The sequence below is a fragment of the Shewanella sp. BJSY2023SW001 genome (genome assembly GCF_047314685.1).
GTDB classification, from domain to species: Bacteria; Pseudomonadota; Gammaproteobacteria; order Enterobacterales; family Shewanellaceae; genus Shewanella; species Shewanella indica.
In genome coordinates this window covers 1-55,977 of record NZ_JBKORF010000042.1, presented here as the reverse complement: position 1 = coordinate 55,977, position 55,977 = coordinate 1, and the positions used below count along the sequence as shown (strand labels likewise).

Sequence of the window (55,977 nt, the reverse complement as noted above, 5' to 3'; positions counted from 1 at the left end):
CCCGGATCTTCTGCTCGAAACGGCTGGGTTTGACGTATTTCAGCTGCAGATCCACTATCGGCCAGGCGTAACCCGACTCCTGCATTCGGCGGTAGCCGTAGTCGAACCTGTCCAGCAGCTTGCAGCGGGCTATCTCAAAATAACGCAGATAGTTGCCGTGCCAGGTAATGCCCATGGAATCGACATCGTGGAAGGGGATCTCCAGCTCTATTTCAGTGCTGAGGATGGCTTTCATCGGCACACCTCCCACTCCCCGGCTTGGATCTTGGCCAGGGTTTGCCGCAACAAGGCTTCCAGCGGCCTGTCTTCAATCAAGAGTTCAAAGTCGGCTTCCAGCTGCGCCAAAGTGGTGGCCACTGACTCGGTCAGCGACTCACGTTCCAGTTCACCGGCGAGCAGGCGCAGGCGGATCCCCTGACTCATGGCCAGCAGTGCGGCAGCGGCCACCTGCTCGGTCAGTTCCAATACCCGCAGGGCGTCACGGGCGGCAATGGTGCCCATGCTGACTTTGTCCTGGTTGTGGCACTCGGTAGAGCGCGAGAACACGCTGGCGGGCATAGTGTGTTTCAGCGCCTCGGCGGTCCAGGCCGAGCAACCTATCTGCACTGCCTTGAAACCGTGGTTGATGGGGCTGCGCTCGCCCTGGCTGGCCGACAGGTTGGCAGGCAGGCCGTTGTTGAATTTGGGATCCATCACCAGAGCCATCTGCCTGTCCAGCAGATCCGCCAAATTGGCCACCGCATTCTTGAGGCTGTCCATGGCAAAGGCGATATGGCCGCCATAGAAGTGGCCGCCGTGGAGAATATGTTCCCCCTCGCCGTCCACTATCGGGTTGTCGTTGGCACTGTTGAGTTCGGTCTCGATAAACTGGCGCATAAAGGGTAGGGCATCGGCCAAGACCCCGATAATGTGCGGCGCGCAGCGAATCGAATATCTGTCCTGCAGTCGGTCAGAGTTGCGTGGGTGCTCGTGGTGGTTGAGGTCTTCACGGATCCAGGCCGCGACCTGGTTCTGCCCCGGGTGCGGCTTGGCGGCAAACAGTATCTCGTCGAAATGGTTGGAGTTGCCCTTGAGTGTCAGCGAGGCCATAGCGGTAATGCGGGCGCACAGGCGGCTCAGGTACTCGGCCCTGTCATAGGCCAGACAAGCCAGCGCCGTCATCACGGCGGTGCCGTTCATCAGTGCCAGGCCCTCTTTGGGCCTGAGCTTGAGGGCGCTGATCCCAAGTTCGGCATAGACCTCGCTGGTGGCGCGGCGCTGTCCTTGATAGAAGACCTCCCGTTCGCCAACCAGTACGGCGGCCAGATATGACAGTGGCGTGAGATCGCCGCTGGCACCCACAGAGCCTTCCTCCGGGATCACCGGCACTATGTTGAGGTTCAGCAGCAGGGCTATGCGCTCCAGCAGCTCATAGCTGACACCGGACTTACCCACGGCCAGTGAGTTGAGGCGGCAGGCCATCACGGCTCTGGCCTGGGGGATCTCCAGCACCTTGCCCATGCCGCAGCCATGAAAGCGCGACAGATGCAGCGGCAACTCGTGTACCAGATCCGGGCCGACATTGACGGTACAGGAATCGCCATAGCCTGTGGTGACCCCATAGACCACGCCTTCTTCATGGAGCAGGCTGTCGATAAAGTGGGCGCCGCGCTGGATATAGTCACGGTACTCTGCACTGGCGTTGAGGGTTACCGGCGCCCCTTTGGCGATGGCAACCACCTGCTCCAGTGTCAGTGATGTTTGGCCGAAGCCGACCGTCTTGGTGGCCTTAACTGTTGCGCTCATGAATTGTCCTTGGGGCGGTCAGCAACTTGGTCCTGCCGCCAAAAATCGAAAAAGTTAAACCACTGCAGTGGTGCCTTGCGGGCAAAATGTTCCAGTCGCTGGGCATAGAGGCCTGCTGCCTGTTGCAGCCGCTGCTGCCGCTCGGATCTCGGGCCTTTGAGGCTCTGCTCGAAGGGCTCTAACCAGACCTTATAGCCCTGCTGCTCCCGCAGGCAGAACATGGTGTAGATGGGGCAGTCCAGCAGACCGGCCAGAATAAAGGGGCCCTGGGGGAAGGGCGCCATCTCGCCGAGGAACGGCACTTTCACCGTGCGACCCGGGCTATGGCTGGAGGTGCGATCGGCGGCAATCACCACCAATTCACCGGCCTCGACCTTGCTTTGCAACAACATGGAGGTGGCCGGGTTGAGTTCGGTGACCTGAAGTAAGTTGAGTTCACTGTCCGGGTTCAGCTGTTTGAGCACCCGGTTGAAGTTTTCGGCATTGCGGGTCATCACCATCACATTGACCTTCACCTTGCGCTGGTGAATGGAGATGGCGCGGCACAGCTCGATATTGCCAAGGTGAGACACCAGCAACACGGCTCCCTGGCCACTTTGTAACTGCTCGGCCAACTGCTGACGGTCGCTGAACTCCACCTGTTGCAAACGAATGCGATCGCACCAGGCATCGATGCGATCCAGTGCGGCATTGCCGAAGGCGAAGAAGTGGCGCAGGCTGTCGCGCCAAGTCACCGGCTGACCGAGACTCGGGTGCTGTGGCTCCAGTGCCTGAACCCGCTTTAAAAACGCTTGTGATGCCTCGCGGGCCTGTCGCCCCGTGATAAAGAAATAACAGATCACCGGGTACATTATTGCCCGCGCCAGCCAGTGGCCGCCGAAACGATAGCTCTCGGCCAGCAGCTTGATACCCCAGTAGCTGCCCCGCTCCTTGATGTTGGACCAATGAGCGCCTTGGGGGTTGTCTTGTGCCGCTTGGGTTGGCCCCAGTTTCTGCCCCTTGAGCTTGCGCCACAGCATGGAGAAAAACAGCCTGCTGTGCAGCTTGCTGATCCGCACATTGTCGGCCAGCCCCTGAAAATGGCTGCTGCCGTCTTCCGGGTAGATCACCTTGGTGGGGATATGCTCTATGGCAACACCGCGCCAGTAGAGACGCACCATGACTTCGATATCAAAGTCCATCCGCTCGCCGAGGGCTTCGCTGCTAAGCAGGGCCTCGGTGGCCGCCAGTGGATAGACTCGAAAGCCGCACATGGAATCGCGGATATCCAGGCTCAGGGTCTCGACCCAGACCCAAAAATGGGTCAGGTAACGGCCGTAGAGCCGACCCTTGGGCACGGAATCATCATATTGCGGCAGGCCGGAGATCAGCGCCTTGGGGTTGAGCTGCGCCCTGGCGATTAGCGCCGGAATATCTTCCAGATTATGTTGGCCGTCGGCGTCCACCTGTAGGCCATGGGAAAAACCCGCGGCCCAGGCGGCGCGCAGGCCTGTCATCACGGCGGCGCCCTTGCCGCGGTTGTAAGGGTGATGCAGCAGGCTGACCCAGTCGCTGTGCTGTTCGGCCAACTGTTGCAACAGATATCGGGTCTCATCGTCGCTGCCGTCGTTGATCAAAAAGCAGGGCAGCCCCAGCGGTTTGAGGGCTTCCAGCGTCGCAGCGATATGGCCCCTGTGGTTGTAATTGGGGATGATCAGCGCCAGCTTCATTGCTTGGCCTCTGTCTTGAAGGCGATACGACCCGAGCCGAACTTCTGTTCGCCGTCGCTGTAGCTGAAGCTCAGTTTACCCTTGGCGGGGTTATTGCTGATGCTGAGGGTGACTTGCATATTCGGCAACAGCAGTTGCTGAAACTTGAGCACCTCGAGTACCGCGACTTCGGCATCATAGCCGAATGCCTGGCTGCCGAGACGCACGGCCCAGTCCAGTTGAGTCACGCCGGGCAATACCGGCTGGCCGGGAAAGTGGCCGGTAAACATAGGCAGCTCGGCCGCAATGCTCAGGCGCCAACTGGCTTCATTGTCCTGATGCCGGTGTTGAACAATGGGCGGAAGAACAGACTTAATCATGATCAAACAGCTCAAGAATATCGTTTTTGAGCAACTTGCCCTGGGCATTGAGCGGCAGCTGCTGTGGATAGCGCCAGCGCCTTGGCAGAGTCACACGTTCAAATTGGCTCAGCAGATGGGCCTTGAGGGCGTTGTTGATGCTGAGTTTGCCCTCGGCTTCGAGCTGTGCCTTGCCGGCGGCGGAAAGCTCTACCGCCGCGCCCAGTTGCACTCTGGGGTTTTCCAGCAGCACCAGATGCGATTGGGTCACCCAGGGATGGGCGTTGAGCAAGGTTTCCATCTGCACCAGAGACAAGCGCTTTTCCTCTATCTTGACGATGCGGTCCAAGCGGCCTTCGAGGCAGAACTGGCCTTCGCCCAGCAGCCGAACCTTGTCTTCACAGCGGTATTGGCCGTCGTCTTCGAGATAGGGGGAGCGCAGCAGCAAAGCGCCGTCGCTGTCATTGCTCAGCTCCATGGGGGTAAAGGCCTGCCAGGGGGTATCGCTGCTCTGTTGGCGCCGATAACCTATGCCGCCGGTTTCCGTGCTGCCGTAGACCTCGATTGGCAGGCTACCGTAGCAGCGCTTGACCCCTTGGGCGGCTTCCAGGCTCAGGGGCCCGCCGGAGCTGAAGATCAGGCTGGGAGTGTGCAGCTGGCGTTCATGCTCCAGCGCATCCGGCAGCCTCGACAGCTGCGCCGGGCTGCTGATCAGGCACAGGTTGGGAAACAGGGCGGTGTAATAACTCAGGGTTTCCGGGTATTCCACCAGATCGCTGAGGAAGGGGCGACTGGCCGCCAGTGGCCAGAGAATCTTAAACAGCAAGCCATAGATATGCTGGTGGCTGACGGTGGCAATCACACTGCACTGTGGCAGGTGAGCGGCGAAGGTCTGCTCCAGCACACTGACTTCGGCATCCAGTTGCTGCAGGCGCTTGCGAACCGCCTTGGGTTGGCCGCTGGAGCCTGAGGTGAACAGCAGCAGTTCGCCGAACTCATCCCCCTCGGCCATCTGCGGCCAGGGCGAGTGGGGCAGTGACAGCTCTTTTTTCAGCTCGAGCCAGATCTTGCCCTCACACAGGGGGCGGTCTGACACTATGGCATCAAACTCCTGGGTCAGTTCGCTCAGAGTCCCCGGCTGAGTGTTGGCCGGCAGTATGATCTGCTTGCCCGACAACAGGGCGGCACAGAGGCCAACGGCGAACAGATCGCTGCTGTCGCAGGCCAGTAACCAACGCTTTTCCGACCGGGCTTGCAGGCGCTGATGCAGATGATAGACCTGGGTGGCGAACAGTGAACCCGTGACTATGTCATGGTGGTTAAAACTGATCAGTTGTTGCCCTGCTGGGCCTTGGGTAAGCCAGGTTTTCAATAACTCTGTCATAACTGTCCCTTTATGATCGCTTCAGACAAAAGTGGCGATAGAGCCATTCTCCGCCACCGAGCAGCCCCATCAGCAGATAGGCTATCAGGCCGTTGTACAGGGTCCAGGTCTCCAGGCTGGTAAACAGCGCCGTATAAGCCGCCATGCCGCCGTTGAAGACAAACAGACCACACCAGAGTTGTGTGACCCTTACCAGGTAGGGCCTGGCTTCCTCGGGCAGATCCGGCTCGGCCAACCTGGCCAGACGTTCCACCATGCTGGGACCCTTAAGCAGCGAAGAGGTAAACAGCACCAGCATGCAGGCATTGACCAGTACAGGGTAGTACAGCAGCCAGTCCTGACGCTTGGCGAGCAGGCTGCCGAGCGCCAGCAGTAACCCCAGAACGACCGGAGCGGCCAGCGCCTTGAGCTTTTGCTTCCCCAGCAGCAACCTGGCACCGAGCAAGGCCGCCAGCAAGAGTGCCAGGCCATTGCCCGGCAGATAGTTCAGCCCCAGATATACCGCCAGGGGATATCCCAGCAGCAACAGGGCCGTGACTGTCTGAGCCAGGGCACGCATCAGTCTTTAACCAGTCCCTCGATGGCGTTAACCACGTCGTTGACCGTCCGTACCGACTTGAATTCATCGGGCTGGATCTTTTTGCCGGTCAGCTGTTGCAGTTTGATCACCAGATCCACCGCATCTATGCTGTCCAGATCCAACTCTTCATAGAGTGAAGCCTCAGGGGTTATCGCCTCGGCGTCCACTTCAAACTCATCGACCAGGATCTTGCTCAGCATTTCCAATATCTGTTCACGGCTTTGCATGAGCACCTCCTACGCGCGCTGGGATTCGATAAACGCGGCAAGGCTGGCCACACTGTAAAAGTGAGCCTTGGTTGCCTCTGAGTTGGCTTCTATCTTGACGTCGAACTGCTTCTTGATCGCCAAGCCCAGCTCAAGTGCATCGATGGAATCCAGTCCCAACCCCTCACCGAACAGCGGTGCTTCGGTATCTATATCGTCGATACTGATATCCTCAAGATCGAGGCAATCTATGATTAGCTGTTTAATTTCGTTATGTAAGCTCATAATTTATATCTAATTGTTGTTTGTAATAGGTTTCCAGATCTCTGGTGAGTTGGCGTGCCATCCGGGCATCGCCACCGCTTTCGGCATCATACCTCAGATGCGCTATGCTTGCCCCGGTTTCCACTTGCATCTGTATGGTGCGTCTCGGGATTTCGTACCAGGGATCCTGTTTGGTGAGTCCGGGATGGACCACCCTGAGTACCACTGGCAGAATATCGGCCCCGGTGCGCAGGGCGATATTGGCCGAACCGCGGGCAAAGGGATTGATCACTGCGCCTTTTACCGTGCGTGTGCCCTCGGGAAAGATGATCAGATTGGTGCCTCTGGCCAACACTTCACGGCAGTCCTGTAGCAGCAGATCGGCGCCGCGATTGGGAATATAGCCGGCGGCGGAGACGACTCCGCGCAAAAAAGGGTTACGCCACAGTCCCTGTTTTACTATGCAGCCGGCATTGGGCATCAGGCTGATTAACACCACCACATCTATGAGGGTGGGGTGATTGGCAATCACCACCATGCCCTTGGCCTGCTGTAATCGCTGCAGATTTACCGTGCTGACCCTGACCACGCCGGCCCAGGTCAGCATATGCACAAAGCCGCGGAACATGTAGTGCACCGCTTTTTGTACTCTTTGAATGCGCACATCGCGCTCGCCGGGCCAGAATCTCAGCACAGGTAAAATGGTCAAGGAGCTCAGCAAGCCGCCAAGGCCGAAGGCGATATAACAGCTGATGCCGGCGAGCCAACGGGGAAAATAGCCGATACCGGTTGCCGGGGCTGTCATAGCGGCTCCCTTGAGGGTTCCAGCTGCCAATGCCAATGGGCCAGTTGCCCCTGGATTGCCGTGCCGTTTGCCAGTGCCTGCAGCAGTGCGCCGAAGCTCAGCGGCTGCCCGGCGCCGGTCTGCTGGCTCAGGGTAACTCTGGCTATGCCGGTAACATCGGCCGGGGCCAGCTGCAGAGACAAGGCCAGTGGCAGTTCCATCTCTTGGGTAAATTCATCATAGACGGGCGGCACAGGGTCATCGCCGAACACCAATAGCAGGGGGCTGGGGTCCTCGGCCAACTGGGCCCAGGCTTCCAACATGGCTTGGGATAGGGTATCTGTGCCCGCCGCCACTGAAGTGGAAGCGCCAGTATTACCCGTGACTATGCCAAACAGACCGCTGGCGGTGTTGTGAACCGATTGGCTGAAACCCATGGGAGAGAGCGGCTGCCTGGCAATAATATCCTGCAGCAGTTCTATGGTGCGATTGAGTTCGCCATGGCGCGAGGCAAATACGCTGCGGCATTGGCTGGGAGCTTCGGCCTGGAAAGCGGCTTCCAGCATCATCTTGCTCAGGCGGCTGAAACGGCGCCGCTGCATGGCGGCAACCTGAGGTAACTTGGGGGCGAGGCGATCGCTGTCATCAAGGGCGCAGTTGCTGCTCTGCCACTGTTGCCAATCTTGCTGCTGTTGATACTCCGGAGACCAGGCTCCCCAGGAGAGAATACTGAACGCTAGTTGCACTGCTTTGCCTCTGACACAGATCTTTGTTGCTATCCCTTACGGGTCGTGAGGGAGTGAATCTGTTGGGTCGGAATGCGACCGCCGTACCGATTGCCTTTCCCCTCTGAAACACCGGTACAAAGGGCTGTATTCTACACTGAAAGTACGGGTTTTAAGAAGGGGTTTAGGTTACAGCTAAAGATCAGTTACAACTTTTCACTAACAAGGGAATCGCCCGGCGACTGCCGGGTGATTCAAATGCTGCTCAGTTGTTCAACTGGCTTTGCAGTCGCCGCAGTGCCGTTTTGATTTTGCGAGTGTTGTCGGGCCCCATACGTACCAGCATTTTCTGCGCGTTGGGCAGGGCTTCCAGCTTGGGATCGACAAACTTGTAGTTCACACTGATGGCATACAGCTCGATAGGATCTTCTATTACAGGGGTAGCCAACAGCACCTTGATGGCTTGTTGCATCCGCTCATCGAATTTGAGGTTGGGATAACCCAGCTCATCGAATGCCTGCTCCAGCAGCGGCGACAATTGACGATAGGTGTTGAGCAGCTGCTCGTCGTTGAGCCCGGTGAGGAAGTCAGCGTAAAGGTCGTATCTGTGGTAGCTATCCGGATCCAGATAAGTCTTGTTGGCAATTTCAGATACAGTGAAGGTGTCGCTCGGGCCTTTCATCGGACTGGTTTTACGAGCCAGTTCACCTTGGGCCAGATTATCGACAAACACCACGAACTGGCGTACCAGATCTTGTTCAACCAGCAGTGGCTCTATCTTCATACCATCGGCCATGGCCACGGCCTTTTCATGAACATACTCATCACTTTCGGCCAGTGAAGGCAGGGGTTGTTCCGGCTCGACTTCGGGCTGAACCACTTCAGGTTCAGGCTCGGGCATGGTTTCAGGTTCAGGCACCTGAACCTGGGTTGGCAGCGGTTCGCTGGGCGCGGGTTCAGGGAGTTCAACCTGGGTGGGTTCTGCTGTTTGCTGCGGCTCTTGTTCGCCGCTGAAATAGTAGTAGGCTCCTCCTGCAATCAGCAATACCAACACTAGCAGGATGATAACAATGCCACTGTTGCCAGAGGACTTTTCCTGCGGCGCGATTCTATCTTCTTGATTGACTTGCATTGGATTTCCTTTCATTGATACCTGTGAGGCAGCGCTTCTCCCATTCTGCAAATATTGGCCATCTTGTCCAGCTTTCGGCCATTTAGCAGCAAGATTTATTTGTGAAATATTGCCAGTAGAGCAGATCCTGTGGTGGCTGACTTGAACCCCGGCTGAACTCTCGGCAATTTTGTGACGTTTTTAGCGCACTAGGCCTGAACATATTGCTGCCGGTCGCCCAGCCAGCGCTGAATGATGGCATCGACATTCTCCGGTGCCTGGCTCATCACATGACGGGCCAGTTTCTGGATGTGGGGAATAAGCGCCTGATCCCTGACCAAATCGGCCACTTTCATATCGGCTATACCTGTCTGGCGGGTGCCCAGCACCTCACCCGGGCCGCGGATCTCCAGATCTTTTTGGGCAATCACAAAGCCGTCGTTGCTCTGACGCAATACCCCAAGCCGTTTGGTAGCCGTGTGTGACAGCGGTGCCTTGTACAGCAGGACGCAGTGGCTGGCCACGGCGCCGCGACCGACCCGGCCGCGCAACTGGTGCAACTGCGCCAGCCCCAGCCGTTCCGGGTTCTCGATGATCATCAGACTGGCGTTGGGCACATCGACCCCCACTTCAATGACAGTGGTGGCCACCAACAACTTGAGCTCGCCGCGTTTGAAGCTGTCCATGACTTGTTGTTTTTCGGCGCTCTTCATACGGCCATGTACCAGGCCTATGCTCAGCTCCGGCAGGGCGGCACGCAGTTCTTCACAGGTGTCTTCGGCTGCCTGGCATTCGAGCACTTCGGATTCCTCGATAAGGGTGCAGACCCAGTAGGCCTGGCGACCGTCATTGAGCGCCGCCTGACGTACCCTGTCGATTACCTCCTGACGCCGACTGTCACTGATGGCCACTGTGGTGACCGGGGTACGCCCCGGCGGCAACTCGTCAATGATGGAGGTATCCAAATCCGCATAGGCTGTCATCGCCAGGGTGCGAGGAATAGGGGTCGCCGTCATGATCAACTGGTGGGGATGAAAACCCTGGCTGATGCCTTTCTCTCTCAGCCCCAGGCGCTGATGCACGCCGAATCTGTGTTGCTCATCTATGATGATCAACGCCAGCTTGTGAAACTGTACCTGCTCTTGAAAGATGGCGTGGGTGCCTATCACCATGTGGGCACTGCCGGAGGCGATATCCTCCAGCGACTGGGCTCTGGCTTTGCCTTTGAGCTTACCCGCCAGCCAACCGACCTTGAGCCCCAATGGCTCCAGCCATTGGCTGAAATTAATCGCATGTTGCTCGGCCAACAGCTCAGTGGGCGCCATCATGGCCACCTGATAACCGTTTTCTATCGCCTGCAGCGCCGCCATGGCGGCCACCAGGGTCTTGCCCGAGCCGACATCGCCCTGAACCAGGCGCATCATGGGTTGTGGCTTTTCAATATCACGGCCGATATCTGCCACCACTCGCTGCTGCGCCCCCGTAGGTTTAAAGGGTAAGGCGGCGAGGAAGGGATTGAGCAAAGCGCCGGTGGCGGGCAAAGGCACAGCTTTGTCATGATTGCTTCGCTCTCTGAGCTTGAGCATAGACAGGTTATGCGCCAGCAGTTCTTCCTGTACCAGGCGTTGCTGCGCCGGGTGTTGCCCCTGTTCCAAGCGATAGATATCGACATCTGCCGGGGGCCTATGCAGGGTGCGCACCGCCTGGGCCAGACTTTGCTGATTGGGGCGCAGCGCCTCGGGCAGCAACTCTTGCAGTCCATCGTCCTGCAACAGGCTTAGAGCCTGCTCGGTCAATTTCATCCAACTGGCCTGCTTGAGCCCTTCAGTGGTGGGATAGATGGGCGTCAGGGTGTCGTTGAGGTTGGGCGGTTCGTCGCCCTTGAGTATCTTGTAATCCGGATGAATGATCTCGGCCTGGTGGTTACCTCGGCGCACTTCGCCATAGGCTCTAATGGTTAGCCCTTGTTGCATGGCATTGCGCTGGGCGGCAGAGAAATTGAAGAACCTCAGGGTCATGGTGCCGCTGTCATCACGGACATTGCAGATCAACATGCGCTTGCGGCCATTGATGATCTGGCTGGATTGGATTTCGGCTTCTATGGTGCCGTAGCTGCCGGGTGTGAGGCTGGCTATGGGGTAGATGCGGGTTCTGTCTTCATAGCGCAGCGGCAGGTGGAACAGCAGATCCTGTACCGTGTTGATTCCGAGCTTGTGCAGTTTCTCAGCCATTTTAGCGGCTACGCCTTTAAGCTCGGTGATAGCAATAAGATCCAGTCTCTGCAAACCTTTAGCACCGGATTACTGTGAATTTATACATATACTATCAGAGAAATAGCCCTTGGCAATGCGTTGCTTTTATCGGCCGGGTAAAGTGTGGTGCAATGGCGGCAGGGCTTCTGCCTGGGTGGGCGGGTGTATGGCAAAAGCCCTGATATATTTGTGACGGATTAATCTGTCAGTGCCACCAGTTCAACAGGGTGACCAAGGGCTTTATCAGTAGCTGAACGCTGCCTATTACAAACAGCCAGGCGCCGATAAGGGTGTGAACGTCAGTGAGAAAAAAGAAGCTGCCCAGTAGAAAACAGAGCGCGACTATTAGGTCGCTTAGGGTATTGAACAAGGCGTGTTTGGGAAGAGGGGTGGCGGGGGCTTTGATATCTTGCTCGGCAAAATATCGCTGCTTACTGTCGATCATGGTTCCTTCTTGGTAGTTATGATTTGCCGCGATACCTTAACGCTGCTACCTTCCGAGTGCAAATCTAATTCCCTAATTATTTGTTTTAATGAGAATAAATATATCTACATAACCATAAGATTAAGTTAACAACTTGCATCTTGGATTCGGCAGGCTTGGCAAAAGAGTAGCGTAACTTAACGGCCCAGGCCTGAACCCTGGCTAACGGTTATTTCACCGTTAAAGCCTATCAGTTCGGCGAGTGTTTGTGCGTAGGCTCTGGCTTTGTCTGTGGCCTGCTTTTGAGGTTTGAACAGGCCAAAACCGAGTCGCTCACGCTCAGAAAAACAGAGTACCACGCTGACACTTATGAGCTCTTCGTCAGTCAGGTGTTCAAGCATGTGACTTCTGGATCTTTCGTTATAGGTATTGCGTTGCACCTTTATGCGGCAGAGTTGACTGAGAGGCTTGCTTTTCCCGCCCCGGAAGACGCAGCCTTGTTGCAGATCCAAAGTTACGGGTTTGAGCTGGCGGTAGAGGTTCAGGCCCATGATGATACCGCTGAGCCCCAGCACTATGGCTATGATGGCAGCCGTAAACCAAGTGTCCTGTCTGGCGGGGTCCAAGACGAGTACTCCCAGTATTCCGGCAAGCATCAATAATAGTCCCCAAAGCGCGTATTTCAGTTGCGTTTGCCTGCTGCGCCAGATGAGTTTCAACTTGCCCGGCTCAGCCTCGAGCTCTGTCATCAGCATATGCTGCTGATATTGGCAGAGCCTGGCCTGTTGTGGGTTTTTGGTCATAAAATGGTCGCCATGAAATCAGTAGTTTGTCGTAAAACTCAGTGCTCAAGCCAGTAGGCTCGAGTGAGCCGCTATCAGTTGCCAGCCGCTTGCCCTGTGCAGCCAAACCCGGGTAAAGCGAAAACGGCCGTTGGTCGGTGCTTTGGCATAGCTGCCTTGAATATTCACCTCCGCCGACACTATCGCAGTCCCCTGATGCAGTCGTATCTCTTCGGTTAGAGTGTCTATCCGAGTGATATTGAGCAGGCCTGAGCAGTGGGCATGCAGATCCTCTGCTTTGCCGAGCACTTGCCCCAGGTGATTGGTGAATATCAGCTGAGGCGACAACAGTCTATCCAGCAAATTGATATCCGAATTCAACATGGCGCTACGCAGTTGGCTTTCTAGTTGTTGAATCTCTGAGATGTGATTCATGGTTATTCCCAAGCCCTGATGAGTGACGGCAAAGAGGCAAGAAGGTTAAAAAATACTGACTTTGGCACACTTGCTGCAGTACCAGGAGTTCTGCCATTGGTTCAGTGCCGCGCGGTATTGCTGCATTGACTTTCGCCCTCCCAAGTAGTTTTTCCATAGCCAATCGGCGCTCAGGATCAGAGTAAAACTGGAGGCAAAAAAGCACAGCACTCCAAGCCAAAAACTGCTCCAGTTGCTGCCAGCCTGAAACCCCAGGTAGCCGCCCAATAGTAGCCCGGGGAAAGCCGCCAGAAATAGCACCAAGGGCTGAGGGTCAGATGGCGGCGAGCAGCGCTTGGCCAGTTTGGTTTGCAGTTGGGCGCTACCCTTGAGTTTTTGTTTTCCATGCACAGAAAAGGGCTGGTTGTTCCACACGGGTTTGGCCGAGGCGCTGACTGAAACTTCTGTTGTGTCTTCGGCATGAATGGCTTTGAAGTGTTTGATATTGTCTGAGCCGCAATGTCTGCAATGCATTGATTGTTCTCCTTAACTTGGATTAACCGGATCCCTGATGTTGCTCGTTCAAACAACTGCCTTTGAGTAACAAGTCTGAGCTGAACGCCGAGTCATGGTAAAGCTTTTAGCCTCTGGGTTGAACCCTGAGATGCCACGCTTGCGGTATATTTAAGTGAACCCGCATTAATGGATATAACAGTGAAATTTATCGGGCGTGTTGACCCTAAAAAAGCCAAGTCATTTTAGGGCTGGACAGCGCTTTACTTCCGATATTCGTAGAGCGGAACCGGTTTTTACCTGTTTTGGTAAGCCGACCTTGGTTTCTTAAACCCCTGCGATTGAGGCTCTGGGGCTCAGGATACAGGTCTCTGCGTAAGGTAAGGGAGTTATGTTTGTTTGAGCGCCTTTATCACCAGTGTCTTACTGATTTTTCCAAAGAGAAAAACATCCAACAACCGAGTAACTTACTCTCCGAAAAACTAACCTCAAGTTGTGAGCCCCTGCATAGTTAAATTGATTAACCTGAGTAGAATCCGCGCGCCAATAACATATGCGTAAACTCTATTTGGGGAGATATTGATGAAGTTGAGTAAAGTCGGTCTTGGGGTCACTGTGTTGATCTGCTCGCAACTGGCGGGTTGTATGGGGCAGATGGGGCTTTCAGGCATGTTGACCAAAGGCAATTTGAGTGCGGTGGATAACCGTTACGGCCGCGCCGGTTTGTACCTGTTGCTGGCGCCCGTCTATGGCATTACTGCCGCCGCCGATCTGTTTATTTTCAACAGTATTGAGTTTTGGACCGGCAAGAACCCTATTACCGGCAAGTCACCGGCCTTGGTAGATATGCCGGCCGATGCAGTGTTCAAGATCAATCATAAACTGGACAAGGATCTGACCACTGCCCCGGTAAAACTGAGCCGTGCCAGCATGTCAGCCATAGATGACAATACTTTGGCGATGACGCTGAGCTATGAAGATGGCACCGAGCAGGTAATGCTGGGGCGCAAGCAGGGGGAGATGGTGGACTTCTACCTGGATCAGCAATTCATTGCCAGTGTCAGCATAGCTGAAATGGAGAGTTATGTAGCGGCTCGCTCCTGAGCGCTTTTGGGCTGTTTTGGCCCTTAACTTGATGATATCCCGGGTTTTGATTATTCATTTTTGGTGTCAAAACCCGGGATTTTTTATGCTACTGCGGCTTGGCAATAAAGCTCTTCAGAAGCATTCAATTGTCAGTGGCGTACTCAGATTCAGGCGCTGGCGTGGGTGACCAGATAGCCCATATAGCCGCAGTAACCCAGCAATAATATGGCGCCTTCGCGGCGACCGATACGAAATCCGCTCCAGGCAAAGGGCAACACCAACAGTGCCAGGGTTAGCATCACGCTGAAGTCCAGGCTGCTGAAGCCGGCAGAGCTGATGGGGTGCACCAGGGCCGTGACCCCGAGGATCCCCAGCAGGTTAAACAGGTTGGAGCCAACCACATTACCTATGGCGATATCGCTCTGGCCCTTGAGTGCGGCCAAAATCGAGGTGACTAATTCCGGCATGCTGGTGCCTATGGCAATAATGGTCAGGCCGATCACTACTTCGCTGATACCGAAGGTACGGGCCAACTCGACTGCGCCATCGACAAACAGTATGCCGCCGCCCACCAACATGCCAATACCGGCGATGATAAACAGCAGCGACAGTAGAGGGTTCTTGGGGCCTTCAATAGGTTCATCGGTATCTTCGCCCTTGCTGCTGAAATAGCTGAGCAGCAGATAGCCTACCAGTAAGCTGGTCAGCACGGCGCCGTCAATCAGGCTCAGTTCACCGTCGAGTACCAGCAGCCACATCAGAATAGAGGCGCCTATCATCAGTGGAATGTCGCGTCTGACCATCTGTGTCTGAACGCCTATCGGGCGGATCAGTGCGGTCAGGGCCAGGATCAGACCGATATTGGCGATATTGGAGCCCACCACGTTACCCAGAGCAATGCCCGGGCTACCGGCCAGTGCTGACTTAACGCTCACTGCCAGTTCGGGAGCACTGGTACCGAAGGCGACGATCGTCAGGCCGATCACCAGAGGGGCGATTCCCAGACGCAGGGCGATGACGCTGGCGCCGCGAACCAAGGCTTCGGCTCCCAGAGTCAAAATTAAGAAGCCGCCGAGAATAGAGAGTGCAATCAACATTGAAAACCGCTTTTCCTGTCAGTAAGGTGCCATACATACCGGCACCGATGAATGTATTTGGGCTGCCAGCATAAGGTTTTTCCCCCCGAAGGCAACCCCTTTTTGACAGAATATGTCATAAAAATCCCGGCCGGAGCCGGGATAATCAGATAAATCAGGATAAGGGCTTTAGATTTCGTCTTCCCAGACGACCTTGGCGCCGCGGACGCCTTCCATCCGACTGGCGTATCTGCTCTCCAACACATGGCGCTTGATTTTCAGCGTTGGGGTCAGCACATCGTTTTCTATGGTCCAGGGCTCCTTAACCACCAAAACAGCTTCCACGGTTTCATGGGACTCCAGGTTGGGGTTAACCGCATCCACAGTGGCCTTGAGCGAGGCGCGTACCTCTTCTCTGGCTTGCAACGCCGCCCCTTCAGAGAGTTGCACCAAAGCCACTGGGTGGGGTAGTCCCAGGCCGATGACGCAGATAAGCTCCACATGGGGATCCTGCGCCATCTTACGTTCAATCGGCACTGGCGCCACATACTTGCCCTTGGCGGTCTTGAAGTTATCCTTGACCCGGCCTGTGATGCTGACGCAACCGTCGGCATCTATGGCGCAGAGGTCGCCGGTGAGGAAAAAGCCCTCTTCATCGAAGGCGGCGGCTGTGGCTTCCGGCGCCTTGTAGTATTCACGCATCAATCCCGGGCTCTTCACCAGCAGTTCGCCATTGGCCGCCTGCTTGACTTCGCAGCCGATCACCGGCTTGCCGACAGTGCCTATCTTACTGGCATCGAAGGGGAAGTTGATAATTGAGTAGGCGCAGTTTTCCGTCATGCCCCAGGCTTCGCAGATATCCAACCCTATGTTGTGATACCACTCCACCAGTGACGGAGGTATGGGCGCCGAACCTGAACCGAGCAAACGACACTTATCCAGCCCCAGGCCCTTATGGATCTTGCGTTTGACCAGATGGCTGATGAGGGGGATCTTCAGTAGCAGATTGAGCCTGGCGTAGCCGACCTTATCGATAATGTTCTTTTGGAACAGGGTCCACAGCCGAGGTACCGAGAAGAATACGGTTGGCCGCATTCGCTGCACATCGGCAACAAAACTGTCGAGGCTTTCGACAAAGGCAACGCAAGAGCCGGAATAGAAGGAGGAACCCTCTATCGCCACCCGCTCTGTGATATGAGCCAGCGGCAGGTAGGACAGCAGTCTGTCTTTACCATCTGTCTTGAGATCGCGCACCACGGCATTACAGGTCCAGCCGTAACTGCCGAAGGTTTGGATGGCGCCCTTGGGCTTGCCGGTGGAACCTGAGGTGTAGATCAGCGTCATTACCTGCTCGGCCTCGGGATAAGGGGCATCCACCAGAGGTGTACCGAGATTCAACAGTTGCTGCCAGTGATATTGAGCCGGCATGGTGTCATAAGGCATCGCCAGGCGCAGAATATCACCGCCGACACCGGCTTCCTGATCGGCCCAGTGATCCAGTTTACCCAGTATGATGGCCTTACAGCCACTGTGTTCCAGCACGTAGCGTATGGTATCGGCATTGGCCGTGGGGTAGATGGGCACACTGATATAGCCGCCGTGCATCAGCGCTAGATCGGTAATGAACCACTCGGCGCAGTTTTTTGACAGCACGGCTATCTTGTCGCCGGGTTGCAGCCCCAAGTGACGCAGGCCGCCGCAGAGTTGTTGCACCTTGGCCTGTACCTGACGCCAGGTCAGATCCTGATATTGGCCGTTGATTGGCTGCCTGAGATAGATCTCATCGCCTTGAGTCTCTACCCAGTGGTCGAGCATTTCCACCGGGCTCTTGAATGATGCTTCCATGGGGTGTCCCCTTTACTGTTCTTGTTATCTGCGTAGCTGCAGCTTCCCCCACGGCGGCTGCAACGATCTGATTATCTGTTAGTTTCGCTATGCAGTGGCCAAACCAGTATGGCGACAATTGTGATCTGGTGCAATATTTAATCGGTTGTTTGAAATGCTTCACAGTTCCTGGATGGGTTCACGCATCCGTTGCCACCAGTCGGCAGCGGCGACTATCTGGCCCTGCGCGTCTATGGTCGGGTAGGGAATGCCTTTGCGCCGACAGGCTTTGGCATAAATGGGATGGCCTTGCTCAAACAACATGGTCTGGCAATAGTCATTGTCCAGCTTGCGACTGCCATAGAGGCCGGCCTCTTGCCGCTGACGCTGCGCCTCATACAGCAGCAGCGCCGACGCCACCGAGACATTGAGGGATTGCACCATGCCGACCATGGGGATCACTACCTGCTCGTCGGCGGCGGCCAGGGCTTCGGCGCTGATGCCATCACGTTCATTACCGACAATAAAGGCGGTGGGGCGGCGGTAATCCAGCTCCCGAAAGTCGCGGGCCTGAGGGCCGAAATGGGTGGCGACCAGCTGCATTCCGCGCGCCTTGCAAGCCTTGACTGCCGAGGCAAAGTCATAGTGTTTAATGGTTTTTACCCACTGCTGGCTGCCGGAGGCGGTATTGCCGGACAGGCGCATATCGGCATCGGGCCAGACCGCATGAATTTCGTGGATACCCACAGCATCGGCACTGCGCAGCGCGGCGGAAATATTGTTGCTCTTGTGGACTCTGTCCAGGATCAGGCTCAGATCCGGCTGGCGCATGTCCAGCATTTGGTTGATGCGAGCGAAGCGTTCGGGGCTCATTGGCGGGGGATCCTATATGAAAAAGGGCGCCGTAGCGCCCTGTATTTGGGAGGGAACTCAGAGTTCCATCACACCGTCCATCTCGACCAGAGAACCCTTTGGCAGCTCTTTCACGCCTATGGCGGCGCGGGCCGGGTAAGGCTGGTTGAAGTAACGGCTCATGATTTCGTTGACCGTGGCAAAGTTGCCCAGATCCAGCATATAGATATTCAGTTTGACGATATCGGCCATGGAACCGCCGGCGGCTTCACAGACGGCCTTGAGGTTGTCGAATACCCGTACAACCTGGGTTTCAAAGTCGTCACCGGCCAGTGCCATGGTGGCTGGGTCCAGCGGGATCTGCCCGGACAGGTAGACAGTGCTGCCCACTTTGACTGCCTGGGAGTAGGTGCCGATAGCGGCGGGAGCCTTGTCTGTTGCTATGATGATCTTCTCTGCCATAACGCTCTCTCTTTTTCTGTTATCAACGGTTACGGGATGTACGCAGAACCTCGGGCAGTACCCTGATTCGGCGCATAACATTTGCCATGTGGATCCGGTCGCGAACCGAGATGCGCAGGTTGATCAGATAGACGCGGCCATCGCGCTCTTCGGTGCTGAGATTGTGAATATTGGAGCCTTCGGCGGCAATGATATTGGTGATCTTCGCCAACGCGCCCTGATGGTTGACGATTTCGACCCTCAGGTTGGCCTGGAATTCGACCCCATCGACGGCATCCCATTGCACCGGAATATACTTGTCCGGCTCGCCCTGATAGCCGCGGATGTTGGCGCAGTTTTCCATGTGCACCACCAGGCCCTTGCCTGGGCTTACGTGAGCAATCACGGCATCCCCAGGAATGGGGCGGCAGCAGTTGGCGAAGGTAACCAGCATGCCTTCGGCGCCGCGGATCGGCATCAGCTTGTGCTCATCATGCTGTTTCTGCGGCTCTATCTTGTCGCCCTTGAGGCGTTGGGCTATGACTATGCTCATGGCATTGCCAAGACCTATGTCGGCCAACAGTGATTGCAGATCGGCGTGTTTGGTGTCTTTGACTACCTTGTCTATCTGCGCCGGATCTATCTGTTCCAGCTTGGTTTCGCCCAGCGCATGGTTCAGCAGACGCCTACCCAGGGTGCTGGCTTCGTCCTGCTTGAGGTTCTTGAGCACCTGACGGATTTTGGCGCGGGCCTTGCCGGTAACCACGAAGTTGAGCCAGGCGGCGTTGGGGCGGGCGCCCTTGGCGGTGATGATCTCGACCGTTTGCCCGGAAATCAGCGGCTGACTCAAGGGGTAGGCCTGGCGGTTGACCCGGGCGCCGACACAGGTGTTGCCCACATCTGTGTGTACCTCATAGGCGAAGTCCACTGCGGTGGCGCCTACCGGCAGTTCCAGAATGCGGCCCTCGGGAGTGAATACATAGATCTCTTCCGGGAACAGCTCTGTCTTGACGTTTTCAACAAATTCAAACGAGGTGGAAGCACTCTGCTGCAGTTCCAGCAGGCTTTGCATCCATTTGCGGGCGCGCAGCTGGGTAGTGGTACCCGAGGCGCCGGTCTGGCCACTCTTGTACATCCAGTGGGCCGCAACCCCTTTATCGGCCATCTGGTCCATGTCTTCGGTACGGATCTGAATTTCCACCGGTACCGCATGGGGACCAAACAGCGAGGTATGCAACGACTGATAGCCGTTGGCCTTGGGAATGGCGATATAGTCTTTAAACCTGCCCGGACGCGGCTTGTAGAGGCCGTGCATCACCCCGAGCACCCGATAACAGGTGTCTATGGAGTCCACTATCAAGCGGAAGGCATAGATATCCATCACTTCTTGGAATTGCAGCTCTTTGCTGCGCATCTTGTTGTAGATGGAATAGAGGTTCTTTTCCCTGCCCTTGACCTTGCCCTTGATACCCACATCTTCCAGGCGGGTACGAATGGCGGTTTCTATGCTTTGGATCAGTTCCTTGCGGTTACCGCGGGCGGCACGAACCACCTCTTTGAGTACCCGATAGCGCATAGGGTAATAGGCCTGAAAGCCGAGATCTTCCAACTCTGTCTTGATATTGTGAATACCCAAACGGTTGGCGATGGGGGCGTAAATTTCCAGGGTTTCGCGGGCAATGCGGCGACGTTTGTCCGGCCGCAGGGCGCCCAGGGTGCGCATATTGTGGGTGCGGTCGGCCAGTTTGATGAGGATCACCCGGATATCCTGGGTCATGGCCATCATCATCTTGCGGAAGTTTTCCGCCTGGGCCTCTTTCTTGTCGCGGAATTTGATCTTGTCGAGCTTGGAGACACCTTCCACCAGTTCCGCCACCGAGGTGCCGAACAGTTCGGCCAGATCCTGATGGGTAACTTGGGTGTCTTCTATGGTGTCGTGCAGCAGGGCGGCCATCAGCGTCTCATGGTCGAGACGCATTTCGGCCAGGATGCGGGCAACCGCAACCGGATGGGTAATATAGGGTTCGCCACTGGTACGCATCTGCCCTTCATGGGCATCACGCGCCACCTGATAGGCCTGCTTGAGTAATTCTACCTGCTCCGGCTCCAGATAACTGGCGGCAGACTCCTTGAGACCTTCAAACAGATACAAGTGGCTGTTCTCCTAAGAATGTGCCTTAGAGTGAAGAGTTACCTTCTGCAATCGCTGCCACGGCAGCAATTTCAGCTGCTTCGCGCTCACGTACGCTCTGACGCTCATCGGCATCCAGAGTCGCTGAGTTAACCAGTCCCTGTTCGATTTCGCGCAGTGCGATAACAGTGGGTTTGTCGTTTTGCTCTTCAACCAAAGGATCTTTACCCTGGACGGCGATCTGACGGGCACGACGCGCCGCAACCATGATCATATCAAAACGGTTGCCGATTTGTTTAACGGCGTCTTCTACAGTAACGCGAGCCATGTGTTGAAACTCCAGTGATTTGAATGGAAAAAATGACGCAAAATTGTACACGAAGGCAATTAATCTGCCAACAGACCCTTAAGCATATCATTGTGAGTATTAATTTGACTAGCACGAGTCAGGCGTTGTGAGCGAATGATCGCGCTCAGATCCCCCAGTGCAGTCTCAAAATCGTCGTTGACTATGATGAAATCATACTCTTTATAGTGCGACATTTCTGACACTGCCTGTGCCATGCGGGAGGCGATGACTTCGCTGCTGTCCTGACCGCGACCGGTCAGACGGCGCTCCAGCTCTTCGCGGGACGGTGGCAGAATAAAGATGCCGATGGCCTCGGGCATCAGTTTCTTCACTTGCTGGGCACCCTGCCAGTCGATATCCAGGAACACATCTATGCCCCGTTCAAGCGTTTCTTCAATGACCTTGCGGGAAGTGCCATAAAAGTTACCGAAGACTTCGGCCCACTCGAAGAAGGCTTCTTCGGCAATCAGCGCCTTGAACTCCTCCACCGACACATAATGATAGTGCTGGCCGTTAACCTCTCCCGGGCGGGGCTGGCGGGTGGTGTGCGATACGGAAACTTGTTTGTCGGCCGGTTTATTGGCCAGCAGGGCTGCAATCAGTGACGATTTGCCCGCTCCACTGGGGGCCGAGACAATAAAGAGGTTTCCGCGTGCGCTCATAATATTTGGGTTCCAAGTCTTTGGTTGCAAAAAATCGGTGATTAATGAGGGAAGCTACGAACTCTGGTCTGCCGTTATTCTGGATTGAACAGGAGTTCAAGGCAGCTTCCTTAAGGGCAGCTATTATATAGGCAGGCAACGCTGCCATGCCAGTGGCGCTGACAATTGCCATCAAATTCGTTAGTCTGCCATCAAATAAGTCGGCCGATTTTTTAAGGGGTTCTGTGCTGTATAAATCGCTCATCTGTATTCAGGGTTACGACAATGGTCTGCGACATGCGGCCATCAGTGGCGCCGTTTATTTTTTACTACTCGTGTTGGGGCTACTTTCCGGTGGCGGTAGTTTCATCTGGTTACCCGGGATTTTGCTGGCACCGGTATTACTGCTCAGTTGTCGTCGTCGCCTGGGTGACGGTGGCCTTAATCCCTGGTTGTCACTGATAGCTCTGCTGCCTTGGCTTATTCTGTTGTTGACCTTAGGTAGCGGCCAGGAAGGCAGTTACCTGATAGGAGCCCTGGTGCTGGCTTTGGCGCTGCATACAGGTTTGGCACTGTTGCCTGGAGGGAATCGCGGCCGCGGCGCCAGAAGCCAGCGAGACTATGTGCAGGGATACTGTGGCCCTGTGCCTTTGAGCGCTGAGCGCAAAAACAAGATAAGAAGGGTCGAGCCAACCCTGGGCGGCGCTTCAGTTCTTGAACCTGAACCTGAACTTGCGCCTGGGTATGCTGCCGAGCGCGGCGCTGCTGAGTATAACGCCGTCCATGACCTCAGTCATGATGCCATCTCCTATGGACCTGGCCGCAGCCGTTATTTTGACTCGGCGCCGAGTGATGGCGATGCCTCTGAGATAAATACAGAGCCTGGTTGGCATACAGATAAGCAAGCCCGGCATAAGGTCAATAGCGCTGAGTCTGGGTTTGATGATGAGGTAGACCGCACCGGCTCCTTGTCGGTATTGCTGCTCTCCTGGCGCGATGCCGTAATGCAACTTTGGCAGCGGCTTGGCGGCTTTTCGGCCGCCCAGCGTAAGGGCTTTGCCATAGCCGCTCTGGTCACAGCGCTGCTTGGCTTGGGATTGATCATATGGCTGCTGTGGCCTCAGGCTGAGCCTAATGACGCATCAGGCCGTGATGAGACGACAGAGATTGTGGCCGAAACCTCCGACAGGGTGACAGTGCGCCTGCCGGACAGCTTCAGTCTATCGCTCGATGGTGACTTGCTGCGTATGAGCTGGCTTGGTGATACTGACGCCCCAGGCCCCTTGTGGGATCTGGCTACCGCCAAGGGCGATCGCCGCTGCGCCGAGCTGGTGTTTAACAATGGCACTGGCTACCGTCCCATGTCGGTCGTTATCGGCGATAACGGCAAGGTAGAAGCGGCCTTCAGCCCTCTGGACAGTCAGGTGATTGTTCAGGATATGGCGCGGCGGGGCTCGGTTAAGCTCTGCGGTTATGACTTCAGCCTCAAGGGCAGTCAGGCGGCATTGGGTTCTGTTCCGGCCTTTCGGCAGTTTATTGAATAGGGTGTATATTGGCGTACGGTTAACCACAGCTTTGATTCATCAGAGCTGTGATTCTGTTATACTGCCTCGCTTCTTTCGGCTCGGCTTTCTTCGCGGCATATTCGACAGTTTATGGATACAAAATTAACTCTGGTGATTATGGCCGCCGGGCTGGGAAGCCGTTTTGGCGGTGATAAACAGTTGGCGGCATTGGGGCCCAATGGGGAAACCATGCTGCAATTGGCGTTACGCTCGGCCATCAAGGCCGGGTTTGCCCGTGCGGTGCTGGTTATCCGTCCTGAGCTTGAAAGCGAGATCCGTCGCCAGTTAAGCGACTTCCTGCCTTCCGGGTTTGAGTGGCATCTTTGTTATCAGACGCTGGACGATCTGCCACAGCCGGTATCGGCAAGGCAGACAGGGGATATCACAAAGCGCCACAGTAACAGGCAAAAACCCTGGGGCACGGCGCATGCCCTCTGGAGTGCCAGGCATCTGGTCGATGGCCCCATGGCAGTGATCACCGCAGATGATTATTATGGCGATCATGCCTTTGTGCAGTTGGCCGAAGGGCTTAGGCAATATCCCAATGAATGGATGATGGTGGCCTGGCCGCTGGGACTGACCTTGTCCGATCATGGCGGGGTGAATCGTGGCCTGTGTGAGGTCAATGGGAAGGGTTACCTGACTTCGGTGCAGGAGTGGCTCGATATTCGTCCAGGCACCCATGGCCTTGAGGGAGAGCTTCAGGGTGAACGCCGGCCGATAGCCGCCGATGCCTTGGTATCCATGACCTGCTGGGGCTTTTCGGCGAATATATTTACCGCACTGGAACAAGGGCTCAGACGCTTTTTGGCAACCCATGGTGATGACCTTAAAGCCGAGTGTTATCTGCCTGCGATAGTGCAAAATGCAATCGAGCAGCCAGACCCAGAGCCGTGTCAGCAACAGCAAAATCCAGCCACCCGCAGTGTCAGGGTGGAAATCGCCCGCGAGGCCTGGTTGGGAGTGACATATCCCCAGGATGCCGCCCGGGTGAAACAGCAATTACAGGAGTTAATGGGTGCTTGAACTTATTCGGCAGCAGGTGCTGCCTCACTTCGGGATCCCTGATAATGCCAAAATCAGCCCGCTGGGTAATGGTCATATCAACGACACCTTTCTGATCCGCAGCTCCGATGATGAACTTGTGCTGCAAAAGATCAACACTCAAGTATTCCGTGCGCCCAACGCCTTGGTTAACAATGCAGCCAAGGTCAGCGAGCATTTGAGTCAGTGTGCTGCTGAAGGCGGCTATCAACTGCAGCTGATAAGGCCTGTGATGACCCGCGAGCAGCAGTTGGCGGTGGATCTCGGTGAACAGGGATTCTGGCGCGCCATCAGTTATCTGCCTTTCAGTCAGAGCATCGAAGTGGTGCGCTCTGAGGCCGAGGCCGAACAGGCGGCGCGTGCCTTTGGCCATTTCGCGCGCGCCCTGAGCCAAGTAGACCCCCATGAACTGGAAGATGTGATCCCCAAGTTTCATCATCTGCCAGGCAGAATCGAAGCACTTTCCAAGGCGGTTGCCGAGGACCCGCTTGGGCGCCTGCAGCACTGTCGGCAGTGGGCCGAGTTGGCCTTGTCCCAGCAATCGCTGCTTGCGGAGCTTGAAGATACCTGTGCCTGTTTGCCGCTGCGGATTTGCCACAACGACACCAAGATCAACAATATGCTGTTCGACAAGCGTGATATGTCCAGCATGGCCATCATAGATCTCGACACCTGCATGAAGGGTTTCCTGATGTATGACTTCGGCGACATGGTGCGCACCTTCTGCTCGCCCGAGGCCGAAGACTCCACCGCACTCGATAAGGTCAGAGTCAGGCCCGAAGTGTTTGCCGCCATCTGCCGGGGTTACCTGGCAGAGCTGGGCGAGGTGTTGACGCCACTGGAGCGCCAGAGTCTATGGCTGGGCGCCAGAGTCATTTGTCTTATGATAGGTGTGCGTTTCCTTACCGACTATCTGTTGGGGGATAAGTATTTTCATATCCATCGCGAAGGTCACAACCTGGACAGAGCCGCCAACCAGTTCACCCTCTATCTCAGCTTATTGCAGCAGAGCGAGGCCCTAGAGGCGTGCTTGGTTTGAGCATCTCGCCGTCTCTGAAAAGGGGCGGTGAGAGGTCTCCTTTACGATATTGTCTGGAAAATCTGCTGGCGATGCAGGGCTAGATATTCTTCTGCCGGGGCAAACTTGTTTGGTAGACGAATCGGCTGGTTTTCAAAGCGCTCAAAACTGTCACTCAAATATCGATTTTTTTTCGTCAGGAGTTTAGGGGATAGCAGCAACTCCAGATGGGAATTCAAGGTGATCAAGCCTTTGTCAAAAGCGGCGTCATGCAAGCTGGAAAGACACAGGCCGTTACAGGGGTTGAGACGTTGGTTAGGCTCTTGGCTCCAAGGCACTATATGGCTGGCAATCAGTAACTCTGGAATGTCTAATCCTGTTATGCAACAGCGAAAATCATAGGCACTCAAAACCGAGCTTCTAAATACTTGTTGGCCGACTCTGGTCTTAGTCAGCGTCTCTCTTTCCCTACCGTGAAAATCGTCAGTCCCTGCGGACTTTACATTTTGTGGCTCAGAGGATTGTGTTAACTGCAGGTGGGCAGCATAAGCTTTGAGATAGAAGGTTTCCCAGTCCTGGGTCATCTCTTGCCACATGGTTTTGTCGGCTCTAGAAGCACCAGGGAGTCCCCTGCGACCTGTAGAGGTGATGCTGGGGTCACAGCTGGCAATATTAGCCATCTTCATCGATAGCGATGAGGCCGACCTTTGCATGAGTTCGGCTATCTGGATTATTTCTGGGTTACGCTGGCTTATTCTGCCAAAGGGCGTGTGGCTATAAAGATAAAAAGCCACCAGTAGTTCATCCCGATCCCACCTACGTTGATTTGCCATAAGCCCTCCTAGAGACGCTGCCAGTATGGATATTATTCCTTTTAAATCAAATGGAAAATTTTCGGTTATTTATTCGTGTTCCCACCTATGCATTCGCTTTTGCTGCAAAAAATCTATCATGGTGCAGACCTTGGGCGGTGTGATACTGCAGCGCCTGGCGGCCAAGGCGCAAACCCGCCTGGCGGCAGCGGGTTGGACGCCGCCGACGTCAAGGCGTAAAATTCGCAACTTGTGTCCTGCATAACACTGTGTTTTCGGGTTATGGTTTTGGGTTTAAAGAAGAATGGAGAAACAGGAGAGAAGCATGCCGTACTCTAACAGTCAGGCTTATCAGTGGGTATTGTTCGATGCCGATGAAACCCTGTTTCAGTTCGATGCGCCGCGTGGGCTCAAGCTGATGTTCTCCCGTCATGGGGTGGATTTCAGCGATGCCGACTATGCCGAGTATCAGCAAACCAATGCGCCGCTGTGGGTGGCCTATCAGGACGGCAAGATTAGCGCCAGCGAGTTGCAACTGACCCGTTTCAGTCATTGGGCCAAACGTCTCGGGCGCACACCTTTTGAACTCAATAGCGCCTTTATGACGGCAATGGCCGATATCTGTGAGCCGCTTCCCGGGGCTGCTGAACTGCTTGATAGCCTCAAGGGGCGTGCCCGCCTGGGGATTATCACCAATGGTTTTACCGAGCTGCAGCAGGTGCGGTTGCAAAAGACCGGCTTTGCCGAACACTTTGATCTGTTGGTGATTTCAGAAGAGGTTGGTCTGGCCAAGCCGGATCCGGGTATTTTCGAACATGCGCTGACCAAGATGCAGCAACCCGAGCGTAAGCGGGTATTGATGGTGGGTGACAACCCTCATTCGGATATTCTTGGTGGCCTTAAGGCCGGTCTGGATACCTGTTGGCTCAATGTGAAAGGCGAGGCGGCTCCCGAAGGGATAACGCCTCATATCGAGGTACGTTCATTGAGTGAACTGCAAAAACAGTTATGTAATTGATCGCCGCTTCCACTACAAGATTGTCAAATCGAAGGCCCGCCACTATGCGGGCCTTGCGCATTTCTGCGTAGCTGATAAAACCGCCGCCCGCCAGTTACTACTTTTAAGGGGTGTAGATACACCTTTAAAACGACTGTTAAAAAACATGATCTTCATCAAGTGATAATCATTATCATTCGTATAATATTACGCAACTTTGTTGATTTTGGGAGATATCTGAGTGAAACCGACTTATCTGGCAGTTGTATTGGCGGCCCTGTTGAGCCCGCATTTGATGGCGGCAGAAGCAGAAAAAACGCAGGAGCCGGCAGCGGAAAACATAGAGCGCTTGAGTGTGGTAGGGGTTAGGCAGCGGCTGGAGCAAGCCGGCACTTTGGCCAACACTATAATGAAGACGGAAGTCGTTGACGCCAGCATCATAGAAAACAAGAATGCCGTTAATTTGTCGGAAGCCATAGATAACTCTCCCGGGGTAAAAGTCTCTAACGAATGCTCCATGTGCGGTGTAAAACGCATCATGCTCAACGGCATGAAAGGGGAACAGACCACGATTCTGGTGGATGGTTTGCCGGTGCATACCATGATTTCCGGTTATTACGCCGTCGATGCCATTCCCACAACCGGGATTGAACGCATCGAAGTGGCCCGCGGCGCCGGTGCTTCACTGATCGCCCCGGAGGCGATCGGCGGTACTATCAATATTATCAGTTATGAGCCCACCGAAAACGGCGCCGAGTTGGATGTCGCCGCAGGTGAAAACGGTTATCGCAAAGTGGGTTTCCTCGGCAAGGGCGTCAGTGAAGACGGCCGCACCCGGGCAACGCTGGTGGCTCAGTATGACGACAGAGATCAGTTCGACGCCGATGACAACAAGGTCAACGAGGCGCCACTGCAGGAAAACCGCAGCGTAACCGCCAGAATTTCCCAGGATATCGGCGACTTTGATAATCTGGTGCTGCGCATGGCCAATATTCAGTCGGAGATCTTTGGTGGCCCCATGCTGGGCAGCAGCTTTGCCGATGGCACCGCCTCCAGCATAGGCAATGTACTCTCAGGTTTTGATGATAAGCCCAGTGAGCCGCAACAGCTGTTTGAAGATGGTGATATCCGTAATCCCTATACCGGCAAGGCTTGGGAAACTACCGAATGGATCAAGACAGAGCGTAACGAGGCATCGCTGGCCTGGCTGAAGGAATTCAACGACGACTGGAACATGCACCTGGCGGTAAGCTATGCCGAGCACAAACAGGACTCCTTCTACGAAGGGTTTGACTATACCGCCGATGACAAGATGTGGTTCTTCGACGCCAGATTCAACTACCTACTTAACGACAGCCATCTGTTGACCTTTGGTGCCGATCTGCGTACCGAAGAGATGCGCTCTCACTCCCGCGCCGGCAGCGCCAACCCTGACTATGTCTCCGACTCTTTTGACTATGATGTCAAGGGCCTGTACCTGCAGGATACCTGGCAGGTGACCGATGACCTCGAAGTTGCCATGGCACTGCGTTATGACAGCATCACTGCCGACTTTACCGACCCCAGTAAACCGGGCACAGAGCTGGATGAGTCGATACTCTCGCCCAGAGTCGATATTCGCCTGCGTCATAATGAGCTGTGGACCTCGCGTCTGTCTGCCGGTCGTGGCTATCGGGCACCGCTGTCTTTCTTCGAGACTGATCACGGCATTCTGGATGGTTCACTGGGGTTTGATATCGACATCGATGAACTGGAGCGTTCCAACTCGGTGAACTATGCCCTGAGCTACGAAGGTGACAGACTCACCTCTACCGCCTCCGTGGCCTGGACCGAAGTCGAGCATCTGGCGGCGTTGACCACCAACGACCAAGGGATCCCATTGCTGACCCAGTTGGATGAGAAGGCCAGTGTGGTGACCACAGACATCGCTCTGGGTTATCGTCTGACCGATGACCTGACGGTAAACCTTACCGGCGAGCACTTCGACTATGACTCGGTATTCAAGTCTTCCTATGCCGTGGCACCTATCGAGGAGCGAGTGACCCTGAGCGTGGATTGGGACGTCAACGACTGGGAATTTTTCGCCAACCTGGTGTGGATTGGCAGCCGCGATCTGTCGCAGTATGGCTATGAAGGTTACAACCGCCTGGATGCCAACGGTAAGGTGGATCCCGACTCGAAGAAACGTACTGATGCGCCGTCCTACTTTACCCTGGACTTGCGTGCCAGCTATCAGTTCAACGACAACCTGTCTTTCTATACCGGGGTCAGCAACCTGTTTGACTACACCCAGGCCGGTGATGAAGAAAGCCCCTTGTTCTATGACGCCGAAGGCGCCTTCGATGTGGGTTACATCTATGGCCCGCTGCGTGGCAGAGAGATCTATGCCGGCATGAAACTGGTGTTCTGATTATGAAGCGCCTGGCTCTGGGAATATTGCTGTTGTGTGCCATGCCGTTGCAGGCCTCACAGCTGACCCGCGACTATCAGTTTCAGCCCCTTCGCGGGCAGGAACAACAGACGCTGGCACATCTCGAGGGCCAGAGTGCTGTGCTGATGTTCTTTGAGCCCGAGTGCCCCTGGTGTGTCAAGCAGGCGGCGGTGCTGAAAAAGTTACATCAGCTGTGTCCTGGTCATCTGCAGCCGGTGGCGCTCGGCGTCAATGGTAATCAACTGGCCCTGAAACGGGCGCTGTTTCGCCTCAACTTTCCGTTTGAGGCCTATAGAGCGCCAATGGAGCTGGTCAGGGATATGGGCGGCATTCCGGCAACCCCTATCTTGTTGCTGCTGGACAGCAAGGGCAGGTTAATTAAGGGCTATCGTGGTTTGACCGGGGAAGCCGAACTGCAGGCGCAGCTCTGCCCGGCGGCCTGAGTGAGCCAAATTCAAACCTGAACCCATCGAAATAAAAATGCCCGGCATCGAGCCGGGCATTTTGTTGTCAATCTTAAACCCCTCCCATGGAGGTGGTGATGTCTGGTGGCTGTTTGGGTGCCCAATTTCAGGGCTGTCAAACTCAGGTGCTTTAATCGTTAATCCTTGACCGCCAGCAGCTCTCTTACTTGGGCGCCGACATCGCGCTGGAATTCATCGGCCTGATCGAATACTCCCAACATCTTGATAAAGCCGTGAATCGTGCCCGGGTAGCGCTGATAGTGTACGGCTACGCCGGAAGTCGCCAACTTGTCGGCGTACAGACGGCTGTCGTCGCACAGGGGATCGCATTCGGCGCAGTAGAGCAAGGTTGCAGGCAGCTTGCTGTGGTCGGTTGCCAGCAAAGGTGAGCAATAGGGATGAATGGCATCGGCCGGGCTGCGCAGATAGTGGTTCCAATAGTACTTCATGCTGTCCTTGTGCAGCAAAAAACCTGTGGCGTATTTCTCGGCCGAGGCCGTGTGCCAGCCGTACTGCACCGGCGGATAAACCAGCACCTGGCAGGCGAGATCTGCCGAATCTTCATCACGGCACCTCAATGCCACCGCTGCGGCGAGATTGGCACCGGCGCTGTCGCCAAAGATACCGATTCGCTTGGGATCCAGCCCCAGTCTCTCGGCGTGTTTGAACACCCACAGGGTTGCCGCGTAGCAGTCATCCATGGGGATGGGGAACTTGTGCTCCGGCGCCTTTTGATAATTAACGGCAATCACCACCACGCCGCAATTCTTGGCCAGTGCCCGGCTGAAGGGGTCATTGATCTCTATGTTCGACACCATCCAGCCGCTGCCGTGAAAGTAGATCAGCGCCGGTTGGGGTTGTTCGCTGTGTTTCGGGCGGTAAATCCTAACCGGCAGGTCGGCGGTAGGGCCGGGAATAAATCTGTGTTCAACGGCGGCCATCTCTTCCGGTGGCCTGGCCGGGGGAATATCGCTGTGTTCCTGATGACGACCGGCCTCGGGCGCCAGATCTTCATAGGGGGTAAAGCCTGCGGCATAGGTTTGCTGCAGGAAGGTTTCAACCTGGGGATTGAGTGGCATACGGGTACTCCATTCAGCAAGGGGATCAGGCCTTGTAGGTCACCTCTGTGACCCCTTTGAGCCTGGGACGGTTGGCTTCGGCTTGTGTCAGCGGCCTCACTTCCCGAAGGGAGTTGTGGCAGCGCGGCACCAGTGCCTGATATTCCCGGGTATTGAGGCGTTTCCAGTGTAGATCCTGCTCTGTGACATCGCGGATATATCGGGCGGGAGAGCCTGCCAGTAACTGCCGCGGTTGGCCCTGAAAGCCGGCTTTGATAAAGCTCATGGCGCCGACTATGCTGTCTGGCCCTATCTCGGCGCCATCCATGATCACGCTGTTCATGCCTATCAGGGCATTGCGACCTATGATGCAGCCGTGCAGCACGGCGCCATGGCCGATATGACCATCTTCGGCGACTATGGTGTCTTGATCGCAATAGCCGTGCATGATGCAGCCATCCTGCAGGTTGCTGCCGGCCTTGAGGATCAGCCGACCATAATCACCGCGAAGGGAAGCGTGAGGGCCGATGTAGACATTGGCGCCGACTATTACATCGCCTATCAGTACGGCACTGGGGTGAACAAAGGCGCTGGGGTCGACAACAGGGATCAGACCTTCAAATGCATAACAGCTCATGGTATTTATCCTGGTGGGTTGCAGGGGTGGGACATCCTTGTCCCGGTTGGCGTGCTTTCCTTAAATTATTTGCCTTTCCAGACAGGATCGCGTTTTTCGGCAAAGGCCTGTGGCCCTTCCAGCGCGTCTTCTGAATGCAATACTGATGGATAATGTTTCAGCTGACCGCTGCGGATAAAGCGATAGGCTTCTTCCACCGGCATTTCGCTGGTGGTGCGATAAACTTCTTTCAGAGCGGCGATGGCCAGAGGAGCACTCTGGGTGATCTCCTGCGCCAACTCTCGGGCGGTTTCCATCAGTTGGCTGTTGTCCACTACCCGGTTGACTATGCCCCAGCGCAGCGCTTCCTGGGCATCCATGCGGCGGCCTGTCATCATCATTTCATTGACAATCGCAGGTGGGATCAGCTTGGGTAGACGCAGCATGCCGCCGCTATCCGGTACTATACCCAGTTTGGCTTCAGGCAGGGCGAAGCTGGCGTTGTCGCTGCAGACTATCATGTCGGCGGCCAGGGCCAGTTCGAAACCACCACCGAAGGCATAACCGTTGACGGCGGCGATAACAGGCTTGTCCAGATCGAACAGCTCAGTCAGACCGGCAAAACCACCAGGACCAAAGTCGGCATCCGGGGCTTCGCCCTCGGCGGCGGCTTTCAGATCCCAGCCGGCAGAGAAGAAGCGCTCACCGGCCCCGGTGATAATTGCCACCCGCAGTTCCGGATCATCACGAAAAGCGATAAAGGCTTCACCCATGGCAAAACTGGTCTTGGCATCTATGGCGTTGGCCTTGGGGCGATCCAGGGTGATTTCCAGAATATGGCCATTGCGGCGTATGTGTAACGATTCGTTCATGCTAATACTCCATCTGGATTAAAATATCACTGAGTATGTGCGAAATACAGTTAACGCTTATCGCCAGCCTAAGGCCACAATCATCTATGGCTTAAGCAGATATTACCCAGCTATTACATTTATTGGTAATAAGCAACTTACCAAATACTTTTTGGTTTTTACGGTTTGCTTTTAAGCCTTCGATATATTGAAGGCTTAAAATTTTAATTCGGTTTATTTGTTTGGCTGGTTGTTAGCAAAGACTCTTCTTTTTTATTTTTCCCGAACAAGTTCTCGGTAAACTCTTTCTGATTTCAAGAAAAGAAGGCACTTTAAATTTAGCCATATGTTCTTCACAGTATTCGAAGAACTCCTCTTCGGTAATTGTCTGGTTTTCATGCAAGACAATAAAAGCCTTGATGGCTTGATCTCGAATTGAGTCTTTCACCCCAATAATGGCGACATCGGCAATTTTGGGGTGCTCGGAAATAATGTTTTCCAGTTCGACACAGGAGATATTTTCGCCGCAGCGTTTGATCATGTTGCAGCTGCGATCGATAAAATAGAAAAAACCTTCCTCATCGACGTAGCCTGAGTCGCCTGTGTGCAGCCAACCGTCGGCCGAGAGTGTCTTGGCGGTCTCTTCCGGCAATTTGTAGTATTCACGAAACAGTGTCTTACCCGGTTCGCCCTTGATGCAGATCTCCCCGGTCTCGCCGGGAGGTAGTGGGCGCCCTTGTTGATCGCGGATCTCTACCTGATAGCCCATGCCGACCCGGCCGATGGAGGGCCAGCGCCGCTTGTCACCTGGGCGGTCGCCTATGACGCCGACTATGGTTTCTGTCATGCCGTATGAGGTAAACAGGCGCACGTTAAAGCGTTCGACAAAGGCGTCTTTTTCTTGATCCGACAGGTTGAGGTAGAACAATACTTCACGCAGGCAATGCTGTTTCTCCCAGGGCATTTGCGGCTGCATCATCAGGGTGCGGATCATCAGCGGGATACATTCTGTGACCGTGGCACGATACTTACAGATTTGCCCCCAGAAGGCGCGGGCGCTGAATTTTTCCAGCATCACAAAGGTGGCTCCCGCCGAAAAGGCCGCCATGGCTGCGGTGCACTGGCAGTCGATATGATAGGCGGGCATGGGGGTCAGGTAGATATCATCGTCCCTAAGGGCACATTGCCAGGCGGTATAGTAACCGGCGAATCTGAGATTGTAGTGGGTAATTACCACCCCCTTGGGGCGGGAAGTGGTACCCGAGGTAAACAGGATTTCGGCAACATCGCTGCTGCTTAATGGCGCTCTGTGTTGCAGCTCGTCGGGTTGTGCCAGCCTTAGGCGGTGAAAATTGAGAATATTGGCCGGCTCGGTGGCAGGATCATCGGCAATCAGCAGTATCTGCTGTAGTGGAGAGCCGGGATCTTGCTGCAAACAGCTATAGAGTGATTGAAAATCGCTGCTGGTAACCACCAGCGAGATAGCACATTTGTCCAGAATGTAGGCGGTTTCTTCCAGCAGCAGATGAGTATTTATCGGCACCATGATGGCACCTATCTTGGCCAGACCGAACCAGCAGAAGATGAACTCGGCACAGTTGTTGATATGCAGAGCCACCTTTTCACCTTTGGTGACGCCCAGCGAATGAAACAGGTTGGCGGTGCGGTTGATCTCTTTATTGAGTCCGGCATAACTGTATTCCTGGGCCAGCCCATGAAGGTTTTCGACGATAAGCGCCGTTTTCTCTCCATAGTTGAGGGCCAGATCATCCCAAGTTTGACGTAAATCTTGTCCAGCTATTATATCCATTTGACACCTTGCTCAATAAAACGTTTTCAGCGGGGTATACTGCGAAGGCTTGAACACAAGCCTTCGCGCGACTTCAGGAGTTATTTGTCTCCTTTGATTTTGGCCAGCCCTTTATTCACCAACTCCTGGATAGCGGCTTCGTCGTAGCCGATATCTTTGAGAATGGCATCGGTATCCATGCCGTGGCTTGGCATGCCGCGCCAGATCTGGCCTGGGTTGTTCTTGAATTTGGGCATCACATTGGGGCCCTTGCAGGTGCGGCCGTCCATAGTTTGCCACTCGGTGATCGACTCACGCGCAATGTACTGAGGGTTGGACTCCAGGTCTTCGGCGCTGAGTACCTTGGCACAGGCAATTTTCAGTTCAGCGAAGCGTTCGCGCACCTGTTCAATGGTGCGTTGGCCTATGTAACGTTCCAGCGCATCTTCAATTTCCTGTCCATGTGGGCATTCGATACGGTGGATAAGCTGAGTGCCTTCCGGTATGGCTTCTGTGTGCAGCAGGTGGCCAAGACCTATGTCTTTGAACAGCTCTTCAATCTGGGTGACGCCGACCATTTCCATCACTATGTAGCCGTCTTCACACTTGTACAGGCCACAACCGGCATAGTAAGGGTCACGGCCTTTGTACTGGCGTGGTGCCATCTTGCCGCCGTTGAAGTAGTCCATCATGAAATATTGGCCCATGCGTAACATAACTTCATACATGGCCACATCGATGCTTTCGCCAACACCTGTTTGCTGCGCCTTATACAGGGCTGCCAGTGCAGATGTGGTTACTGTCATACCTGAAAAATAATCAGCTGTATAAGGGAAGGATGCCATGGGTTGGTCGACATCGCCGTTTTGCATCAGATAGCCGCTGAAGGCCTGGGCAATGGTGTTATACGCGGCCAGGTGAGTGTATTCCTCGGTGCCGTATTGACCAAACCCAGATAAGTGAGCGATAACTAACTTTTTGTTGCGTTCCCATAAGACTTCATCAGTGATACCGCGACGGGCAAAGGCCGGGCCCTTACTGGCTTCGATAAAGATGTCTGTGGTTTCCATCAGCTTGAGGAAGGCTTCGCGTCCTTCATCCTTGAAGATATTCAGCGACAAGGCGTGCAGGTTGCGGCGAGACAGTTCTGGATAGTTGGGTTGTACTCGGATAGTGTCTGTGTAAGCCACGTTTTCAATCCAGATGACCTCGGCACCCCATTCCGCAAACAGTTGCCCGGCAAATGGGCCGGCAATCTCGATACCGGAAAACACCACTCTGAGACCGGAGAGCGGACCGAATGTAGGCATAGATAAGTGTTGTGACATGATCTGTTCCTTCTAGCAATTCTTGGCATAGATGGCGCTGTGTGCAGCGTCATATCGACCAGCCGGTTTCACCGGGAGCAGGGAGATTGGCAAGCCCGGCCGGTACTCAAGGGCAACTATTTGTTGCGGTACTCTTTCAGCACTGCGCGACCCAGTGTCAGGATCTGCATTTCGTCTGAACCACCAGAGACTCTGTCTACCCGCAGATCGCGCCAGAAGCGGCTGATGCGGTGTTCACCGGCGATGGCGTAGCCACCGAAGACCTGCATGGCATGGTCGACTACCCGGAAGGCGGCGTTGGCGCAGTAGTACTTACACATGGCCGCGTCACCAGAGGTCATCATGCCGTTGTCGGCTTTCCAGGCAGTGTGATAGATCATGTTGCGCATGTTGTTCAGCTCGATGGCCATATGGGCAAACTTCTCCTGGATCAGCTGAGTGCGGCCAATGGTTTCACCGAACTGTACCCTTTGGTTGGCATACTTGGCGGCGTCTTCGAAGGCGCAGTAAGCCGTACCATAGTTGGTGCAGGCCACCAGGAAGCGTTCGTCATCGAACTCTTCTTTTACCCGCAGGAAGCCGTTACCTTCAGTGCCGAAGAAGTCTTTCTCTTCCAGCTCCACATCGATGAACTGCACTTCACAGCAGCTGTCCATCTTCAGACCGAGTTTGGGGAGCTTGCTGACTTTGATACCTGGTTTGGTCATGTCGACGAAGAACTCGGAGAACACAGGTTTCTCAGAGGCTGAGTCTTTGGCCATCACAACCAGGAATGGGCAACCGGCGGCACTGGTGATAAAGCACTTGGTGCCATTGAGGTAAATCTTGCCATCGCGGCGAGTATAGGTAGTCAGCAGACTACCAACATCGGAACCGGCAGACGGCTCGGTGATGGCGGAGTTCCACATCTGTTTACCTGTACCCAGGAAGGCCATGATCTTGTCGATCTGTTCTTGGGTGCCGTGTTTCAGTACCGTGGTAAAGCCGGCCAACTGGAACAGGACATAGGTGGGGGCACCGAGGCGGCCCAACTCTTCCCAGATAACCGCCAAGGTCATCAGTCCGGCTTCCATGCCGCCGAACTCTTCCGGCAGTAACAGGCTATCTATGCCCATATCAGCCAGTTCTTTTACAAATCTTTCTGGATATTGACTATTTTCATCGCACTCAGAGAAATATTGTTCCCAATTTTCTCTTTCCATTAAGTCACGAACACCTTTAACGAATAGTTCCTGCTCATCTGTTAAACGATAATCCATGAAAACTCCCCTATATAAATATATTTAATCAAGTTAAGGTGTGAGGTGAATCTATAATTAGATTAACTCTTCCAATTATTTTTTCGTGAATCTTTCAAGAATGAGATAATGATCATTATGTTCACGAAAATGAGAGGCGCACCGCCGGCAATAATCGCTGTTTGCAATGGTTTTAATCCACCAAGTGCCAACAAAACAATACCGATAACACCGACCAATACAGACCAACCTACACGAACCCAAACCGGTGGTTCATTATCCGCATCGACGCCTTTACAGGTTGACATGGCCAAGGTGTAAGAACAGGCGTTAATTAATGTCACTGTTGCCAAGAAACACAGAATAAAGAACATCCACATGGTGATGGTGCTCATTGGCAAAGCGGCCCAGGTTTCAATAATGGCCCTGGCGGCACCATATTGTTCAATCAAGGCAGGCATATTGACGATATTTTCATTCATCAGATTAAGTGTGTTACTGCCTAGAATGGTCCACAGCAACCAGGTAGAAGCTGTCAGGCCGCCCACCATCGCCAGACACAGCTGACGCACGGTTCTGCCGCGGGAGATCTTGGCCAGGAAGATACACATCTGGATGCCGTAAACTACCCACCAGGCCCAGTAGAACACTGTCCAGTCTTGAGGGAAGCTGCTGTCGCTGACGGAAGCTGTGTAGAACAGCATGCGGCCCATGTTCATCAGCAATACCCCGATGGAATCGGTAAAGTAGTTTACTGTGAAGGTGGTGGCGCCAATGATGAGTACCCAGGCGAGGATGATGATGCTCAGGTAGCTGCGCAGGTCACTGGCAATCTTGATCCCTTTTTGTAGACCAAAGGCCACACAAATAGCATTGAAGATGATCCAGGCTGAGATGATGGTGGCATCCACTTCAATGGTGCGCGGAATACCGAACAGATATTGAATACACTCGGTAACCAGAGGCGTTGCCAGACCCAGGCTGGTACCCATGGCCAGGATTAGCGCTACGACATAGATGTTATCTATGATGGTGCCTATGATGCCTTCACACTTCTTGCCCATGATGGGATAAAGCGTACCGCTGGGGCGTACCACGTCCATTTTCTTTACGAACAGGAAGTAACCCAGAGCGACAGAGAAGAAGGCATAACCGGCCCATGGCAGTGGTCCCCAGTGGAACAAACTATAGGCCAGACCAAATTCTTTGGCTTGGACTGTCAGAGGTTCCATTTCAAATGGGGGATAACTGACATAGTAGTAGATCTCCAATGAACCCCAGAACAGCACGGCGGCTGAGGTACAGGAGGCAAACATCAGGAAGATCCAGCTTCCGGTACTGAATTCAGGTTCTTCATTACCGAGACGGTTATTGGCATAAGGACCGAATAGTAACCAGAGCCAGCCGGCCAGCATGACTATCATGTACCATTCAAATGCCCAGCCCCAGCTATGGGTTAAGTAATGGAAGACTGCACTGATAACTTCATTGGCTGCATCTAGGTCTCTCACGGTAAAGTAGGAGAGAAGGATCACCACCAATAATGAAGGGAAAAATATTTTCGCTTCAATACCGGCCTTTTTGATCTTTTTATTTTCACTCATCAAAATTCTCCATGCCCAAAAAGTCTTTAACTGATTTTCAGGAAAGGTGAGCCCGTAAGGTTTAATAAAAAACCTCAGATTAATATAAAATGATTTGGGTTTGAGCTACTGGTTAAATAGCTCAGTTATTAAAACCAATATTGCAGGTGAATGTTGAATCGACCATTCCACTCCTTATCGCTGTCCTCTAGACCCAGACTATTGTCACCTAGCCAGAGAACATTTTTGGCATGATAATAGTCGACATATACAAAGAATTGTTTGTATGAAAGAGATACCCCAGTACTGTTAAGTACAGAGTCATCAAAGTGTGATTCGTCAGGGGTTAAAATACTGAAGTCGTTATAGAAGGTGAATTGACCACCCCATTGGGTATCAAAAACTTTTGACAGGTTGAAGGTCATGATGTCGCCTTTGGCGGCTACTTCATAAAAACCATTTACTGCACCAACACCAATTTTTGAAGTATCTATTTGACCATCATCATATTGATCAAAGTCATATTTCAAATACTGGAGCTGTACACCCCAGCCACGATATTTTGCATCCAGGTGTACGGCATAGTTCAGGTTATCTCCTGATTCATCGGCAACCGGATTATAAAGTTGGCCGTATTCAACAGAGGCTCCCAAGAGCACTTGCCAGTTATCGTTTTCCCATCTGTAGGTCTCGCGCAGACTGGCGGTATTGTATTCCTTGTTATTGTAGGTAGTGCCATTGACTGTGCCTGAACCTATAGTACCGGCGAAATTACGATAGTCGCTGCCCTTATAGAGAGAACTCTGGATGAAAGAGAAGTCTGTTTCTAAGTTATTGAATTTATGGTTTATGTTGAATCCAACACCATAATCATCTTCGAAACCAAGGTAGTAGTTGAGGCTATACCACCAGTTGTGGGAAGCAAAGTTCTTATTACCAAATGCCTTGTTGACCACCCCTAGCTGTAGAGTTAAATCTTCATTGGCATTCCAATAGGCATAACCATTTTTCAGGTAGTCATAGCCATCGGCAAAGCGGTATTCAGCGACAAATCCATAGTCTTCAAAATCCTGGGAGAGTTTTATTCCCAAGGTGTTGAAATCAAAGTCGCCACCCGTAGCTTTTGAAGCATCACTAAAATCTTTAATACTGTAGTTAGCTCTTATTGAACCACTGATGTCTACTGCCAAACTTGGCATGCTAAGCGTTAGTCCTAATAACATTAAGCTTATGTTTTTTAGCTTAAACTTATTCATTCATCACTCTCCGTTTTTAATTTGAACCGATTATGGTTTCGGTAATAAATAAAAAAACATTCCCGCATCACACTTTTGGTCAATGGATTGTTATCTTGCTCTAAAATGTGTGATGTAAATCAATAAAAACGGTGAAAATGAACCATTGAAGGTCGTTATGTAATCAGGTTTTGTTTAATTTGGTTGAAAAGTTGGATATTGCTCACAAAAAGTGGCTCAACAAACGAATTTGTTTGGTCTTAATTGAAAATAGCTTGTATTAATAAAATGACGCTGATGGATTGTGAGAGGTTTATTTAATTAATCTGATAATCAATTAAGCAACTCTAAATTTGGTTAAGGTGAACTAATCTATTATCCATATTGATATCTAAATGGGTGTGGACTTTTATTCCCTTTCGTTACCCAGGAGGGTGCGACTTTGTGTGATGCAAGCCTGAAATTTTATTGATTATGGGTTTCCGATCACCAATGTTGAGGAATGTAAACCAGTAGAGACGAATGTTTATAGTGATACTTAGACTGGAGATAAGATGAAGATCATTGCATGTTATAAGCTTGTCCCGGAAGAGCAGGATATCAAAGTCATTCCCAACCTTCCTGTAGATACAAGTAATGTAAACAAAAAGATAGGCCAATTCGATCTGTGTGCCGTTGAAGCTGCGGTACAAATCAAGGCAACCCAGAGCGATTGCAGCATTACGGCGTTGAGTATAGGCGCAGATGCACTGGCCGCCCCCAAAGCCTGCAAAGATATCCTCTCAAGAGGCCCGGACGCGCTGACCCTGGTTTGCGATCCCAAGCTGGAGCAGGCGCTGCCCCATCAAACTGCCCGAGTCTTGGCTGCTGCTGCCAAGCAGGAAGGGTTTGAGCTGATCCTCTGCGGTGACGGTTCGGGTGACATCTACGCCCAGCAGGTAGGTTTGCTGCTTGGTGAATTGCTGCAAGTACCTTGCATCAATGGTGTCAGCAAGATTTTGGAAGTCGCCAATGGTGTGGTCCGGGTCGAGCGCGAGCTGGACGATGAAGTTGAAGAACTGGAGTTGTCGCTTCCTGCCGTGTTGGCGGTTTCTGCCGATATCAACGAACCTCAAATCCCTTCAATGAAAGCCATTCTGGCCGCAGGTAAAAAGCCGGTCAACAAGTTGGCTTATGCCGATCTGGCGCTGGAAGAGATCCCACAACTGGTTGAGCTGGTGTCTATTACTGCGCCTGAGCAGAAGGCTCGCAAACAGATCATCATCGAGGGTGATGACGATGGCCAGGTTGCCGAGTTTGTCGGTCATATTGGCAACGTATTGAATTGAGGGGGATGAAATGAGCAAGCTAGCAAATGTTTGGGTTTTCAGCAGTGAGGCCGCTCGTCTGCCCGAAGTAATGGCCGCCGGTCTGCAACTGGGTAACAGTGTTTCTGTATTTGTCTTGGGGGGTGCCGATGAAGTCGCCAGGGCTGCGGCACTGGGCGCAAACAAGGTGTATCACCTGGGTGAGAAGGATTCTAGCCGCATAGTTGAAGATTATGCTCTGACCATGGCCAAGGCGATTGAAGCCCAAGCGCAGCAATCTTTGGTCTTGCTGCCTGCCAGCCGTCGTGGCAAGGCGTTGGCTGCCAAGCTGGGTGTGCGCCTGAGTGCCGGGGTTTTCAATGATGCCGCCGAACTCACAGTCGATGGTGAAGGCCATGTGGGTGCCAAGCACCTGGTCTACGGTGGCCTGGCCATAGGTGAAGAGAAGATCAGCTCTCAAATTGCCGTAGTGACTCTGGCTGCCGGTGCCTTCAAGGAATTGCCTGCCGAAGAAGCGGGTCGCAGCGCCGAAACTATCGCTCTGGAATTTGTTGCCCCCGCCAATGGGATTCGTTGCCTGGCTCGTCGGCCAAAAGAAAAGTCCAATGTGGATTTGGGTAAGGCTAAGCGCGTTATCGGTGTAGGTAACGGTATCGGTTCTCTCGACAACCTGAAGTTGCTTGAACAGCTGGCCGACAATGTGGGAGCCGAACTGGGTTGTAGTCGCCCGATCGCCGAAACCGAAAAATGGATGGAGCGTGAGCGCTACATTGGGGTTTCAGGTGTGATGATCAAGCCAGATGTCTATGTGGCTGTCGGTATTTCAGGTCAGATCCAGCACATGGTCGGTGTTAATGATTCCCAAACCATTATCGCCGTCAACAAAGATAAGAATGCCCCCATTTTCCAGTATGCGGACTACGGCATTGTCGGTGATATCAACAAGATAGTTCCAGCCTTACTGAACAGTTTCAAAGGTTAACTGTCTGGCCCGACTACCGGCTCAAGGGGCCGGTAGTCTCGAATTCAAGAGAGGATCAGCATGTCAGAAGATGCATTTGACGCAATCATAGTGGGAGGCGGACTCGCCGGCTGCGTTGCTGCCTATGTCCTGGCCAGTCAGGGCGCCGATGTTCTGGTGATTGAACGCGGCAACTATGCCGGGGCCAAGAATATGACTGGCGGTAGACTCTATGCTCACAGCCTGGAAAAGATCATGCCTGACTTTGCCAAGCGGGCACCGCTGGAGCGTAAGGTCACCAAAGAAAAAGTATCGTTTCTCACTGATGATACGGCAGTAACTCTGGACTATCACAACGGCCGTGGTCAGGAGCCGGTAGAGGAATCTTATACTCTGCTCAGGGGCACTTTCGACCAGTGGTTGGCCGAGCAAGCCGAGGAAGCCGGGGCTCAGTTTATTACCGGTATTCGGGTCGAAAAAATTCTCAAGGAAGACGGTAAGGTTGTGGGTGTAGAAGCCGATGGCGATTCACTGCTGGCCAAGACAGTGATTCTGGCTGAAGGAGTCAATCCACTTCTGGGTGAGCAGATCGGCATGGTGAAGCCCAAGGTGCAAGCCAGTGCCATGGCGGTCGGTGCCAAGGAGCTGATTGCCCTGTCCGAGCAGCAGATTAAGGATCGTTTTAATGTCAGTGGTGACGAAGGGGTTGCCTGGTTGTTTGCCGGTTCACCTTCCAATGGTCTCTTGGGTGGGGGCTTCCTCTACACCAATAAAGACACAGTCTCTCTGGGCGTAGTGTGTGGTTTGCACCATATCGAAACCTCCACCAAGACAGTGCCGCAGATGCTGGAAGACTTCAAGAATCATCCGGCGATCAAGCCTTTGATTGAAGGCGGCAAGCTACTCGAGTACTCAGGCCACGTGGTTCCCGAAGCCGGACTGAACATGGTGCCCAAGCTGGTGGATGATGGTGTCTTGATTGCCGGTGATGCCGCAGGTTTCTGTATCAACGTGGGCTATACGGTCCGCGGAATGGACTTGGCTATCGCATCTGGTGAGGCTGCAGCCAGAGCCGTGCTCGCAGCCAAGGCCAAGAATGATTTCAGTGCCGCTGGACTCAGTGCCTATCAAACACTGTTGGACAACAGCTTTATCATGAAAGATCTCAAGCTGTACCAGAAATTACCCGCCTTTATGGAGAACCCAAGGATCTTCAATCAGTATCCCAAGCTGGTCGCCGATCTCATGCAGGAGATGTTCACCATAGATGGCAGCGCCTCGCAGCCTCTGCGCAAGACCCTGATGAAGCATGCCAAAGAAGTGGGTTATATGAATCTGATCAAAGATGGTATTAAGGGGATGACAGCGATATGAGCGAGCCAGTTAATGTTGATGTGAAATTGGGGGTGAATAAGTTCTATGTTGATGAAGGGCATCCACATATTGAGCTTGTTGAAAACCCGGATATTAATGAATTTCGTAAATTGGTCAATGCTTGCCCTGCAGGACTTTATAAAATTCAGGACGACGGCAGCTTAAAATTTGACTCTGCCGGTTGCTTGGAATGTGGCACTTGTAAAATGCTTTGCGGCGAGACCATTATCAAGAAGTGGGAATACCCCAGAGGTACATTCGGTATTGAATATCGTTATGGTTAGTGCCGCTCGAAAACCTTAAATCTGAATTTAAGTTAGTTTTCTAACGAGCTCGATTGTGCAAAGTGAGAGCATACACTTTCAAGGTTGTCCACTCTTTTTAGTCAACAGGGTGAAATAACTATTTGTTTTAAGCGCTATGCTCTTATCCATTATTCAGCCTATTTAAGTTTTACATGCTATTTATGTAGTTTGCTAATTGTAACCGTTTTCTCACTTTTGAGCTTCAGATTTGTTTTAATTCCATTTTTTATTCAGTATTTCTCGGTTGAGAAATCAGACTGAAGATTAATGGCACATTTTTGTGAACGAATAAATCAAATGAATTTATTGGTTTAAAATAAGAGATTAGCATATGAAAGCTAAAAAGTTCGATGAAATGGAGTTTACGCCATTACATAAGAAAATCATGTTTTGGGGCAGTGGTGGTCCCTTCCTCGACGGTTATATTCTGGTCATTATTGGCCTGGCGCTTGAGCAGCTGATCCCTGAAATGCAGTTGGATGCCAACTGGATTGGTTTGGTTGGGGCGTCTACCCTGGTTGGCCTGTTTGTCGGTACTGCACTCTTTGGTTACATCGCCGACCTGTTCGGTCGTAAGTTAATGTTTCTAATAGATATCATAGCGATAGCCGTGCTTTCTGTCGCCACTATGTTTGTCTCCTCCCCAATAGAATTAGTGGTGATGCGCTTCCTTATCGGGGTGGTGATCGGCGCCGATTACCCCATAGCCACCTCCATGGTGGCCGAGTTTTCCCCAACCAAGAAGCGGGCCTTTACCATGGGCTTCATTGCCTTGATGTGGTATGTGGGTGCTACTGCGGCCAATGCGGTCGGTTACCTGCTTTATGATCTCGAGGGTGGCTGGCGTTGGATGCTTGGCAGCGGCCTGATCCCTTGTCTGGTAATCCTGTTTGGGCGTTTCCATCTACCCGAGTCGCCACGTTGGCTGCTGCGCAAGGGCCGTATCGCCGAGTACAAACAAGTTATGCAACAGTATTTTGGCGGCAATATTCATATTGAAGCGGAAGAGAAGATCGATACCCAGTATTGTAAGCTGTTCGAAAAACGCAACTTCACCATGATCATCTTTATCGGCACTATCTGGACCTGCCAAATTATCCCCATGTTTGCCATCTACACCTTTGGGCCGCAGATAGTCGGGGCTTTGGGCTTCTACGATGGCAAAGACTCGGCACTTGGTAACATCATCATTAGCGCCTTCTTTATCATAGGCTGTATCCCGGCCATGTATTGGCTGGATTCCATGGGCCGCCGGCCACTGCTTATCATCAGCTTTGCCATGATGACCTTGTCACTGGCGATGCTGGGGCTGGTGTCCTCGCCCGGTATCTGGGTGGTGATTGCGGCCTTTGGTATGTACGCCTTCTGCTCAGGTGGTCCGGGGATCTTGCAGTGGCTCTATCCCAATGAGTTGTTCCCTACCGATATCCGGGCTTCGGCCGTGGGGGCCGTGATGTCTTTCAGTCGCATAGGCACCATACTCTCGACCTATGCCTTGCCTGTATTTATGAACGCTTATGGGGTTTCCTGGACCATGATGGCCGGCGCCGGTATTTCACTGCTGGGCCTGGTGGTCTCCATTTTGCTGGCACCGGAAACCCGTGGTATGACCTTGGCGGATACCAGTGTCGCTGGATTTGTAAAACACTGATTATCAGATACTAACTATACAAACGCTGCTTATCAAAAATATCGAAAATCGCCGCCTCCAAGGAGGCGGCAACGGCTTCAACGGACGGCGACATAAGGATTGTGGTGCCGCTCTTCAGCAAAAGTTGACATGGGGCCATGGCCGGGAATAAAACTCACATCTTCACCCAACGGCCAGAGTTTGTGCTTGATGGAATCCAGCAGCGCCGCATGATTACCGCCGGGGAAATCGCAGCGGCCTATGGAGTGTTTGAATAACACATCGCCAACCCAGGCCAACTTGAGTGCAGGGGCAAAGAATACCAGGTGGCCTGGTGTATGGCCCGGACAATGAATCACCTGAAGTTGTAACTCGCCGACCCAAATAGTGTCATCCTGCTCAAGAAAGCGGTCTGGATAAAAAACATCACAGTGGGGAAATTGATACAGACGACATTCCTCCGGCAACATATCAAACAGAAAAGTATCGTCCTTATGAGGACCAAGTACTTCGGCCGATGAACTCTCGGCCAATAATCTGGCTGCGCCGATATGATCTATATGACCATGGGTCAGGAGTATCTTATCCAGCTCCAGTTCATTGTCTTTAATAAAACTTGTTATCTTCTCTACTTCACCACCTGGATCTATTATAGCAGCCTTGTTGCAGCCATCTTGCCAAACAATACAGGTATTTTGTTTATAATGAGTTACGGGAATAATTTTGAAGTTTACATTTTTAGTCATTTATATCTCCACGATTATATAATTATAAATTGATTTTACTGGCGGGTGGATTCTATTGGTTGATATTGCTCAATAAATCATAAGTTACTTTCTGTGATTTTATTTTTTAATTAATTAAATGGATTGTTTCAGGATTTAAATTTATACCCTATTGTTCAATAATCTATTTCACTTGGATTATTGTGAAATAGCTCAAAGGGATGGCGGGCTAATTTCTATAGTATTGACCATGTTCCAGCATTTCTATCTGGATTGACTCGAATATGCCTGGAGTTATACTGCCGTAGGTGCCTGTCGCAGAGTTTAGGCAGGCATCCTGCTTACTGATGAAAACTTGCTGAGGTATCGATGAACTATCGACTGACAAACGAACAAGAAGCATTTATTGCAGGAGTAAGAGACCTGATGTCACAGGAGGACTGGGAATGCTATTTCTCCGCCTGCGACGACAACAATGAATATCCTGAGCGTTTTGTCAGAGAGCTGGCCAAGCTGGGGTTGGATAGTTTGCTGCTTCCGGAAGAATACGGCGGCAGCGATGCCGGTCTGGTGACATTGGCCTTGATCTGGGAAGAACTGGGTCGCCTCGGTGCGCCAACCTATGTGCTTTATCAGATGGCGGGATACCCTACTATTTTGCAGGAAGGTACCCAGGAGCAGATCGATAAGATCATGGCCTATATAGGTACCGGCAAACAGGTGTGGAACTCGGCGGTCACCGAACCGGATGCCGGCTCGGATGTGCGCAGCCTGCAGACCACTTATACCCGAAAAAAGGGCAAGGTCTACCTCAATGGCACCAAATGTTATATCACCAGTGCCGCCGAGACCCCTTATCTGGTGGTGATGGCCAAAGATTCCGCCAGCTTCGAACCGATTTTCTCCGAGTTTTTTGTTGACATGAGTAAACCGGGGATCTCTGTCAGTCACTTGCCCAAGTTGGGACTGAAGATGGACAGTTGCTGTGTGGTGGAGTTCGACAACGTAGAGCTGGAGGAAAAGGACTTCTTCGGCACCGAAGGCAACGGGTTTGCCAGGGTGAAGAAGGAGTTTGATCTGGAGCGTTTCCTTATTGCCTGCAGTAACTATGGTTGTGCCTATTGCGCCTTCGAAGATGCCGCCCGTTACGCCAACAAGCGGGTACAGTTTGACTTGCCGATCGCCAAGACGCAGCTGATCCAGGAAAAGTTTGCCTATATGTCGGTGCAGCTCACCAACATGAAGAACATGATTTATCACACCGCCTGGAAGGCCGACAACGGCCAGATGACCCCGGGCGATGCCGCCAAGTGTAAGCTCTACTGCTCCAAGGCGGCCTTTAATGTGGTCGACAATGCCATGCAGGTGTTTGGCGGTCAGGGGATCACTGGCGAGCATCGCATTAGCCGCTTCTGGCGCGATCTGCGGGTCGACAGAGTTTCCGGCGGCTCGGAAGAGATGCAGGTGCTGACGCTGGGCCGGGAAGTGCTCAGGGAGTATGTGTAACAGGCGCTGCTTCGTAGCGTTATTTCATTGAAAAGGCCCGCGAATGCGGGCCTTTGACTGCAATGGTTTTAGAAGTCGTATCTTAAACCTATGCTGGTGATAGTGTCGTCAAAGTCACTGTAACCCTTGGCATCGAACTGGCCGATTTCGGTGTGGACTCTGGTGGACTTGGACAGCTGATACTCGGCGCCTATGCCCCATTGGCTGACCTCAGGCACTGTCTGGGCTGCTTGTCCCAGGGCTTCGTAAATTCGCGTGGCTATGAGTCCGGTTCCCGAATCATCTCGGCCGTACTGGGCCTTGAGCATTAACTTGTCCAGTTGATAGGAGGCACTGACAAAAAATCCTGTGCCCTCCCGCGCCTGCCATTGCGGCTTGGCCGGATTGACCAATTCCGAGTGTTGGATCAGGGTTCCCAGCTTGAGCTGCTGCAGCTTCCAGTGCCCCACCAGGCGCCAGGCCTTGATATCTTCCACTCCGTCTGAGTAGGCGGCGGCCAGATACAGATCGCCTTGCTTGAGACGCTTATCACCCCAGCTCAATGCCAACTGGAAGTTGCCGTTGTCACGACGGGCATCGTCCGTGTCAAAGTGGTTGTCTTCCAGCAGGTAGCTGACCCCCAGTTGCCAGCCGCGCCAGTTTGGCGTGCGATATTCCAGTGAGTCGCCCCAACGTTTATCCCCGGCCATCAAGCGATCGTGTTTCATGCTGTAGTTATCGAACACATCGACAAAGCCTTTGGTCATCTTGAACACAGGCTCCATGCGTCCGGCCGCCAGCGAGCCCCATTCTTGATGCCGTAGTCCGAGAAAGGTCGATCTCGCCGATACGGGTTTATCGCCAGCGTCCTGTGCAGCGGCGTTGACTCCAAGCTCAATCTGGTAGAATACTTGCCAGTCGCTGCCAAGATCGTTCTGCCCCCGGACGCCCAGGCGAGTGAAGTTGTTTTCCAGCACTGTGCCTGACTTGGCTTTATGGGTGGCGCTGCCCGAGTCTGAGTGGGTGACCGAATAATCCAAGCGGCCATAGAGAGTCGGGGCGGCGCTGACGGCTCCGGAAAAGGCAGCGAGGGCTGTGATAGCCAGTGGTAATTTTTTCATCTTGACCTCTGAATTCAGTGGCTGAAATTGGAGAATGTGAACTGGTGGCAGTCGTTACATAACACCTTTGCCGGCTTATGCTCGCTGTGGCACACGGTGCAGGGCACATCGGCTCCCCAGTGGGGGGCATCGTGTGGGTTGGGCTTACTGTCACGGGTTTGCTCGGCAATTTGCTGGTAATCGCCATGGCATTCGAGACAGGCGGTTTCTGTTGCAGGACCTTTGGGGGCACCCAAGTGGCAGGTCTTACAGTCCTTTTCTTGATACATGAAGGCGTGGTTGCTGCGGCCTTCGCGGGAGCCGGACATCTTGGTCAGTTCGCCGGCCCAGGCTTGGCTCGCCAGCAAGGTGCCCATCAACAGGGCTGAGATCAGTGAAGTTTTCATGGGCGACTCCTTAAGCTTTGGCAACTTGTTCACCGGCAATTACCCCAAAGGCGAAGGCATCCGGGCAGGAACAGGCGGTAAGACGAATACGGCCGAACAAGCCACCCGTGGCTTCGCCGCAGGCATACAGCCCCTTGATGGCTTGCCCTGTGGTTAGCGAGATGACCTGGGCTTGTTCATTGATTAGCACGCCACCTTGGGTGTAATTGAACTTGGGACGAGCCTTGATGGCATAGAAGGGGGCGCGTTTGACACTGACCTGCTTCAGGGCCTTGAAGTCTTTACCGAACTGGCTGTCGGTGCCGGTTTGGGCATCGGCGTTGTACTGTTTGAGTGTCGCCTTCAGGCCTGGTAGATCTATGCCTTCGCCCTGGGCCAGGGCTTCGAGCGTGTCGTAGCGCTGCATCATGCCTTCTTCCAATGCCAGCTGCAGGCGCTGCTTGTCGTGGAAGTTGTCTATGCCGTCCTGGTCATAGATGTTCAGCGGGAAGCGACCATTGTTGCGATCCATTATGTTGCAGATGGCTTCAGCCACTACTTGGCGGTTATTTCGCTCGCTGATAAAACGTTTGCCGCTGGCCGGGTCGACCAAGGCGCCCCACTGCAGGTCTTCGGTGGGAATATCGAAGGCAAAACGCATCAGCGACAGGTGCACGGTTTGCGCGCCGGCGGCCACCAGAGCCTTGAGTGCACCGGCCGTGGCGCCTCTGTGGGTGGTGGTGGGAATGTATTCGCGGATATTGGGAAACTCGGCCGAGCGGAACTCCACATCGCGGCTGTAGCCTCCCACGGCCATGACCACACCTTTACGCACTCGATAATGCTTGATAACACCACTGCGGTTGTCGCGATCATCGTTGGCCAGGGTGGGATCGAAGTGGTATTGCTCCCGGACCTGCAACCCCAGCACATCGCCGTTTTCGTTCTGGATCAGTCGCTCGAACTTGACCCGGCGGCGGATCTCACCCTGCAGCTCCTGGGTGTAAAAGGCTCGCAGTGGTCTTAGGATCCCCTTGCCGCCGCCATTGACCGGATACAGGGTTCTGGGCACTGAATGGCCACCCAGGCTCTTGAGCTTGTCGTGGAAGCGGCAACCGCGCTCTATTGCCCAAGGCAGCACCCGGGTCGTGGTTTCGGCCATGGTCAGCGTAAGATTTCTGTGGTTCTGGAAACCACCGGCGCGACTGATATCTTCGGCAAACAGTTCGGCCGAGTCCTGGATACCGTCTCGCTGTTGCAGATGACTGTTGACCACGGAGAAGTTGAGTCCGGAGATCGCCGACGTTCCGCCGAGCACCGGCATTTTCTCGATGATGATGGTGTCGGCGGCACCTTGCTCTTTGGCGCGAATGGCGGCGCAGGTACCGGCCAGGCCGCTGCCGACCACCACGACATCGAAAGTTTCATCCCATTGGATTTGGGGTTTGCTGCTCTTGCCGGCAGCCAGAGCCACAGGTGCCAGTCCCAGGGCGGAAACGGCCAGCCCTCCCTTGAGAAAAGCCCGCCGGCTTTGCGTCACTTTAGCGTTCATATCAGCCTCACTTTTTGTTTGCATGGCACCATGGAATCAAAATCATCGGTGCCGCTATATAGCGGTTTTCCGAAAGCGAATCTCAGATGTGAAGCCGATCAATTCCCGCGCTTAAAGCCGCTTGTCGCGGCATGAAATAACGCATAATGGCGAGGTGTTTAATGGTTAACTAATTTGCCATGTGCCGTTATTTGCCAAGCGTGTTGTTGCTGTTTTGCCTGTGTCTGCCTCAGGCCTGGGCCGATATCCGTATCGGTATCCTCACTTTTGGCGAGCCGACCGATGCGCTCTTGGCCTGGCAGGACACGGCGACAGCAATAAGCGAGCATACCGGCCAGAGGGTGACTCTGTTGCCTCTGACTCCGGCTGAGCTGGATCAACAGGTGAGCCAAGGCGCTCTGGATTTTATTCTCGCCAATCAATACGCCACTGTGGGTTATAAGAAAGACTATGGTGTCAGCCAGTTACTGACGCTTATACCCAGAGATGGCCGGGATCCGGAACTGGCGATGGGGTCGACGCTGGTGGCCCGCCCCGAGGTGCAACTGACCAGTTGGCAGCAGTTGTCACAACTGAGGATCATCTCTACCGATCCCAAGGCTTTCGGCGGTTTTCTGATCTTCAGCGGTGAACTGGCACTGCGGGGGATCAACCCTGCCACCGAGCTCAAGGCGTTGCAGTTTGTCGGCTTTCCGCAGACCGCTTTATTGGACAGGTTGCTGAGCGGCGAGGCCGATCTGGCGGTATTGCCCGCCTGTGTGCTGGAGCAGGCCATCGCTTCCGGGCGTTATCCCAAAGAGGCGTTTAAGGTGTTGCTGGCGGAAAAGCCCCCTGGGTTTCAGTGCCAGGTATCGAGCCGTTTATATCCCTATACCGCCCTGTCCAAGCCGGGTCACACAGATAACGCCCTGGCAACCGAAGTGGCCAGGGCACTGCTGGCGCTGACTGAGGATTCAGCCGCGGCCAAGGCGGGCGGGTATGCGGGTTGGTCTGTGCCGGTGAACGACAGCAGCGTGTTTGCGCTGCGGCGCACTTTGCAGCAATGGCCGTTTCAAACCAACTGGCACAGGGTGGTTTCAGGTGTGGCTCCCTGGGTGGGGGCCATCTTGTTGTGCCTACTGTTGGGGTATCTGCATCATTTACGGATAAAACGTCTGGTGGTGCAGCGCACCGGGGCACTGCGCAGCGAAATGGAGCAGCACAGCCGAACCCAAAAGGCTCTGCTTGAGCAGCGGAATCAGTTTTATCGGGCGCAGAGGGTACTACTGACTGGTGAAATGGCCTCAGGTATCTCTCACGAACTCAAGCAGCCTCTGGCCGGGATCCGCTATCTGGCCCAGGGGTGTCTGTATCGTCTGGGAGACGAGCAGCAGGAGATCAAAGACGCCCTCGGCAAGCTTATCAGCCAGGTGGACAGGGCCCAGGATACGATTCGCCGATTACGGGAGTTTTGTCAGCAGCCCTGTGAGCGTCGCTGTTTTCGTCTGGACGAGCTCATTCGCGATACCCTGGCGCTGACGGCGCCCGAGCTCAAGCGTCTGGGGGTTGTCCCTGTGTGTGAGTTGCAAGCCGTGACCATAGATGGGGATGCTAACTTGTTGCAGCAGGTGTTGGTCAATCTGTTGCTCAATGCCTTGGATGCCATGGAGCAGAGTGAGGAACCCTGGTTAAGGCTCAGTCTCGAGTGCAACGCCAAGCAATGTCGATTTACCTTGTCTGATGCGGGCACAGGCTTGAGTGAGCCCCAGCTGGAGCGGCTGTTTTTTCCGTTTGAAACCAATAAGAGCAACGGCCTGGGGTTGGGGATGATTATTTGCAAACGTATTGTGGAAGAACATGGTGGCAGCATCAGTGCCCACAACAGCGAGCGCGGCTTGGACATGGTGGTGGTACTGCCGAGGAGAATCGATGATGACCCCTGTATATCTGGTTGATGATGATCAGGATGTGCTTGAATCACTGCAGTGGATGCTCAAGGGCCAAGGCATAGATGCAGTTGGTTTTGACTGTGCGGCAAGCTTCCTGGATGGTGCGGCCTGGCAACAGCCCGGGGTACTGGTACTCGATGTGCAGATGCCCGGCATGGATGGGATCAGCCTACATCAACAATTGCTGCAAGCGTCCAGTCCATTGGCGGTCATCATACTGACAGGTCATGGCAATATCGCCATGGCAGTAAAGGCGATGCAGCAAGGGGCGATGGATTTTCTTGAGAAGCCAGTCGATGGTGATCGGCTGCTTGAACTGTTAAGCAAGGGCGCAGCCCTGACGGCGCAGCGTTTTGCTGCCGGCAGTGAACAGGCGGAGATCCGCTCCCGTCTGGCAACCTTGACGCCGCGAGAGCAAGAGGTGATGCAAAGAGTGTTGGCGGGCAAGCTCAACAAGGTGATTGCCGCCGAGCTCTATGTCACCCAGAGAACGGTGGAGCTGCATCGAAAGAAAGTACTGGAGAAGATGGCCGTCCACAATGTGGCCGAGTTGGCCTTTCTGTTGGCCAAGCTGCAACCGTTACCTAGCTGAAGCCTCACTGTAGTTGGTACTGGATAACTCCGTCCTGGGTCAGGCGGAAGATCCACAGGGAGTCGCCTTCGCGGTAATACCAGCTGTTGGCCAGACCTTCTTCGGCTTTTAACTGAGAAGTGAACTCGCTCATTGCCGCGGCGGGTAGACGGAAACTGCCGCTGGAGCTGTTGTTGTCCAGATCATTGTTGACCTTTATCTCCGTGGCCGAGGGCGGCAATATCGGTGGCAGCCAGCCTCGCTCGAATACTCCTTCCGCCCGTGCTTCGGCCTCGGTGGGGTATTGTTCGCTGATGACATCGCTGCAACCCCAGAGTAAGGCGGTTAATGTCAGCATGGAGCTGATGGAAAGGGAACGCATCAGTGGTTTCATCTTGGGCTCCTTGTCAGTGAAATGGCGTTTTACTGTAACAAAGGCGGCCTGTACCTAGTCTGAAGCCAAGGTGCTTTCAGCTGTTTTGCTTTTTCTGGACGCTTGGCCTATGGCCATAGGCCCCTTTGTTGACTCGCCTAACATGCTGGCATCAATCTAGATGGGTCATTAAAGCTGTTGCAGGCTGGCCAGCAAACGATCCATCGCCCGATAACCCAGGGCCTGGGCCAGATGGCGCCGCTCGACCATGGGGCTGAGCTGCAGATCGGCTATGGTGCGTGCCACTCGTTGCAGCCGATGAAAGCTGCGCACCGATAATCCCAGCTGATTGACACTCTGTTCGAGAAACGCCAGATCGCCGGGTTTGAAACCTGCCTGCTTCAATACCTTACCGCCTAACTGACTATTGAGTACGCCGGCGCGGCTGAGTTGCAGCTCCCGCGCGGCTGCGACTCTGGCGGCAATCTGCTCACTGGTTTCACCCTGCGCCGCCTCTGAGGTCAAGGCGCCGGGCGGGAGTTTGGGCACCTCAATGGTGAGGTCGAACCTGTCAATGAAAGGGCCTGACAGCCGGGCCAGGTAACGGCGGATCTGCTCTGGGCTGGCGCGGCTTCCCGGGCCGGCATCACCACAGGGGCTGGGGTTCATGGCGGCGATAAGTTGAAAGCGGGCATCGAAGCGCAGTTTGGCTGCGGCGCGGGAGATGATGACATGGCCGGTTTCCATGGGTTCACGCAGGCAGTCGAGTACCTTGCGGGGAAACTCGGCAATTTCATCGAGAAACAGCACTCCCAGGTGAGCCAGTGAAATCTCGCCGGGTTTGGGAATCGCGCCGCCACCCACCAAAGAGATGGCCGAGCTGGTGTGGTGCGGAGCGCGAAACGGGCGGCGATAAAACTCCCCCGGCTCAGTGGCCATACCGGCCACTGAATGAATCGCAGCCACTTCCAGCGCCTCTTCATAACTCATGGGGGGCAGGAGTGAGATTATCCGGCTGGCCAGCATGGTTTTGCCTGTGCCAGGTGGCCCCAGCATCAGCAGGTTATGCCCGCCGGCGGCAGCGATTTCCAGTGCTTGTTTGGCTTGATATTGGCCTATGACCTCCGACAGGCAATCACTCGAGTGCGGCTTGGACTGTTCCAGCCATTCGGTTCCCGGGACTATCCCCGGCAGAGTTTGCTGTCCGTGCAGATAGGCGGCGATATGTTGCAGGTGCTGGGCCAGGCAACATTGCCGGTAGCCCACCAAATCCGCTTCACTGCGGTTATCCTGTGGCAATACCAGTTTGATGCCTCTTTGACGGGCGGCGATGATCACCGGCAGGATCCCAGTGCAGTGCCTGACCTCACCGGACAGCCCAAGCTCACCGACAAATTCATGCTCGTCCAGAGATTTCAGTGGCAGTTGTCCGGATGCTGCCAGAATGCCAATGGCAATAGGAAGGTCGTAACGTCCACCCTGCTTGGGCAGATCGGCCGGTGCCAGATTGATGGTTATCCTGCGCATGGGGAACTCAAAACCTGCATTGATTATGGCGCTGCGGACTCTTTCTCTGGCTTCCTTGACCGAAGCTTCCGGCAACCCCACCAGATTGAAGGCCGGCAAGCCGTTGGAGAGGTGAGCTTCGACCAGTACCTGAGGCGCCTCCACACCTTTGGCGGCTCGGGTGGCAACTCTGGCTATGGGCATAACAGTTCCTTTGTTGTGCGCTTCCCTATTCTGTAGAGTGTAGCAGTTGCCTGGATTTACAGTGGCTTGAGGGAATAGCGGTTTTGTCCTTATCGAAAGAGGTTGCCAGTACGCGGGAATGGTCTGCATCACTAACAATTTTGAGATTAGATGACTTTCTGCATACATCTGAGGCTGTCATCTGCTTCGTTGGAGAAACAAAATACGCTGTCGACCAAGGTATAGTGCCATACCACTTTATAATCAGTTGCCAGCAACAGCTTTAATAGTGACAGCGCGGGATTGTCAAACAAGGCTTCCAGGGAATAGGTTGAGACAGGGTAGACTTTAACTTGTTCGACTTGCACAGAATTATCATGTAATGCCAGCCTGGAGATTTTGCCGGAAAAGAGTATCTTACCCTCAAATTTATCTTTGTTATCACCAAGTTGTAACCAACCCCAGAAGCTTTCTGACTCCATGTCGATATAAAGGGAAAAGCTAACGCGCCTTATCTGATTATCAGGCCCTTCAACATTTTTTATCACTCGGTACATGCCATCAATATCTTGAACATCGTGATAGTCATAAATTAAGTTGACTATGATAGAAGCCAGCAAAAATGCGAGTGGAATAATAAATGGCACCATTCTTTCTAGCTTTGACATGCTGTTCCATCCTTGATTTTATTGTATATGGAAGCTTCCTTGTGGCTGACATAAGTTCTGACTTTATTGTTTGACTTGTTAATGCAGTCAATTGAAAAAACTCCTGTTCCATAACTGAGAATTATTGTACCCGAATTCAGATAATAAGTGCACCACTCATGGTTAAACGGTGAGGAGAGATCAACTGCCTGTTGGTGATACTCTGTAGTCGCCAAACAAACAT

56 protein-coding genes (1 of these 56 only partly in view) are annotated in these 55,977 nt (G+C 53.7%); 16 read left to right on the top strand and 40 right to left on the bottom strand.

Translation table 11 applies throughout. The annotated features are described in order from the left end of the window. The 16 genes from ACMHXH_RS10020 to ACMHXH_RS09945 all read right to left on the bottom strand — a co-directional run. Positions 1–235: the 5' portion of an acyl-CoA thioesterase gene (locus ACMHXH_RS10020; RefSeq protein WP_039034678.1), read on the bottom strand. 203 nt of this gene lie to the left of the window's left edge; 235 of the gene's 438 nt are visible here — the first part of the coding sequence; the start codon lies at positions 233–235; its stop codon lies off the left edge, out of view. Further along, positions 232–1,785, bottom strand: a complete 1,554-nt coding sequence (locus tag ACMHXH_RS10015; protein WP_144361434.1) for an HAL/PAL/TAL family ammonia-lyase — start codon at positions 1,783–1,785, stop codon at positions 232–234. Before ACMHXH_RS10015 ends, ACMHXH_RS10020 begins: the two co-directional genes overlap by 4 nt. Beyond that, positions 1,782–3,494, bottom strand: a complete 1,713-nt coding sequence (locus ACMHXH_RS10010; RefSeq protein ID WP_052248142.1) for a glycosyltransferase family 2 protein — start codon at positions 3,492–3,494, stop codon at positions 1,782–1,784. Before ACMHXH_RS10010 ends, ACMHXH_RS10015 begins: the two co-directional genes overlap by 4 nt. Continuing rightward, complete coding sequence (locus ACMHXH_RS10005; protein ID WP_335911674.1) at positions 3,491–3,853, bottom strand: thioester dehydrase; 363 nt, start codon at positions 3,851–3,853, stop codon at positions 3,491–3,493. Before ACMHXH_RS10005 ends, ACMHXH_RS10010 begins: the two co-directional genes overlap by 4 nt. Next, positions 3,846–5,216 (bottom strand): AMP-binding protein, encoded by a 1,371-nt coding sequence (locus ACMHXH_RS10000; RefSeq protein ID WP_319619134.1) that lies wholly within the window; start codon positions 5,214–5,216, stop codon positions 3,846–3,848. The genes ACMHXH_RS10005 and ACMHXH_RS10000 overlap by 8 nt, the downstream gene beginning before the upstream one ends. A gap of 10 nt (positions 5,217–5,226) precedes the next feature. Further along, the gene (locus tag ACMHXH_RS09995; RefSeq protein ID WP_335911675.1) at positions 5,227–5,775 is read right to left on the bottom strand and encodes a hypothetical protein; all 549 of its coding nucleotides are present in this window, start codon (positions 5,773–5,775) and stop codon (positions 5,227–5,229) included. Further along, complete coding sequence (locus ACMHXH_RS09990; RefSeq protein ID WP_025010131.1) at positions 5,775–6,023, bottom strand: acyl carrier protein; 249 nt, start codon at positions 6,021–6,023, stop codon at positions 5,775–5,777. The genes ACMHXH_RS09995 and ACMHXH_RS09990 overlap by 1 nt, the downstream gene beginning before the upstream one ends. A 9-nt stretch (positions 6,024–6,032) precedes the next feature. Beyond that, on the bottom strand, positions 6,033–6,287 hold the full coding sequence (locus ACMHXH_RS09985; RefSeq protein WP_025010130.1) for a phosphopantetheine-binding protein: 255 nt from the start codon (positions 6,285–6,287) through the stop codon (positions 6,033–6,035). After that, entirely contained in the window at positions 6,274–7,071 is a 798-nt protein-coding gene (locus tag ACMHXH_RS09980; RefSeq protein ID WP_264920486.1) for a lysophospholipid acyltransferase family protein, read from the bottom strand. The genes ACMHXH_RS09985 and ACMHXH_RS09980 overlap by 14 nt, the downstream gene beginning before the upstream one ends. Further along, on the bottom strand, positions 7,068–7,796 hold the full coding sequence (locus tag ACMHXH_RS09975; RefSeq protein WP_101055363.1) for a beta-ketoacyl synthase chain length factor: 729 nt from the start codon (positions 7,794–7,796) through the stop codon (positions 7,068–7,070). Before ACMHXH_RS09975 ends, ACMHXH_RS09980 begins: the two co-directional genes overlap by 4 nt. A 244-nt stretch (positions 7,797–8,040) precedes the next feature. Beyond that, positions 8,041–8,907, bottom strand: coding sequence for a DUF3014 domain-containing protein (locus ACMHXH_RS09970; RefSeq protein ID WP_039034670.1), 867 nt, complete (start codon positions 8,905–8,907; stop codon positions 8,041–8,043). Positions 8,908–9,095: 188 nt separating this feature from the next. Next, positions 9,096–11,171, bottom strand: coding sequence for an ATP-dependent DNA helicase RecG (gene recG, locus ACMHXH_RS09965; RefSeq protein ID WP_039034669.1), 2,076 nt, complete (start codon positions 11,169–11,171; stop codon positions 9,096–9,098). Positions 11,172–11,343: 172 nt separating this feature from the next. Further along, complete coding sequence (locus tag ACMHXH_RS09960; RefSeq protein ID WP_039034668.1) at positions 11,344–11,583, bottom strand: YrhK family protein; 240 nt, start codon at positions 11,581–11,583, stop codon at positions 11,344–11,346. A gap of 176 nt (positions 11,584–11,759) precedes the next feature. Beyond that, positions 11,760–12,365, bottom strand: a complete 606-nt coding sequence (locus tag ACMHXH_RS09955) for a hypothetical protein (protein WP_319619137.1) — start codon at positions 12,363–12,365, stop codon at positions 11,760–11,762. A gap of 45 nt (positions 12,366–12,410) precedes the next feature. Further along, positions 12,411–12,779: a nuclear transport factor 2 family protein gene (locus ACMHXH_RS09950; RefSeq protein WP_319619138.1), complete on the bottom strand. Its 369-nt coding sequence runs from the start codon at positions 12,777–12,779 to the stop codon at positions 12,411–12,413. A gap of 45 nt (positions 12,780–12,824) precedes the next feature. Then, entirely contained in the window at positions 12,825–13,292 is a 468-nt protein-coding gene (locus ACMHXH_RS09945) for a hypothetical protein (protein WP_319619139.1), read from the bottom strand. A 561-nt stretch (positions 13,293–13,853) separates the two neighbouring features. Here ACMHXH_RS09945 and ACMHXH_RS09940 point away from each other — a divergent pair. After that, positions 13,854–14,375: a DUF3332 domain-containing protein gene (locus ACMHXH_RS09940; RefSeq protein WP_039034665.1), complete on the top strand. Its 522-nt coding sequence runs from the start codon at positions 13,854–13,856 to the stop codon at positions 14,373–14,375. A gap of 149 nt (positions 14,376–14,524) precedes the next feature. Here the strand turns inward: ACMHXH_RS09940 and ACMHXH_RS09935 are convergent, their stop codons facing one another. The 7 genes from ACMHXH_RS09935 to gmk all read right to left on the bottom strand — a co-directional run bounded on the left by ACMHXH_RS09935 (position 14,525) and on the right by gmk (position 21,692). Further along, positions 14,525–15,454 carry a calcium/sodium antiporter gene (locus ACMHXH_RS09935; protein WP_039034664.1) on the bottom strand — a complete coding sequence of 310 codons (930 nt, stop codon included), beginning with the start codon at positions 15,452–15,454 and terminating at the stop codon, positions 14,525–14,527. A gap of 168 nt (positions 15,455–15,622) precedes the next feature. Next, on the bottom strand, positions 15,623–17,278 hold the full coding sequence (locus tag ACMHXH_RS09930) for an AMP-binding protein (RefSeq protein WP_319619140.1): 1,656 nt from the start codon (positions 17,276–17,278) through the stop codon (positions 15,623–15,625). 159 nt (positions 17,279–17,437) lie between these two features. Then, positions 17,438–18,130: a tRNA (guanosine(18)-2'-O)-methyltransferase TrmH gene (gene trmH, locus ACMHXH_RS09925; protein WP_039034662.1), complete on the bottom strand. Its 693-nt coding sequence runs from the start codon at positions 18,128–18,130 to the stop codon at positions 17,438–17,440. Between the two features lie 57 nt (positions 18,131–18,187). After that, positions 18,188–18,571 carry a RidA family protein gene (locus tag ACMHXH_RS09920; protein WP_025888534.1) on the bottom strand — a complete coding sequence of 128 codons (384 nt, stop codon included), beginning with the start codon at positions 18,569–18,571 and terminating at the stop codon, positions 18,188–18,190. A 22-nt stretch (positions 18,572–18,593) separates the two neighbouring features. After that, positions 18,594–20,702 carry a bifunctional GTP diphosphokinase/guanosine-3',5'-bis pyrophosphate 3'-pyrophosphohydrolase gene (spoT, locus tag ACMHXH_RS09915; protein WP_039034661.1) on the bottom strand — a complete coding sequence of 703 codons (2,109 nt, stop codon included), beginning with the start codon at positions 20,700–20,702 and terminating at the stop codon, positions 18,594–18,596. A 25-nt stretch (positions 20,703–20,727) separates the two neighbouring features. Beyond that, entirely contained in the window at positions 20,728–21,009 is a 282-nt protein-coding gene (gene rpoZ, locus ACMHXH_RS09910; RefSeq protein WP_025010112.1) for a DNA-directed RNA polymerase subunit omega, read from the bottom strand. A gap of 59 nt (positions 21,010–21,068) precedes the next feature. Continuing rightward, complete coding sequence (gene gmk / locus ACMHXH_RS09905; protein WP_039034660.1) at positions 21,069–21,692, bottom strand: guanylate kinase; 624 nt, start codon at positions 21,690–21,692, stop codon at positions 21,069–21,071. Positions 21,693–21,916: 224 nt separating this feature from the next. On the opposite strand from gmk, the gene ACMHXH_RS09900 reads away from it, so the two are divergent. The 3 genes from ACMHXH_RS09900 (at position 21,917) to ACMHXH_RS09890 (ending at position 25,319) form a co-directional block, all read left to right on the top strand. After that, complete coding sequence (locus ACMHXH_RS09900; protein WP_144361423.1) at positions 21,917–23,215, top strand: hypothetical protein; 1,299 nt, start codon at positions 21,917–21,919, stop codon at positions 23,213–23,215. A 111-nt stretch (positions 23,216–23,326) separates the two neighbouring features. Beyond that, on the top strand, positions 23,327–24,262 hold the full coding sequence (locus tag ACMHXH_RS09895; RefSeq protein ID WP_335911676.1) for an NTP transferase domain-containing protein: 936 nt from the start codon (positions 23,327–23,329) through the stop codon (positions 24,260–24,262). Beyond that, the gene (locus tag ACMHXH_RS09890) at positions 24,255–25,319 is read left to right on the top strand and encodes a phosphotransferase enzyme family protein (RefSeq protein ID WP_335911677.1); all 1,065 of its coding nucleotides are present in this window, start codon (positions 24,255–24,257) and stop codon (positions 25,317–25,319) included. Before ACMHXH_RS09895 ends, ACMHXH_RS09890 begins: the two co-directional genes overlap by 8 nt. A gap of 41 nt (positions 25,320–25,360) precedes the next feature. Here the strand turns inward: ACMHXH_RS09890 and ACMHXH_RS09885 are convergent, their stop codons facing one another. Further along, the gene (locus ACMHXH_RS09885; protein ID WP_039034656.1) at positions 25,361–26,131 is read right to left on the bottom strand and encodes an HNH endonuclease; all 771 of its coding nucleotides are present in this window, start codon (positions 26,129–26,131) and stop codon (positions 25,361–25,363) included. 118 nt (positions 26,132–26,249) lie between these two features. Between ACMHXH_RS09885 and ACMHXH_RS09880 the strand changes: the two genes are divergently transcribed. The 4 genes from ACMHXH_RS09880 (at position 26,250) to ACMHXH_RS09865 (ending at position 29,981) form a co-directional block, all read left to right on the top strand. Further along, positions 26,250–26,375, top strand: a complete 126-nt coding sequence (locus tag ACMHXH_RS09880; protein WP_267959655.1) for a hypothetical protein — start codon at positions 26,250–26,252, stop codon at positions 26,373–26,375. A gap of 60 nt (positions 26,376–26,435) precedes the next feature. Further along, positions 26,436–27,128 carry a pyrimidine 5'-nucleotidase gene (yjjG, locus tag ACMHXH_RS09875; protein ID WP_071476396.1) on the top strand — a complete coding sequence of 231 codons (693 nt, stop codon included), beginning with the start codon at positions 26,436–26,438 and terminating at the stop codon, positions 27,126–27,128. A gap of 220 nt (positions 27,129–27,348) precedes the next feature. Then, a complete protein-coding gene (locus ACMHXH_RS09870) occupies positions 27,349–29,517 on the top strand; it encodes a TonB-dependent receptor plug domain-containing protein (protein ID WP_039034654.1) in 2,169 nt (722 codons plus the stop codon). 2 nt (positions 29,518–29,519) lie between these two features. After that, complete coding sequence (locus ACMHXH_RS09865; RefSeq protein WP_162206604.1) at positions 29,520–29,981, top strand: TlpA family protein disulfide reductase; 462 nt, start codon at positions 29,520–29,522, stop codon at positions 29,979–29,981. 158 nt (positions 29,982–30,139) lie between these two features. On the opposite strand, the gene ACMHXH_RS09860 is transcribed toward ACMHXH_RS09865, so the two are convergent. From ACMHXH_RS09860 to ACMHXH_RS09825, 8 genes are all read right to left on the bottom strand, one after another. Beyond that, positions 30,140–31,081 (bottom strand): alpha/beta hydrolase, encoded by a 942-nt coding sequence (locus tag ACMHXH_RS09860; protein WP_028780091.1) that lies wholly within the window; start codon positions 31,079–31,081, stop codon positions 30,140–30,142. A gap of 25 nt (positions 31,082–31,106) precedes the next feature. Next, positions 31,107–31,697 (bottom strand): carnitine operon protein CaiE, encoded by a 591-nt coding sequence (gene caiE, locus ACMHXH_RS09855; protein ID WP_267959660.1) that lies wholly within the window; start codon positions 31,695–31,697, stop codon positions 31,107–31,109. A 65-nt stretch (positions 31,698–31,762) separates the two neighbouring features. Further along, entirely contained in the window at positions 31,763–32,548 is a 786-nt protein-coding gene (gene caiD / locus ACMHXH_RS09850; RefSeq protein WP_025010097.1) for a crotonobetainyl-CoA hydratase, read from the bottom strand. A 232-nt stretch (positions 32,549–32,780) separates the two neighbouring features. Beyond that, positions 32,781–34,337: a crotonobetaine/carnitine-CoA ligase gene (gene caiC, locus ACMHXH_RS09845; protein ID WP_335911678.1), complete on the bottom strand. Its 1,557-nt coding sequence runs from the start codon at positions 34,335–34,337 to the stop codon at positions 32,781–32,783. Between the two features lie 80 nt (positions 34,338–34,417). Continuing rightward, a complete protein-coding gene (caiB, locus tag ACMHXH_RS09840; RefSeq protein WP_071476398.1) occupies positions 34,418–35,644 on the bottom strand; it encodes an L-carnitine CoA-transferase in 1,227 nt (408 codons plus the stop codon). A 116-nt stretch (positions 35,645–35,760) separates the two neighbouring features. Continuing rightward, entirely contained in the window at positions 35,761–36,903 is a 1,143-nt protein-coding gene (gene caiA / locus ACMHXH_RS09835; protein ID WP_109247168.1) for a crotonobetainyl-CoA dehydrogenase, read from the bottom strand. A 62-nt stretch (positions 36,904–36,965) separates the two neighbouring features. Then, on the bottom strand, positions 36,966–38,486 hold the full coding sequence (gene caiT, locus ACMHXH_RS09830) for an L-carnitine/gamma-butyrobetaine antiporter (RefSeq protein WP_039035755.1): 1,521 nt from the start codon (positions 38,484–38,486) through the stop codon (positions 36,966–36,968). Between the two features lie 128 nt (positions 38,487–38,614). Beyond that, the gene (locus tag ACMHXH_RS09825; protein WP_143078393.1) at positions 38,615–39,721 is read right to left on the bottom strand and encodes a hypothetical protein; all 1,107 of its coding nucleotides are present in this window, start codon (positions 39,719–39,721) and stop codon (positions 38,615–38,617) included. A 533-nt stretch (positions 39,722–40,254) separates the two neighbouring features. Between ACMHXH_RS09825 and fixA the strand changes: the two genes are divergently transcribed. From fixA to ACMHXH_RS09800, 5 genes are all read left to right on the top strand, one after another. Further along, the gene (gene fixA, locus ACMHXH_RS09820) at positions 40,255–41,028 is read left to right on the top strand and encodes a putative electron transfer flavoprotein FixA (RefSeq protein WP_039035757.1); all 774 of its coding nucleotides are present in this window, start codon (positions 40,255–40,257) and stop codon (positions 41,026–41,028) included. Positions 41,029–41,038: 10 nt separating this feature from the next. Next, on the top strand, positions 41,039–41,989 hold the full coding sequence (locus ACMHXH_RS09815; RefSeq protein ID WP_039035758.1) for an FAD-binding protein: 951 nt from the start codon (positions 41,039–41,041) through the stop codon (positions 41,987–41,989). A gap of 60 nt (positions 41,990–42,049) precedes the next feature. After that, positions 42,050–43,342, top strand: coding sequence for an FAD-dependent oxidoreductase (locus tag ACMHXH_RS09810; protein WP_039035759.1), 1,293 nt, complete (start codon positions 42,050–42,052; stop codon positions 43,340–43,342). Then, complete coding sequence (locus ACMHXH_RS09805) at positions 43,339–43,626, top strand: 4Fe-4S dicluster domain-containing protein (RefSeq protein ID WP_025010089.1); 288 nt, start codon at positions 43,339–43,341, stop codon at positions 43,624–43,626. The genes ACMHXH_RS09810 and ACMHXH_RS09805 overlap by 4 nt, the downstream gene beginning before the upstream one ends. A gap of 352 nt (positions 43,627–43,978) precedes the next feature. Further along, a complete protein-coding gene (locus ACMHXH_RS09800) occupies positions 43,979–45,298 on the top strand; it encodes an MFS transporter (RefSeq protein WP_039035760.1) in 1,320 nt (439 codons plus the stop codon). 77 nt (positions 45,299–45,375) lie between these two features. On the opposite strand, the gene ACMHXH_RS09795 is transcribed toward ACMHXH_RS09800, so the two are convergent. Then, the gene (locus ACMHXH_RS09795; RefSeq protein WP_071476399.1) at positions 45,376–46,023 is read right to left on the bottom strand and encodes an MBL fold metallo-hydrolase; all 648 of its coding nucleotides are present in this window, start codon (positions 46,021–46,023) and stop codon (positions 45,376–45,378) included. A 348-nt stretch (positions 46,024–46,371) separates the two neighbouring features. Here ACMHXH_RS09795 and caiA (ACMHXH_RS09790) point away from each other — a divergent pair, with 348 nt between their 5' ends. Further along, positions 46,372–47,508 carry a crotonobetainyl-CoA dehydrogenase gene (gene caiA / locus ACMHXH_RS09790; RefSeq protein ID WP_039035762.1) on the top strand — a complete coding sequence of 379 codons (1,137 nt, stop codon included), beginning with the start codon at positions 46,372–46,374 and terminating at the stop codon, positions 47,506–47,508. A gap of 68 nt (positions 47,509–47,576) precedes the next feature. Here the strand turns inward: caiA (ACMHXH_RS09790) and ACMHXH_RS09785 are convergent, their stop codons facing one another. From ACMHXH_RS09785 to ACMHXH_RS09775, 3 genes are read right to left on the bottom strand one after another with little or no spacing between them, the layout of a single operon-like run. Beyond that, positions 47,577–48,608 (bottom strand): porin, encoded by a 1,032-nt coding sequence (locus tag ACMHXH_RS09785; protein ID WP_039035763.1) that lies wholly within the window; start codon positions 48,606–48,608, stop codon positions 47,577–47,579. Between the two features lie 14 nt (positions 48,609–48,622). Then, on the bottom strand, positions 48,623–48,994 hold the full coding sequence (locus tag ACMHXH_RS09780; RefSeq protein ID WP_044735378.1) for a cytochrome c3 family protein: 372 nt from the start codon (positions 48,992–48,994) through the stop codon (positions 48,623–48,625). 10 nt (positions 48,995–49,004) lie between these two features. Beyond that, a complete protein-coding gene (locus ACMHXH_RS09775; protein WP_234501072.1) occupies positions 49,005–50,525 on the bottom strand; it encodes a flavocytochrome c in 1,521 nt (506 codons plus the stop codon). Between the two features lie 179 nt (positions 50,526–50,704). Between ACMHXH_RS09775 and ACMHXH_RS09770 the strand changes: the two genes are divergently transcribed. Beyond that, the gene (locus tag ACMHXH_RS09770; protein ID WP_251767304.1) at positions 50,705–52,459 is read left to right on the top strand and encodes a PhnD/SsuA/transferrin family substrate-binding protein; all 1,755 of its coding nucleotides are present in this window, start codon (positions 50,705–50,707) and stop codon (positions 52,457–52,459) included. After that, complete coding sequence (locus ACMHXH_RS09765) at positions 52,434–53,045, top strand: response regulator transcription factor (protein ID WP_319619150.1); 612 nt, start codon at positions 52,434–52,436, stop codon at positions 53,043–53,045. Before ACMHXH_RS09770 ends, ACMHXH_RS09765 begins: the two co-directional genes overlap by 26 nt. A 4-nt stretch (positions 53,046–53,049) precedes the next feature. Here ACMHXH_RS09765 and ACMHXH_RS09760 read toward each other — a convergent pair whose 3' ends face one another. The 4 genes from ACMHXH_RS09760 to ACMHXH_RS09745 form a co-directional block, all read right to left on the bottom strand. Then, the gene (locus ACMHXH_RS09760; RefSeq protein ID WP_051541835.1) at positions 53,050–53,418 is read right to left on the bottom strand and encodes a hypothetical protein; all 369 of its coding nucleotides are present in this window, start codon (positions 53,416–53,418) and stop codon (positions 53,050–53,052) included. 168 nt (positions 53,419–53,586) lie between these two features. Continuing rightward, positions 53,587–55,107 (bottom strand): YifB family Mg chelatase-like AAA ATPase, encoded by a 1,521-nt coding sequence (locus tag ACMHXH_RS09755; RefSeq protein WP_251767305.1) that lies wholly within the window; start codon positions 55,105–55,107, stop codon positions 53,587–53,589. 146 nt (positions 55,108–55,253) lie between these two features. Beyond that, positions 55,254–55,754, bottom strand: a complete 501-nt coding sequence (locus tag ACMHXH_RS09750; RefSeq protein WP_039035767.1) for a hypothetical protein — start codon at positions 55,752–55,754, stop codon at positions 55,254–55,256. Next, a partial coding sequence (locus tag ACMHXH_RS09745) for a hypothetical protein (protein WP_413738003.1) occupies positions 55,742–55,977 on the bottom strand: 236 nt, incomplete at its 5' end. The genes ACMHXH_RS09745 and ACMHXH_RS09750, both read right to left, overlap by 13 nt.

What these genes read in the sequence shown, in the direction of transcription:
- ACMHXH_RS10005 (WP_335911674.1), bottom strand. Translation starts at nt 3,853, where the DNA reads ATGATTAAGTCTGTTCTTCCGCCCATTGTTCAACACCGGCATCAGGAC.
- ACMHXH_RS09970 (WP_039034670.1), bottom strand. Translation starts at nt 8,907, where the DNA reads ATGCAAGTCAATCAAGAAGATAGAATCGCGCCGCAGGAAAAGTCCTCT.
- caiE (WP_267959660.1), bottom strand. Translation starts at nt 31,697, where the DNA reads ATGAGCTGTTATGCATTTGAAGGTCTGATCCCTGTTGTCGACCCCAGC.
- caiT (WP_039035755.1), bottom strand. Translation starts at nt 38,486, where the DNA reads ATGAGTGAAAATAAAAAGATCAAAAAGGCCGGTATTGAAGCGAAAATA.
- caiC (WP_335911678.1), bottom strand. Translation starts at nt 34,337, where the DNA reads ATGGATATAATAGCTGGACAAGATTTACGTCAAACTTGGGATGATCTG.
- ACMHXH_RS09945 (WP_319619139.1), bottom strand. Translation starts at nt 13,292, where the DNA reads ATGCATTGCAGACATTGCGGCTCAGACAATATCAAACACTTCAAAGCC.
- rpoZ (WP_025010112.1), bottom strand. Translation starts at nt 21,009, where the DNA reads ATGGCTCGCGTTACTGTAGAAGACGCCGTTAAACAAATCGGCAACCGT.
- ACMHXH_RS09775 (WP_234501072.1), bottom strand. Translation starts at nt 50,525, where the DNA reads ATGAACGCTAAAGTGACGCAAAGCCGGCGGGCTTTTCTCAAGGGAGGG.
- ACMHXH_RS09780 (WP_044735378.1), bottom strand. Translation starts at nt 48,994, where the DNA reads ATGAAAACTTCACTGATCTCAGCCCTGTTGATGGGCACCTTGCTGGCG.
- ACMHXH_RS09960 (WP_039034668.1), bottom strand. Translation starts at nt 11,583, where the DNA reads ATGATCGACAGTAAGCAGCGATATTTTGCCGAGCAAGATATCAAAGCC.
- ACMHXH_RS09930 (WP_319619140.1), bottom strand. Translation starts at nt 17,278, where the DNA reads ATGGAAGCATCATTCAAGAGCCCGGTGGAAATGCTCGACCACTGGGTA.
- ACMHXH_RS09825 (WP_143078393.1), bottom strand. Translation starts at nt 39,721, where the DNA reads ATGAATAAGTTTAAGCTAAAAAACATAAGCTTAATGTTATTAGGACTA.
- caiA (WP_039035762.1), top strand. Translation starts at nt 46,372, where the DNA reads ATGAACTATCGACTGACAAACGAACAAGAAGCATTTATTGCAGGAGTA.
- ACMHXH_RS10000 (WP_319619134.1), bottom strand. Translation starts at nt 5,216, where the DNA reads ATGACAGAGTTATTGAAAACCTGGCTTACCCAAGGCCCAGCAGGGCAA.
- caiA (WP_109247168.1), bottom strand. Translation starts at nt 36,903, where the DNA reads ATGGATTATCGTTTAACAGATGAGCAGGAACTATTCGTTAAAGGTGTT.
- ACMHXH_RS09800 (WP_039035760.1), top strand. Translation starts at nt 43,979, where the DNA reads ATGAAAGCTAAAAAGTTCGATGAAATGGAGTTTACGCCATTACATAAG.
- ACMHXH_RS09795 (WP_071476399.1), bottom strand. Translation starts at nt 46,023, where the DNA reads ATGACTAAAAATGTAAACTTCAAAATTATTCCCGTAACTCATTATAAA.
- ACMHXH_RS09810 (WP_039035759.1), top strand. Translation starts at nt 42,050, where the DNA reads ATGTCAGAAGATGCATTTGACGCAATCATAGTGGGAGGCGGACTCGCC.
- ACMHXH_RS09805 (WP_025010089.1), top strand. Translation starts at nt 43,339, where the DNA reads ATGAGCGAGCCAGTTAATGTTGATGTGAAATTGGGGGTGAATAAGTTC.
- ACMHXH_RS10010 (WP_052248142.1), bottom strand. Translation starts at nt 3,494, where the DNA reads ATGAAGCTGGCGCTGATCATCCCCAATTACAACCACAGGGGCCATATC.
- ACMHXH_RS09955 (WP_319619137.1), bottom strand. Translation starts at nt 12,365, where the DNA reads ATGACCAAAAACCCACAACAGGCCAGGCTCTGCCAATATCAGCAGCAT.
- gmk (WP_039034660.1), bottom strand. Translation starts at nt 21,692, where the DNA reads ATGAGCGCACGCGGAAACCTCTTTATTGTCTCGGCCCCCAGTGGAGCG.
- ACMHXH_RS09950 (WP_319619138.1), bottom strand. Translation starts at nt 12,779, where the DNA reads ATGAATCACATCTCAGAGATTCAACAACTAGAAAGCCAACTGCGTAGC.
- ACMHXH_RS09865 (WP_162206604.1), top strand. Translation starts at nt 29,520, where the DNA reads ATGAAGCGCCTGGCTCTGGGAATATTGCTGTTGTGTGCCATGCCGTTG.
- ACMHXH_RS09750 (WP_039035767.1), bottom strand. Translation starts at nt 55,754, where the DNA reads ATGTCAAAGCTAGAAAGAATGGTGCCATTTATTATTCCACTCGCATTT.
- ACMHXH_RS09990 (WP_025010131.1), bottom strand. Translation starts at nt 6,023, where the DNA reads ATGCAAAGCCGTGAACAGATATTGGAAATGCTGAGCAAGATCCTGGTC.
- ACMHXH_RS09760 (WP_051541835.1), bottom strand. Translation starts at nt 53,418, where the DNA reads ATGAAACCACTGATGCGTTCCCTTTCCATCAGCTCCATGCTGACATTA.
- ACMHXH_RS09885 (WP_039034656.1), bottom strand. Translation starts at nt 26,131, where the DNA reads ATGGCAAATCAACGTAGGTGGGATCGGGATGAACTACTGGTGGCTTTT.
- ACMHXH_RS09815 (WP_039035758.1), top strand. Translation starts at nt 41,039, where the DNA reads ATGAGCAAGCTAGCAAATGTTTGGGTTTTCAGCAGTGAGGCCGCTCGT.
- caiB (WP_071476398.1), bottom strand. Translation starts at nt 35,644, where the DNA reads ATGTCACAACACTTATCTATGCCTACATTCGGTCCGCTCTCCGGTCTC.
- ACMHXH_RS09940 (WP_039034665.1), top strand. Translation starts at nt 13,854, where the DNA reads ATGAAGTTGAGTAAAGTCGGTCTTGGGGTCACTGTGTTGATCTGCTCG.
- yjjG (WP_071476396.1), top strand. Translation starts at nt 26,436, where the DNA reads ATGCCGTACTCTAACAGTCAGGCTTATCAGTGGGTATTGTTCGATGCC.
- ACMHXH_RS09860 (WP_028780091.1), bottom strand. Translation starts at nt 31,081, where the DNA reads ATGCCACTCAATCCCCAGGTTGAAACCTTCCTGCAGCAAACCTATGCC.
- trmH (WP_039034662.1), bottom strand. Translation starts at nt 18,130, where the DNA reads ATGAGCCCCGAACGCTTCGCTCGCATCAACCAAATGCTGGACATGCGC.
- ACMHXH_RS10015 (WP_144361434.1), bottom strand. Translation starts at nt 1,785, where the DNA reads ATGAGCGCAACAGTTAAGGCCACCAAGACGGTCGGCTTCGGCCAAACA.
- ACMHXH_RS09770 (WP_251767304.1), top strand. Translation starts at nt 50,705, where the DNA reads ATGTGCCGTTATTTGCCAAGCGTGTTGTTGCTGTTTTGCCTGTGTCTG.
- ACMHXH_RS09920 (WP_025888534.1), bottom strand. Translation starts at nt 18,571, where the DNA reads ATGGCAGAGAAGATCATCATAGCAACAGACAAGGCTCCCGCCGCTATC.
- ACMHXH_RS09765 (WP_319619150.1), top strand. Translation starts at nt 52,434, where the DNA reads ATGATGACCCCTGTATATCTGGTTGATGATGATCAGGATGTGCTTGAA.
- ACMHXH_RS09995 (WP_335911675.1), bottom strand. Translation starts at nt 5,775, where the DNA reads ATGCGTGCCCTGGCTCAGACAGTCACGGCCCTGTTGCTGCTGGGATAT.
- ACMHXH_RS09755 (WP_251767305.1), bottom strand. Translation starts at nt 55,107, where the DNA reads ATGCCCATAGCCAGAGTTGCCACCCGAGCCGCCAAAGGTGTGGAGGCG.
- ACMHXH_RS09985 (WP_025010130.1), bottom strand. Translation starts at nt 6,287, where the DNA reads ATGAGCTTACATAACGAAATTAAACAGCTAATCATAGATTGCCTCGAT.
- ACMHXH_RS09880 (WP_267959655.1), top strand. Translation starts at nt 26,250, where the DNA reads ATGGTGCAGACCTTGGGCGGTGTGATACTGCAGCGCCTGGCGGCCAAG.
- ACMHXH_RS09935 (WP_039034664.1), bottom strand. Translation starts at nt 15,454, where the DNA reads ATGTTGATTGCACTCTCTATTCTCGGCGGCTTCTTAATTTTGACTCTG.
- ACMHXH_RS09895 (WP_335911676.1), top strand. Translation starts at nt 23,327, where the DNA reads ATGGATACAAAATTAACTCTGGTGATTATGGCCGCCGGGCTGGGAAGC.
- ACMHXH_RS09980 (WP_264920486.1), bottom strand. Translation starts at nt 7,071, where the DNA reads ATGACAGCCCCGGCAACCGGTATCGGCTATTTTCCCCGTTGGCTCGCC.
- ACMHXH_RS09785 (WP_039035763.1), bottom strand. Translation starts at nt 48,608, where the DNA reads ATGAAAAAATTACCACTGGCTATCACAGCCCTCGCTGCCTTTTCCGGA.
- fixA (WP_039035757.1), top strand. Translation starts at nt 40,255, where the DNA reads ATGAAGATCATTGCATGTTATAAGCTTGTCCCGGAAGAGCAGGATATC.
- caiD (WP_025010097.1), bottom strand. Translation starts at nt 32,548, where the DNA reads ATGAACGAATCGTTACACATACGCCGCAATGGCCATATTCTGGAAATC.